Source organism: Haloquadratum walsbyi J07HQW2, assembly GCF_000415985.1.
Taxonomy (GTDB): domain Archaea; phylum Halobacteriota; class Halobacteria; order Halobacteriales; family Haloferacaceae; genus Haloquadratum; species Haloquadratum walsbyi_B.
Genome location: NZ_KE356561.1, coordinates 2,530,129 through 2,587,799, shown reverse-complemented (window position 1 = coordinate 2,587,799; position 57,671 = coordinate 2,530,129). Strand labels below are relative to the sequence as shown.

54 protein-coding genes, 1 tRNA gene and 5 pseudogenes (1 of these 60 running past the window's edge) are annotated in these 57,671 nt (G+C 47.3%); 36 read left to right on the top strand and 24 right to left on the bottom strand.

Annotated elements, in window-relative coordinates; translation table 11 throughout:
- Both J07HQW2_RS12155 and mtnP read left to right on the top strand, forming a co-directional pair.
- Positions 1-646, top strand: partial view of an AEC family transporter gene (locus tag J07HQW2_RS12155; RefSeq protein WP_021055832.1) — the 3' portion only. 311 nt of this gene lie to the left of the window's left edge; 646 of the gene's 957 nt are visible here — the last part of the coding sequence; the start codon falls outside the window, past its left edge; the stop codon is at positions 644-646.
- A 169-nt stretch (positions 647-815) separates the two neighbouring features.
- Positions 816-1,715 (top strand): S-methyl-5'-thioadenosine phosphorylase, encoded by a 900-nt coding sequence (gene mtnP / locus J07HQW2_RS12150; RefSeq protein ID WP_048075282.1) that lies wholly within the window; start codon positions 816-818, stop codon positions 1,713-1,715.
- A 189-nt stretch (positions 1,716-1,904) separates the two neighbouring features.
- Here mtnP and J07HQW2_RS12145 read toward each other — a convergent pair whose 3' ends face one another.
- The 3 genes from J07HQW2_RS12145 to J07HQW2_RS12135 all read right to left on the bottom strand — a co-directional run bounded on the left by J07HQW2_RS12145 (position 1,905) and on the right by J07HQW2_RS12135 (position 6,933).
- Positions 1,905-2,864: a segregation/condensation protein A gene (locus tag J07HQW2_RS12145; protein ID WP_021055830.1), complete on the bottom strand. Its 960-nt coding sequence runs from the start codon at positions 2,862-2,864 to the stop codon at positions 1,905-1,907.
- A gap of 1 nt (position 2,865) precedes the next feature.
- Positions 2,866-6,465, bottom strand: a complete 3,600-nt coding sequence (smc, locus tag J07HQW2_RS12140; protein ID WP_021055829.1) for a chromosome segregation protein SMC — start codon at positions 6,463-6,465, stop codon at positions 2,866-2,868.
- A 129-nt stretch (positions 6,466-6,594) separates the two neighbouring features.
- Positions 6,595-6,933, bottom strand: coding sequence for a DUF7518 family protein (locus tag J07HQW2_RS12135; protein WP_021055828.1), 339 nt, complete (start codon positions 6,931-6,933; stop codon positions 6,595-6,597).
- Between the two features lie 472 nt (positions 6,934-7,405).
- On the opposite strand from J07HQW2_RS12135, the gene gatB reads away from it, so the two are divergent.
- A complete protein-coding gene (gene gatB, locus J07HQW2_RS12130; protein WP_021055827.1) occupies positions 7,406-8,890 on the top strand; it encodes an Asp-tRNA(Asn)/Glu-tRNA(Gln) amidotransferase subunit GatB in 1,485 nt (494 codons plus the stop codon).
- 163 nt (positions 8,891-9,053) lie between these two features.
- Complete coding sequence (locus tag J07HQW2_RS12125; protein ID WP_021055826.1) at positions 9,054-11,627, top strand: DNA topoisomerase I; 2,574 nt, start codon at positions 9,054-9,056, stop codon at positions 11,625-11,627.
- Positions 11,628-11,873: 246 nt separating this feature from the next.
- On the opposite strand, the gene J07HQW2_RS12120 is transcribed toward J07HQW2_RS12125, so the two are convergent.
- The gene (locus tag J07HQW2_RS12120; protein ID WP_048075280.1) at positions 11,874-12,068 is read right to left on the bottom strand and encodes a cold-shock protein; all 195 of its coding nucleotides are present in this window, start codon (positions 12,066-12,068) and stop codon (positions 11,874-11,876) included.
- Positions 12,069-12,426: 358 nt separating this feature from the next.
- Between J07HQW2_RS12120 and J07HQW2_RS12115 the strand changes: the two genes are divergently transcribed.
- On the top strand, positions 12,427-13,146 hold the full coding sequence (locus J07HQW2_RS12115) for a phosphoglycerol geranylgeranyltransferase (RefSeq protein WP_021055824.1): 720 nt from the start codon (positions 12,427-12,429) through the stop codon (positions 13,144-13,146).
- Between the two features lie 12 nt (positions 13,147-13,158).
- Here J07HQW2_RS12115 and J07HQW2_RS12110 read toward each other — a convergent pair.
- A pseudogene (locus J07HQW2_RS12110) lies at positions 13,159-14,460 on the bottom strand (RNA-guided endonuclease InsQ/TnpB family protein).
- Between the two features lie 327 nt (positions 14,461-14,787).
- Here J07HQW2_RS12110 and aspS point away from each other — a divergent pair.
- The 3 genes from aspS to J07HQW2_RS12095 all read left to right on the top strand — a co-directional run bounded on the left by aspS (position 14,788) and on the right by J07HQW2_RS12095 (position 18,110).
- Positions 14,788-16,092, top strand: coding sequence for an aspartate--tRNA(Asn) ligase (aspS, locus tag J07HQW2_RS12105; RefSeq protein ID WP_021055823.1), 1,305 nt, complete (start codon positions 14,788-14,790; stop codon positions 16,090-16,092).
- Entirely contained in the window at positions 16,093-16,998 is a 906-nt protein-coding gene (locus tag J07HQW2_RS12100) for a pantoate kinase (RefSeq protein WP_021055822.1), read from the top strand.
- 326 nt (positions 16,999-17,324) lie between these two features.
- Positions 17,325-18,110 carry a 4-phosphopantoate--beta-alanine ligase gene (locus J07HQW2_RS12095; protein ID WP_021055821.1) on the top strand — a complete coding sequence of 262 codons (786 nt, stop codon included), beginning with the start codon at positions 17,325-17,327 and terminating at the stop codon, positions 18,108-18,110.
- Positions 18,111-18,241: 131 nt separating this feature from the next.
- Here the strand turns inward: J07HQW2_RS12095 and J07HQW2_RS12090 are convergent, their stop codons facing one another.
- The gene (locus J07HQW2_RS12090; RefSeq protein ID WP_048075279.1) at positions 18,242-19,243 is read right to left on the bottom strand and encodes a glutathione S-transferase family protein; all 1,002 of its coding nucleotides are present in this window, start codon (positions 19,241-19,243) and stop codon (positions 18,242-18,244) included.
- Positions 19,244-19,405: 162 nt separating this feature from the next.
- Here J07HQW2_RS12090 and J07HQW2_RS12085 point away from each other — a divergent pair, with 162 nt between their 5' ends.
- Positions 19,406-20,329 carry a sulfide-dependent adenosine diphosphate thiazole synthase gene (locus J07HQW2_RS12085; protein WP_021055819.1) on the top strand — a complete coding sequence of 308 codons (924 nt, stop codon included), beginning with the start codon at positions 19,406-19,408 and terminating at the stop codon, positions 20,327-20,329.
- A 187-nt stretch (positions 20,330-20,516) separates the two neighbouring features.
- Here the strand turns inward: J07HQW2_RS12085 and J07HQW2_RS12080 are convergent, their stop codons facing one another.
- Positions 20,517-21,467 (bottom strand): thiamine-phosphate synthase family protein, encoded by a 951-nt coding sequence (locus J07HQW2_RS12080; protein ID WP_021055818.1) that lies wholly within the window; start codon positions 21,465-21,467, stop codon positions 20,517-20,519.
- Positions 21,468-21,481: 14 nt separating this feature from the next.
- Positions 21,482-22,102 (bottom strand): dCTP deaminase, encoded by a 621-nt coding sequence (dcd, locus tag J07HQW2_RS12075; RefSeq protein WP_021055817.1) that lies wholly within the window; start codon positions 22,100-22,102, stop codon positions 21,482-21,484.
- 430 nt (positions 22,103-22,532) lie between these two features.
- Between dcd and pth2 the strand changes: the two genes are divergently transcribed.
- The 9 genes and pseudogenes from pth2 to J07HQW2_RS12030 all read left to right on the top strand — a co-directional run bounded on the left by pth2 (position 22,533) and on the right by J07HQW2_RS12030 (position 28,097).
- Positions 22,533-22,871, top strand: coding sequence for a peptidyl-tRNA hydrolase Pth2 (gene pth2, locus J07HQW2_RS12065; RefSeq protein WP_021055815.1), 339 nt, complete (start codon positions 22,533-22,535; stop codon positions 22,869-22,871).
- 345 nt (positions 22,872-23,216) lie between these two features.
- Positions 23,217-24,662: a tRNA pseudouridine(13) synthase TruD gene (gene truD / locus J07HQW2_RS12060; protein WP_021055814.1), complete on the top strand. Its 1,446-nt coding sequence runs from the start codon at positions 23,217-23,219 to the stop codon at positions 24,660-24,662.
- 82 nt (positions 24,663-24,744) lie between these two features.
- Entirely contained in the window at positions 24,745-25,467 is a 723-nt protein-coding gene (locus J07HQW2_RS12055; RefSeq protein WP_021055813.1) for a DUF2103 domain-containing protein, read from the top strand.
- Positions 25,468-25,644: 177 nt separating this feature from the next.
- Positions 25,645-26,009: pseudogene (locus J07HQW2_RS18710) on the top strand (zinc ribbon domain-containing protein); the annotation flags it as partial.
- Between the two features lie 81 nt (positions 26,010-26,090).
- Positions 26,091-26,372, top strand: coding sequence for an eL43 family ribosomal protein (locus J07HQW2_RS12045; RefSeq protein ID WP_048075277.1), 282 nt, complete (start codon positions 26,091-26,093; stop codon positions 26,370-26,372).
- Between the two features lie 14 nt (positions 26,373-26,386).
- Positions 26,387-26,521 carry a DNA-directed RNA polymerase subunit P gene (locus tag J07HQW2_RS18705; protein WP_011570572.1) on the top strand — a complete coding sequence of 45 codons (135 nt, stop codon included), beginning with the start codon at positions 26,387-26,389 and terminating at the stop codon, positions 26,519-26,521.
- A gap of 145 nt (positions 26,522-26,666) precedes the next feature.
- Positions 26,667-27,062 (top strand): KEOPS complex subunit Pcc1, encoded by a 396-nt coding sequence (locus J07HQW2_RS12040; RefSeq protein WP_021055810.1) that lies wholly within the window; start codon positions 26,667-26,669, stop codon positions 27,060-27,062.
- A 374-nt stretch (positions 27,063-27,436) separates the two neighbouring features.
- Entirely contained in the window at positions 27,437-27,826 is a 390-nt protein-coding gene (locus tag J07HQW2_RS12035) for a prefoldin subunit beta (RefSeq protein WP_021055809.1), read from the top strand.
- Between the two features lie 16 nt (positions 27,827-27,842).
- On the top strand, positions 27,843-28,097 hold the full coding sequence (locus J07HQW2_RS12030; RefSeq protein ID WP_021055808.1) for a DUF3194 domain-containing protein: 255 nt from the start codon (positions 27,843-27,845) through the stop codon (positions 28,095-28,097).
- A 108-nt stretch (positions 28,098-28,205) separates the two neighbouring features.
- Here the strand turns inward: J07HQW2_RS12030 and J07HQW2_RS12025 are convergent, their stop codons facing one another.
- The 4 genes from J07HQW2_RS12025 to J07HQW2_RS12010 all read right to left on the bottom strand — a co-directional run bounded on the left by J07HQW2_RS12025 (position 28,206) and on the right by J07HQW2_RS12010 (position 32,175).
- Positions 28,206-30,113: a DUF2070 family protein gene (locus J07HQW2_RS12025; protein ID WP_021055807.1), complete on the bottom strand. Its 1,908-nt coding sequence runs from the start codon at positions 30,111-30,113 to the stop codon at positions 28,206-28,208.
- Between the two features lie 28 nt (positions 30,114-30,141).
- On the bottom strand, positions 30,142-30,696 hold the full coding sequence (locus tag J07HQW2_RS12020; RefSeq protein ID WP_021055806.1) for a GMP synthase subunit A: 555 nt from the start codon (positions 30,694-30,696) through the stop codon (positions 30,142-30,144).
- Between the two features lie 480 nt (positions 30,697-31,176).
- The gene (locus J07HQW2_RS18700) at positions 31,177-31,338 is read right to left on the bottom strand and encodes a hypothetical protein (protein ID WP_303704118.1); all 162 of its coding nucleotides are present in this window, start codon (positions 31,336-31,338) and stop codon (positions 31,177-31,179) included.
- Positions 31,339-31,503: 165 nt separating this feature from the next.
- Positions 31,504-32,175, bottom strand: a complete 672-nt coding sequence (locus J07HQW2_RS12010) for a DUF7097 family protein (protein WP_021055804.1) — start codon at positions 32,173-32,175, stop codon at positions 31,504-31,506.
- Between the two features lie 457 nt (positions 32,176-32,632).
- On the opposite strand from J07HQW2_RS12010, the gene J07HQW2_RS12005 reads away from it, so the two are divergent.
- Positions 32,633-34,222, top strand: a complete 1,590-nt coding sequence (locus tag J07HQW2_RS12005) for a (R)-citramalate synthase (protein ID WP_021055803.1) — start codon at positions 32,633-32,635, stop codon at positions 34,220-34,222.
- Between the two features lie 102 nt (positions 34,223-34,324).
- On the opposite strand, the pseudogene J07HQW2_RS20075 reads toward J07HQW2_RS12005, so the two are convergent.
- Positions 34,325-35,499: pseudogene (locus J07HQW2_RS20075) on the bottom strand (transposase).
- A 461-nt stretch (positions 35,500-35,960) separates the two neighbouring features.
- On the opposite strand from J07HQW2_RS20075, the gene J07HQW2_RS11995 reads away from it, so the two are divergent.
- Positions 35,961-36,326, top strand: coding sequence for a DUF8081 domain-containing protein (locus J07HQW2_RS11995; RefSeq protein WP_048075665.1), 366 nt, complete (start codon positions 35,961-35,963; stop codon positions 36,324-36,326).
- 103 nt (positions 36,327-36,429) lie between these two features.
- On the opposite strand, the gene J07HQW2_RS11990 is transcribed toward J07HQW2_RS11995, so the two are convergent.
- Positions 36,430-36,514, bottom strand: a tRNA-Ser gene (locus J07HQW2_RS11990).
- A 54-nt stretch (positions 36,515-36,568) separates the two neighbouring features.
- Positions 36,569-37,027, bottom strand: a complete 459-nt coding sequence (locus J07HQW2_RS11985; protein ID WP_048075276.1) for a hypothetical protein — start codon at positions 37,025-37,027, stop codon at positions 36,569-36,571.
- A 113-nt stretch (positions 37,028-37,140) separates the two neighbouring features.
- Between J07HQW2_RS11985 and J07HQW2_RS11980 the strand changes: the two genes are divergently transcribed.
- Entirely contained in the window at positions 37,141-38,295 is a 1,155-nt protein-coding gene (locus J07HQW2_RS11980; protein ID WP_021055799.1) for an ABC transporter ATP-binding protein, read from the top strand.
- Positions 38,292-39,128 (top strand): ABC transporter permease, encoded by an 837-nt coding sequence (locus tag J07HQW2_RS11975; protein ID WP_021055798.1) that lies wholly within the window; start codon positions 38,292-38,294, stop codon positions 39,126-39,128. The genes J07HQW2_RS11980 and J07HQW2_RS11975 overlap by 4 nt, the downstream gene beginning before the upstream one ends.
- A 70-nt stretch (positions 39,129-39,198) precedes the next feature.
- Here J07HQW2_RS11975 and J07HQW2_RS11970 read toward each other — a convergent pair whose 3' ends face one another.
- Positions 39,199-39,585 carry a hypothetical protein gene (locus J07HQW2_RS11970; protein ID WP_021055797.1) on the bottom strand — a complete coding sequence of 129 codons (387 nt, stop codon included), beginning with the start codon at positions 39,583-39,585 and terminating at the stop codon, positions 39,199-39,201.
- A 205-nt stretch (positions 39,586-39,790) separates the two neighbouring features.
- On the opposite strand from J07HQW2_RS11970, the gene J07HQW2_RS11965 reads away from it, so the two are divergent.
- On the top strand, positions 39,791-41,182 hold the full coding sequence (locus J07HQW2_RS11965; RefSeq protein WP_021055796.1) for a cryptochrome/photolyase family protein: 1,392 nt from the start codon (positions 39,791-39,793) through the stop codon (positions 41,180-41,182).
- Between the two features lie 145 nt (positions 41,183-41,327).
- Complete coding sequence (gene npdG, locus J07HQW2_RS11960) at positions 41,328-41,996, top strand: NADPH-dependent F420 reductase (protein WP_021055795.1); 669 nt, start codon at positions 41,328-41,330, stop codon at positions 41,994-41,996.
- 110 nt (positions 41,997-42,106) lie between these two features.
- Here npdG and hisE read toward each other — a convergent pair whose 3' ends face one another.
- The 6 genes and pseudogenes from hisE to J07HQW2_RS11925 all read right to left on the bottom strand — a co-directional run bounded on the left by hisE (position 42,107) and on the right by J07HQW2_RS11925 (position 47,277).
- Positions 42,107-42,409, bottom strand: coding sequence for a phosphoribosyl-ATP diphosphatase (hisE, locus tag J07HQW2_RS11955; protein ID WP_021055794.1), 303 nt, complete (start codon positions 42,407-42,409; stop codon positions 42,107-42,109).
- Between the two features lie 192 nt (positions 42,410-42,601).
- Complete coding sequence (pdxT, locus tag J07HQW2_RS11950) at positions 42,602-43,219, bottom strand: pyridoxal 5'-phosphate synthase glutaminase subunit PdxT (protein ID WP_021055793.1); 618 nt, start codon at positions 43,217-43,219, stop codon at positions 42,602-42,604.
- Between the two features lie 182 nt (positions 43,220-43,401).
- Positions 43,402-44,898: pseudogene (locus J07HQW2_RS18685) on the bottom strand (transposase).
- Between the two features lie 321 nt (positions 44,899-45,219).
- Positions 45,220-45,384 carry a preprotein translocase subunit Sec61beta gene (locus tag J07HQW2_RS11935; RefSeq protein WP_014555190.1) on the bottom strand — a complete coding sequence of 55 codons (165 nt, stop codon included), beginning with the start codon at positions 45,382-45,384 and terminating at the stop codon, positions 45,220-45,222.
- Between the two features lie 609 nt (positions 45,385-45,993).
- The gene (locus J07HQW2_RS11930; protein ID WP_021055791.1) at positions 45,994-46,434 is read right to left on the bottom strand and encodes an acyl-CoA thioesterase; all 441 of its coding nucleotides are present in this window, start codon (positions 46,432-46,434) and stop codon (positions 45,994-45,996) included.
- 219 nt (positions 46,435-46,653) lie between these two features.
- Entirely contained in the window at positions 46,654-47,277 is a 624-nt protein-coding gene (locus J07HQW2_RS11925) for a hypothetical protein (RefSeq protein WP_303704115.1), read from the bottom strand.
- Between the two features lie 384 nt (positions 47,278-47,661).
- Between J07HQW2_RS11925 and trxA the strand changes: the two genes are divergently transcribed.
- The 12 genes and pseudogenes from trxA (at position 47,662) to J07HQW2_RS11875 (ending at position 56,037) form a co-directional block, all read left to right on the top strand.
- On the top strand, positions 47,662-47,925 hold the full coding sequence (gene trxA, locus J07HQW2_RS11920; RefSeq protein ID WP_048075273.1) for a thioredoxin: 264 nt from the start codon (positions 47,662-47,664) through the stop codon (positions 47,923-47,925).
- Positions 47,926-48,038: 113 nt separating this feature from the next.
- The gene (locus tag J07HQW2_RS18680) at positions 48,039-48,188 is read left to right on the top strand and encodes a 50S ribosomal protein L40e (protein ID WP_011570611.1); all 150 of its coding nucleotides are present in this window, start codon (positions 48,039-48,041) and stop codon (positions 48,186-48,188) included.
- A 444-nt stretch (positions 48,189-48,632) separates the two neighbouring features.
- A pseudogene (locus J07HQW2_RS20070) lies at positions 48,633-49,040 on the top strand (hypothetical protein); the annotation flags it as partial.
- Between the two features lie 133 nt (positions 49,041-49,173).
- Positions 49,174-50,403, top strand: a complete 1,230-nt coding sequence (locus J07HQW2_RS11915) for a translation initiation factor IF-2 subunit gamma (RefSeq protein ID WP_021055786.1) — start codon at positions 49,174-49,176, stop codon at positions 50,401-50,403.
- A gap of 177 nt (positions 50,404-50,580) precedes the next feature.
- On the top strand, positions 50,581-51,210 hold the full coding sequence (locus tag J07HQW2_RS20065; protein ID WP_021055785.1) for a PilTVapc superfamily protein: 630 nt from the start codon (positions 50,581-50,583) through the stop codon (positions 51,208-51,210).
- A 3-nt stretch (positions 51,211-51,213) separates the two neighbouring features.
- Positions 51,214-51,798 carry a DNA-directed RNA polymerase gene (locus J07HQW2_RS11905; RefSeq protein WP_021055784.1) on the top strand — a complete coding sequence of 195 codons (585 nt, stop codon included), beginning with the start codon at positions 51,214-51,216 and terminating at the stop codon, positions 51,796-51,798.
- Entirely contained in the window at positions 51,799-51,996 is a 198-nt protein-coding gene (gene spt4 / locus J07HQW2_RS11900) for a transcription elongation factor subunit Spt4 (RefSeq protein ID WP_021055783.1), read from the top strand.
- Positions 51,997-52,007: 11 nt separating this feature from the next.
- Positions 52,008-52,568: a GTP-dependent dephospho-CoA kinase family protein gene (locus J07HQW2_RS11895; RefSeq protein ID WP_021055782.1), complete on the top strand. Its 561-nt coding sequence runs from the start codon at positions 52,008-52,010 to the stop codon at positions 52,566-52,568.
- A gap of 256 nt (positions 52,569-52,824) precedes the next feature.
- Positions 52,825-53,142, top strand: a complete 318-nt coding sequence (locus tag J07HQW2_RS11890; protein ID WP_021055781.1) for a 30S ribosomal protein S24e — start codon at positions 52,825-52,827, stop codon at positions 53,140-53,142.
- 188 nt (positions 53,143-53,330) lie between these two features.
- Complete coding sequence (locus tag J07HQW2_RS11885; RefSeq protein WP_021055780.1) at positions 53,331-54,932, top strand: bifunctional N(6)-L-threonylcarbamoyladenine synthase/serine/threonine protein kinase; 1,602 nt, start codon at positions 53,331-53,333, stop codon at positions 54,930-54,932.
- Positions 54,933-55,057: 125 nt separating this feature from the next.
- The gene (locus tag J07HQW2_RS11880) at positions 55,058-55,321 is read left to right on the top strand and encodes a DUF5808 domain-containing protein (RefSeq protein WP_021055779.1); all 264 of its coding nucleotides are present in this window, start codon (positions 55,058-55,060) and stop codon (positions 55,319-55,321) included.
- Positions 55,322-55,413: 92 nt separating this feature from the next.
- A complete protein-coding gene (locus J07HQW2_RS11875) occupies positions 55,414-56,037 on the top strand; it encodes a non-canonical purine NTP pyrophosphatase (protein ID WP_021055778.1) in 624 nt (207 codons plus the stop codon).
- 228 nt (positions 56,038-56,265) lie between these two features.
- Here the strand turns inward: J07HQW2_RS11875 and J07HQW2_RS11870 are convergent, their stop codons facing one another.
- Together J07HQW2_RS11870 and J07HQW2_RS11865 are read right to left on the bottom strand one after the other, a co-directional pair.
- Entirely contained in the window at positions 56,266-56,763 is a 498-nt protein-coding gene (locus tag J07HQW2_RS11870; protein ID WP_048075663.1) for a PIN domain-containing protein, read from the bottom strand.
- Positions 56,764-57,106: 343 nt separating this feature from the next.
- Positions 57,107-57,671: potassium channel family protein (locus tag J07HQW2_RS11865; protein WP_048075272.1), on the bottom strand; the 565-nt coding region annotated here is incomplete at its 5' end.

Below are 57,671 nucleotides of genomic sequence, written 5' to 3'. Positions count from 1 at the left end.
TCCAAATTCCGGAAATTATGGAATTCCTGTCTCAAACTTTGCCTTCGGTTCGACAGGACGAGCAACAGCGGCTATATATCTCTCCGTGCAGGGCGTTCTTCTCTACACACTCGGTGTATACATTGCATCGCGTGGTGGGAGAAGTAATCGTCTTGCAGGGATTAAACGCGTGTTTACTGTTCCACTTGTGTATGCAGTCGTTGTTGCGCTGCTCGCGCGAGGACTACAAGTTGTGCCTGCAGCAGACACGACTGTGATGGTAACAATAAAGTTGGTCGGTGATGCGTCGATTCCGTTGATGTTATTAGTTGTTGGAATTCGATTAGCACAGACAGATATCGGATCAACGCTGTCAGCCGTTGGACTTGGCGTTGGATTGAAGATGGTCATTGCTCCGATTATTGGATTTGGTGTTGCGGTTATGATCGGGTTCAATGACCCGGTTGTTGCAAAGACATTTGTTCTTGAATCTGCGATGCCATCAGCAATTACGCCAATAATTCTTGTTGCTGAGTTTGGCTCTGGCGATGTCGCTGGAGTTCCAGTAGCAGAGTTTGTCTCGGCCGCAGTTTTCGTCTCAACAGTTGTTTCTATACCGATATTGACAGTTGTTATTGCAATTCTGAAATCTGGAGTTGTCCTTTGATATAGGATCCAATGTCTTGAGATATCAAGAACAGACCTACGTGTTCAGATGGGCTAGCTCCACTCATCATTGTCAACGTGAGTTATTCAATATATATCACTGTGGAGTTTATATCAATACTACTATAAATACCAATAATGGCTTGCTGATAGCGGAGTAATGGGCGTATATGACCATGATTGGATTCATAGGTGGAAGCGGGATCTATCAATCGCTCGGATTAAAAAATACACGCACAGTAGACGTCGAAACACCATTCGGCGAGCCAGCAGCACCACTGACTGTCGGTGAAGTCGATGAAACAGGTCGTGAGATTGTGTTTCTTCCACGACATGGAACGTCGCATGAATACTCACCGACGACGGTTCCATACCGCGCAAATATATTTGCACTGAAACAAGCAGGTGTGACCCATGTAATTGCCTCAAATGCTGTGGGAAGCCTTCGAGAGGAAATCTCACCCCGGATGCTTGTCATTCCTGATCAAATCTATGATCGAACAAAACATCGCACAGCGACGTTTTTCACTGATGGAATTGTGGCACATCAACAGTTCGCCACTCCATATTGCACAGAGCTTCGGTCAATTATCGCTGATGCAGGAATGAAAAGCACTGCTGAGGATGTCGATATTGTCAACGATGGAACGTATGTCTGTATTGAGGGACCACAATTTTCAACACGTGCAGAGAGCGCATTTTATCGATCACAAGGATGGGATATCATTGGAATGACAACAATTCCGGAAGCGAAACTGGCTCGTGAAGCTGAACTTGCGTATGCGACAATTGCTGGCGTGACCGACTACGATGTCTGGAAAGAAGATACTGAAGTCACACTTGAGGAAGTGTTATCGAATGCTGAACGAAATCAAAAAGCAATCAAATCAGTTCTCACAGCAACTATTGATGCGATTCCAGCTAAACACACATGTGCCTGTCATAGCTCGCTCGCAGGAACAATCAATACATCAAAAGCAGCTATTCCTGAATCAACGCTTGAGGATCTCGATCCACTTATTGGTGAGTATATGAGTGAAGATACTACTAATGCCGAAAAAACAGATTAATTCATATTTGACTAGTTCCGATAATTGATTCTGTTGGCTCTTTACTGAATTGCCGCATTGCACAGTCGTCATGACTATACGAAAGTGGTGAACAACCTCGGGGGCAAGCCCCGAGGCTTCTTATTCCCACAGATTAGTAGGTAAAAGGTTATTATAAAATGGATCAAAAAATACTTATATAAAACAAAATCAATCGTCGTCTGCAACAGCTGTTAGGGACGATTCGGCGTTCACATTCGGTGTCTGTATCCAGAGATCATCAAATAGGTCAGTTTGTTCAAGAACAACCTTGTCACGATGTGAGAGAAACAACAACGCAAGATACGTTGTCACAGGTGTTGACGCAATATCAGCAACCTCAGCGTATAACACCTCAATACGGCCCTTTTCGTACTGCTCTGTTAGCGCTGAATACACCGTTTCGATCTCTGTTTCAATATCTTCACCATGTGCAGTATCGGTGACATCGGCAGCTGTAGGTTCTGCTGCAGCACGAAAGTTATCCGCTGTATGGTAATCAAGTGTTTGTGTTCCGCGTTGATATCCTGACGGGGAGTCTGAGGTATCATATTCTCGACATCGTTTCCACCATGATTCTCGCTCAGCCTCACGAAGTTCCCGAACAAGTTCATCAAGTGTTTCTGGCGATCCACGGGCCTTTTTCCGCTCTAATCGTCGGTCCATTTCAGCCTCAAGGGCGTTTACCGGATCAACAGCAGGGCTCGAATCAGAGTCCGAATTTGATTCCGAGTCACCTGTCATGGGAGCTATATCTGCACTTTGAAGTTCATCCATCGGTCTGGTCCCTGTCTCAAGTGCAACTTCCCACGGTTCAGGCTCAGGTGGATCATCCGTCGAGTCATCGGATTCAATAAGTGCTTCACTCTTCATACGGAGGAGAACCGCTGCATAAAATAACGCTCGCCCGGACGTACGAAGATCCGTTTTATCAAGTCGGTCAAGAAACGCGTCGGTTGCATCAACAACATCAATCTCCCAAGGGTCAATTTCGCCTTCCTCAGCCAATTGAACGAGAACTTCAACAGGCTCAGTTGTGTCTGGGTCCTTAGGAGCTTCCTGATCAGGGTGAGACTGCGTATGATCTGTACCTGTATGTTTTGATTTCTCAGAATGAGAGTCCGATTTCATATTAGTCATCCGCGGGCGCCTCCGGTGACCCATCGTCGCCTTCTAACTGAATCCCGGTTACAGCACTAATATTATTTCCTTGCATCGTTACACCAATGGCACGCTCAGAGCGTTCAAGCAAGGCTGAACGATGTGAAACAACGACGAACTGTGCATCTGCGGCAAGATCATCAACCATCTCTCCAACACGCTCAGCGTTTGCAGCATCAAGGAAAGCATCAATCTCATCGAGTGCATAAAATGGTGCTGGATTATGTCGTTGAATTGCGAATATAAATGCAAGTGCTGTGAGTGACTTTTCACCACCAGACATGGCGTTTAGCCGCTGAATTGGCTTATCTCCTGGTTGAGCTTTCATAGTTAATCCATCATCAAAGGGATCATCTTGATTCTCAAGATGGAGTTCACCGGTGCCATCCGAAAGCCGCTCAAAAATCTCAGTGAAGTTCTGATTGATTGCGGTGAATGAATTCATGAATGTCTCGCGTTTTTCTGACTCAAATCGATTAATTCGTTCCTCAATTGCCTCGCGTTCCTCAACAAGGATATCACGCCGTGAGATTAACTCATCAACTTCTGATTCAACATCATCGTACTCATCAATCGCGAGCATATTCACGGGTTCAAGTGAATCCATCTTCTCACTGAGACGATCAATGTTATTCTCAACTGTATCATAATCTGGGATCTCCGCAGAATCGTATGCTCCGACTTCACCCTCAAGTTCGTCTATTTCCCACTCAAGCCGGTCGATTGCATTGCGAAGTGATGATAGTTTCGCCGACAAGTTATCAACAGTATCACGCGCCGACTCACGCCGGATTTTCGCGGCATCGACTGCTGCCTGGAGATCAGAACGATCAGATTTCAACGAGACAAGTTCATCTTCAAGTTCATCAACAGCTGCACGCTTCTCTTCAAGTGTTGTGTTGTGTGTCTCAATATCTTCCTGAGCAGTTGTAATCGCATCCTGTGCATCCGCTTTCTTTGTCTGTGCTATCTCTATTTGCTCGTTAAGTTCATCAACTGCTTCGTTTGCGTACTGTCGTTCTAACTCAAGTTCGTTCTGACGGGCGTCAAGATCATTAATCTGAGATTCTGCATCATCAATTGCTGTCCGTAGCTCATCCGCCTCAGCAGTAAGTTCAGGAACTGGTGATTCCTCAAGTTCCTTCTCAATCGTTTTTATTTCCTCTTCTGTTGTTGTAATTTCATCGCTGAGACGATTGATTTCATCATCGACTGACTGCATTGTCTCATCAGTTTCTGCACGCTCCTCGCGAAGACTGGCAACGCGACTTTCAGCCTGTTCAATCTCTGTTTTCGTTTCCTCAATCTCTGTTTCAGTAGTGTCAATTCTAGATTTAAGTTCGCGAACACGCTCGCGGGCACTCGCTGCCCGCTCGCGAGCGTCTGATATATCTTCGTCGACAGTGCGAATCTTTGATTGATACTCCTGACGCTGGTCTTCGAGTACTTCGATCTCCTCTGCCAGTCGCTCTAATCGACCACCACCAGAGGTTGAAAATGAATATCGTGATCCACCACCGGACCCACCTGTCATCGCCCCGGAACGCTCGACAAGATCGCCATCAAGCGTAACCATTCGATATTCACCCATGAGTCCGCGGGCTGTCTCCATTGTCTCGACAATGAGCGTCGACCCGAGAACGTATGAAAAAATTGGCGTATATGTGTCATCGTAACTGACCAGATTCTGTGCAAAATCAATCACGCCTTGACGATCTGGCTGTTGTGGAAGCCCACGGTCATCCATTTTTGTAATCGGGAGAAATGTAGCACGACCAGCGTTTCGAGATTTTAGATAATCAATACAGTCAGAGCCAATCGTATCTGTATCAACGACAACATGTGCAAGCCGTCCGCCTGCGGCTGTTTCACATGCAGTCGCATACTGTTTCTCAACAGAGCCAAGTTGTCCAACAGTACCGTGAACGCCGGTACGGTCAGCATTTAGAATCGTTGTAACCGCGCGGGGCCATGATGTATCATTATCTTCGCTTGCATGTCCCTCAAGGGTTGCATATTCGGATTGCTTCGATTGAATGTTCGACCGAATTGTATCAAGTTCGCCTTTCAGCTTTGATCGTTTATTTTGAAGCTCTGAAACGGCATCCTTAATGGTTGATTCATTCTTTTCGGCGATATCAACTTCCGAGTAAAGATCAGACTGCGTTGCTTGCAATGTCGGAAGTTCTTCACGGAGTGTCGTTAGTTGTTCTTTCGCATCAGCAATGTCACTTGCTCGTCGTCGTGTTTCATCGAGTAGTCGGTCTTTCCGACGCTGAGCATCGCTTTGTTTCGTCTTCAGTTCGTTGAGTCGATCGGTTGCTTCTTCAAGTTCGCGTTTTTGCTCATCGTATGCAGCATCAACATTTTCAATTTTGGTTTCAACACCGGCAAGATCATTTTCAAGCGATTCGATTTCTGTGGTAATTGATGCTTTTTCAACTTTTATTGAGCGTATTTCTGTATTAAGCTCCTCAATTTGTTCTTGCTTTCTATCAAGTTGGACGAAAGCGTCTCGCCGGGTACTTTCTGCGTCTGTAATTCGTTCTTCTGCTATCTCAATGTCGTTTTGACGTCGTCCAATCGCACCTTTTATTTCTTCAATCTCAGATTTGAGAGCAAGTTGTTCATCTTCACCTTTGCGTTCAATTTCTGCTGTAAGTGCATCGAGCTCAGCAGTGAGCCGAGAGACATGTTGATTGCGCTGGGAGAGCGTCTCCTCTGCCTCTGTTAGATCAGCACTGACTTCATCAGCTTTCTCAGCCGTTTCACTCCGATCTGTGCGTTTTGATTCAAGTTCTGCTGCTTTGAGATAATTTTCATACTCGTCGCGCTCATCACGAAGTGATTGGTATTTGAGCGCGGTCTCACGTTCATCCTCAAGTTGTGTAAGCCGCGTCTGTTTTTCCTCAATACGGAGATCTGCTTCCTCAATTCGATCTTCAACAGCAGCAAGCTCCTCAAATGCATCATCGCGTTTTGCATCAAATTCAGCAACCCCAGCTATCTCATCAATAATACTTCGGCGCTGCTGTGGCGTCATATTGATAATTTCAGTAACATCGCCTTGCATGACCACATTATATCCCTCGGGAGTAATACCAGCCTGTGCAATGAGATCCTGAATATCAGATAGATTACATGATCGACCGTTGAGGTAGTAGTATGAATAGTAGTTCGTTTCAGTCTGCTTAATACGACGCTTAACACGGATCTCATCAACATCTCCTATCGATTCGCTGCCAGCAGCATTGACGATCTGTGTGCGATTAATCGTCCCTGCACTATTATCAAGAACAACTGTGACTGTTGCCTCAAGTGGACTACCTGATGAGTTGGGTCCGCCTGTGTCTGTGTCAGCGTGTCCGGGATTGTATATAAGATCAGTCAGCTTCTCGGCGCGAATACCACGAGTCCGAGCGAGGCCAAGCGCAAAGAGGACAGCATCAATAATATTTGATTTTCCAGACCCATTCGGTCCAGTAACGACGGTGAAATCCTCATAGAATGGAATCTCTGTTGTACGACCAAAGCTCTTGAAATTATCAAGAACGAGTTTTTTAATATGCATATAATGAGAAAAATGAGTATATAATTACGAGAAGCATCGTAGCGATGAATATTTCATATCCATTTCATAATTCGACACCGGGCACAGTTATATAATATCGCGTGTCTGATTGCCGTTCTGGGAATATTACTATGCAATAATGATATCCGAATCACCCGCAGACTCACCGTCATTTCCGTCAGTATCAGCCGCTGTGTTGCTCTTTGCTTCATTTTGGGACGTTTCCTGAGATGATGCATCTGCTGTGGTCCTAGTTTCAGCCTGTTGTGGTTGCACAGATTCGTCCGCTCCAGCATCGGATTCTGATTCATGACCAATCGAACGGCTCCCGGCTGAAAGATCAATCTCGGTGTTATTTTCAATCAGACGTAGCCGTTCTTTCGTCTCAACAAGCTCTTCAGTCAATCCATTTACAGCCGCCTGTAGCTCCGTAACTTGTGACTCTAGTTCTTCTAGCCGATTACTCATGCTACTATCACTCGTGTCGGGATATATAAACGTATGTCAGACATTTCAACGTACTTTGATATATTCACGTGCAGTATGATTAGCATTTGAGAGTAACTAGGCCAATGCGTGTGATACTCTAATATTAACTAATCGCATTATGTGTAATAAATATATAATGACGACACAGGTCGGGGGAGTTCCATCAAAACGAGGTTCATATTATTATCGACCATGTCGACAAGGATACTGAGTTGAATTGGGCACTGCACCTGCATTAATTGCCTTTAAAATATCATAACTCAATTATGCTGTTCTACAGTATTAGTGTGAATAGCTTCGGTTTTATGCACATATAATAACTGCAATAATAACATTGCTCAGGTTGAGTTGGCGTCAATCACCTCAGAAATAATTTCCAGGCTACTTGTCTCGCAATCTATAGATAATTCGTCCCGTTAGTCTTTAGCCATACTGTGTTGAATAAAGTATAATGACTGCGAAAGCGCTCGTTCAGCGCGATTTTACTGCTGTTATTGGATTAGAAGTTCATGTTCAACTTGAGACTGATACGAAGATTTTCTGTGGTTGTTCGACCCGGAGTAATACTACCGAGCCGAACACGCGAACATGTCCTGTCTGTCTTGGATTACCAGGTGCATTGCCAGTATTAAACGAGGCTGCCGTTAAATCAGCAGTGAAGGTCGGGAAAGCTCTCAATGCAGATATTGCAGAAGAAACACAGTTTCATCGAAAGAACTACTATTATCCTGATCTTACGAAAAATTTCCAGATTTCACAATATGATGCTCCGATTTGCGCTGATGGACAACTCTCAATAACAGTCGAAGGTGACCGCCGAGAGGTTGCTATCCGGCGAGCACATCTTGAGGAAGATCCGGGTAGTCTTACTCATCAAGGCGGGAATATTGATACCGCTGAATACACACTCGTCGATTACAATCGAGCAGGAACACCACTGATGGAAATTGTCACCGAACCAGACTTTCGAAGTCCAGCAGAAACACGAGCATTTCTTAGTAAACTTGAAGAAGTCTTAGAGTATTTGGGGATTTTTGACCCAACAGAAGATGGATCCCTTCGGGTCGATGCAAACATTTCATTGATTCCCACTGAAGAGGTCGATGATGGATCAATTACCCCATCAGCACTTGAGTCGGCAAATCGAACAGAAGTAAAGAATATTTCAAGTCATAAAGGCGCTGAAAAAGCACTCGCATATGAAGTAACGCGGCAGCGAAATGCTGTCGAACGAGGGCGAGCAATTGAGCAAGAGACACGGCATTGGGATGAAAGTCGTGGAATCACTGTCTCAATGCGTTCCAAAGAGGCAGAGAAAGACTACCGATACTTCCCAGAGTCTGACCTTCCGCCATTGGCAGTTGCTGATTGGAAAGATACAGTCTCAATCCCAGAACTCCCTGATGCCCGTCGCGAGCGGTTTCGTGAGGAATATGCGTTAGACACTGAATCTGCCGCAAAGCTCACATCAACGAAAGCCGTTGCAGATTTCTTTGAGAATGTCGCCGAGCAATTTGATCCCGCATTAGCAGCAACATGGGTGGCTGATAATCTCCTTGGTGAACTCAATTATCGTGACATGTCGGTTTCGGATATCGACGATCGGTTTGAAGAGTTTACGTATCTAATCGAATTAGTCGATACCGGAGATATTACCACAAAAAATGCAGAAGAGGTCGTTCTTCGGCGGATGCTTGATGAGGAACTCACACCTGAGGCAGTAATCGAGTCTGAGGGACTTGGTAGAGTAGACGAAGATGCGGTCGTCACAGCGGTCACTGATGCGCTTGATGAAAATCCTGACGCCATTGAGGACTATCATGCTGGCGAGAATGGTGCGGTTAATTTCCTTGTCGGACAAGTAATGCAAAAAACAGGTGGCAGTGCTGATCCAAGTGATGTGAATACATTACTTCGTGAGCGGCTTGAAGAGTGATATTGTCAACAGTTATTGAAAGTCATACAATCCTGTAGTTTTGAGAATAGGGTTGTCGTCCGTCGATTTAGCCGCCTTTTCCGTACAGAGTATCAAGCCGACTGCCTCAGGGTGAATTCACGAAAGGTTTAGGCTATCGTTTATCGTACTTTTTTGTATTACGATGAGCCAGGGGCCAGAACTCATTATCACCGAGAAGGATAACGCTGCACGGCGGATTGCTGATATTCTAAGTGGGGGGTCAGCAACAGCAGATCGTAAACAAGGCGTTAATGTTTATCAGTGGGGTGGAAAGCGTTGCATCGGTCTGTCCGGACATGTCGTTGCTGTTGATTTCCCACAAGAATATAGCGATTGGCGGGATGTTGAACCCGTTGAGCTCATTGATGCACCGATTGAAAAAAATCCAACAAAGCAGAATATCGTTAGCATGTTGAAAACACTCGCTCGACGGGCACGTCGTGTCATCATTGCGACTGACTACGATCGAGAGGGTGAATTGATTGGAAAAGAAGCATATGAGCTTGCTCGTGGAGTGAATGAGTCGACTCCAATCGATCGTGTCCGGTTTTCATCAATCACCGAAGAATCAGTCACGAAAGCCTTCGAAGACCCAGACGAGCTAGATTTCAACCTTGCAGCAGCAGGTGAGGCTCGACAGATAATTGATCTCATGTGGGGAGCCGCATTAACACGGTATCTATCCCTCTCAGCGGGGCAGCTTGGCAATGACTTCATTTCTGTCGGTCGGGTTCAAGGACCAACGCTGAAATTGATTGTTGATCGTGAACGCGACATTCAGGCATTTGATCCTGACGACTATTGGGAATTATTTGTTAATCTCACATCAGCGGACCAGCCGGTTGAGACAGACACAGATGATGCGATAACAGGGTTTGAGGCGCAGTATTTCTACCACGCAGATGATGGGACTGAAGCCGAACGAATTACTGAAGAATCAACCGCGGCGGAAGTGTTCGAAACACTAGAATCAGTTTCTGTTGTCGACGTTGAGTCGGTGAAACGGCGGACACGAGTCGATGACCCGCCAGCGCCGTTTAATACAACGCAGTTTATTAGTGCAGCGGGGTCGATCGGATATGCTGCACAGCGGGCGATGGATATTGCAGAGGAATTGTATACAGCAGGATATATCACATATCCGCGAACAGACAACACTGTTTATCCGGATGATCTTGATCCTGAAGAGCTGGTAGCGGCGCTCACAAATGGAGCTCAATTCGGAGCGGACGCGGATCATGTTCTTGAACAAGAAGTCTTGTCGCCAACAACCGGTGATGAGGAGACAACTGATCATCCACCAATCCATCCGACCGACGAACTGCCTCGTCCGTCAGAGCTGGGTGATGATGAGTGGGAAGTGTATGAGCTCGTCGTCAGACATTTCCTTGCAACTGTATCCAACTCAGCAACATGGGAACACCTGCGTGTTGTTGTGACCGCAGGTGACAGTCATTCACTGAAATCAAATGGACGACGGTTACTGGATCCAGGGTATCACGCAGTGTATCCATACTCAAGCGCAACTGAGTCACTTGTGCCAGATGTAGAAGAGGGTGAAACACTTCAGTTAACTGATGAAAGAATGGAGGCAAAGCAAACTCAACCGCCGCGACGGTATGGTCAGTCTCGACTCATCGAGACAATGGAATCAATGGGTATTGGAACAAAATCAAGTCGACACAACGTCATCGAAAAGCTATATAATCGGGAATATATCGAAAGCGACCCACCACGACCGACACAACTCGCACATGCTGTTGTTGAGGCTGCTGAAGAGTTTGCAGGGTTAATTGTTAGTGAGGAAATGACAGCTCAGTTAGAGACAGATATGCAGGCAATCGCAGAGGGTGAAGAGACACTTGAGTCAGTGACTTCTGAATCACGTGCGATGCTCACAGACGTCTTTGAGGGGTTAATCGACACAAATGCCGACATTGGTGATCACCTCCGGAAATCGATGAAGGCAGATAAGACGCTTGGACCATGTCCTGATTGTGGAGGCGATCTTCTTACCCGGAAAAGTCAGGGAGGGTCACACTTCATCGGATGTGATAGTTATCCTGATTGTGAGTATACACTGCCGTTACCATCGACTGGAAAGCCACATATTCTTGAAACGACCTGTGACGAGCACAAACTCAACGAGATAAAGATGCTCGCTGGGAAACGTAGTTTTGTTCATGGCTGTCCACTATGTGAGGCTGAAGCAGCAGATGAGCAAGCTGATCGTGTGATTGGCGCATGCCCAGAGTGCGGCGTACATGCTGATGGTGAGCTCGCTATCAAACAGCTGCGGTCTGGGTCACGACTTGTCGGGTGCACCCGATATCCAGACTGTGAGTATTCATTACCTCTTCCACGGCAGGGGGAGATTCACGTCGCAGATGAAATATGTGATGAACACGAGTTACCTGCATTACAGATTATTGAAGAAAACGACACAACACAGAGCGATACGGAGGAAGATACTGAGGATGGTGCTTGGGAACTTGGCTGTCCAATCTGTAATTATCGGGAGTATCAATCTAATCAAGCCGACAGTTCAACGCTTGAGAGCGTTCACGGGATCGGTGAAAAGACAGCTGAAAAGCTGAAAGATGCTGGCGTTGATACTGTTGATGCACTCAAATCAGCAGAGCCAGATACGCTTGCCAACCGCGTCGATGGTGTGAGTGTGGATCGACTACGAAAATGGCAATCAGCCGCAGACTGACCGGCACTCGGTGGCTGGGTGATGAGTCTTGATGTGAATAGATATTGAGGTTAGTAACTGAGATTGGTAGTCAAAAACGAATGTGCATATACGATTGAATGCGGTTGGAATCTATTATCAGATATGCACTGCTAGCGGTGTGAACGCTTCAAAAAAGACACTAATACTAATATATCAGTGTATTAGACCAACTATAGATGAAGACAGCTATAGTAGGTTATTTTAGATTAGGTCGTGCGTGACCGATTAGTCGCGAATGAGATTTGCTGCGCGTGGTCCCTTGTCGGACTGCTCAATCTCAAACTCAACTTCCTGTCCTTCCTCGAGGTCTGGACCGCCGACATCTTCCATGTGAAAGAAAACATCATCGTCCGCATCCTCAGTCGAAATGAAACCGTAACCGCCTGTATCGTTGAAAAAATCAACCTTACCTTCTGCCATTGTAAACGTATGTACGGTGATACGCCTAATAATACTTCCGAGGGTCGTGATACCATGGAGGTATATACACCTCATATGTATTAATATCAAATCAACATCAGCGTACAGTGTCGATACTCAAATAACGAGCCAGCGGGTTAATAATTCGAGAAATCAATAATATGGATGATCTCCCGTCAAACCGCCTAAGATAGACATTGAATTCCTGAATAACGAGTCTCTTGATTTTTTACTGAACATTTTGCTAGTCATCTATTGCTTACGGTTTAGGAAATGACATGCGAATAGGGTTGAATAAAGACAGTTCACTACCGTTTTCCGCGTCATTTTTATCTATGCCCCGGGAGAGGTATCTGCAATGAATGGGCCTTGGACAGAATGGGATCATATACTTAAAGTGGACCCAGATAAACCGCTCGTCGAGGGTGAAACATTCGAAGATGTGTGTCAGACAGGAACTGATGCGATTGAAATTGGCGGCACGCTCGACATCACAACAGAAAAAATGCAAGAAGTAGTCAACGCATGCTCGCGATATGATATGCCGCTGTATCAAGAGCCGTCAAATCCAGCGGTCGTCGTCGAATCAGATGCACTCGATGGGTACCTTGTGCCAACAGTATTTAACGCCGAGTCGGCGTTCTGGGTAGCCGGAGCGCACAAAGAGTGGGTTCGAATTGACGGTCCACTCGATTGGGAGCGAACAGCAACAGAAGCATATATTGTCTTGAACCCTGAGGCGTCTGTTGCTGAAGTAACTAAAGCAAATACTGACCAGACGGCAGACGATGTTGCCGCGTTTGCAACCGTCGCTGAGCGGTTATTTGGTCAGGAGATTATCTATATTGAGTATTCCGGAACATTTGGCGACCCCGAAAAAGTCGCAGCAGCAGCCGCAGCAGTTGATGAGTCAACATTATTTTATGGCGGCGGAATTGGTAGTTATGACGCTGCATATGAGATGGGTGCCCATGCTGATACAATAGTTGTCGGGGATTTACTCCATGACGAGGGGGTTGATGCTGTCAGCGAAACTGTTGCTGGTGTCAAAGATGTACACAAAGATACTGAGACCTGAATCGCCTCGGGGTCAAGCCCCGACTCCGAGGCTTCCTGTTTCTACGACGCGTTTGCGGACACACAAGTGGTGTCCGCAGGGAGCGCAGTCTCCACGGGCGTATCTTCGGGTCATCCCAGCCCTCACTCAACAAAGCCGCGTTGTAGGACATTCATCGCCGCGTTCAACTCACAATCACACTCAAACCCACAGCTCGGACACGAATGTTCCCTGACCCAGATGGGTTTCGCCGTCTCGACACCGCACGATGCACACTCTTTGGTTGTCCCGCGTGGTTCAATTTGAACGACGTGACAGTCGTACAGATCACCTTTATGTTCAACTCGAGGAGTGTGATGAACTGAACTGACGCCATGCCGCAGTCTGCTTGTTCCGAGCGTTATGCGACTGCTCTAACATCCCATCCCCTTCACGAACACAGCGTCGGACTTGCGGACGAGCCACGTCGTAGTCTTGTGTTGGTAGTCCAACACTTTTCGCTTGATGTGACGCTTGACCGTTGCCACCTCCCGACGTTGTTTCTCGTAGTTGTTCGACCCTTCTGTTTCCGTGAGAGCTTGCGGTGCTCGTGCTGGAGTCGTTCGGACTCGTCTTCAAGATCAAGCCAGTCCACGGTCTTGCCATCCGATGTGTGACTGTAATTCAAGATACCGAGGTCAATACCGACGCTATTGCCCGTGTCCAGTAAGTCCACGTGGACGTGGGGTTCCTCGGTCAGGTCGGCGTCGTCGGTTTCGAGAGCGAGCGAGACGAACCACTCGCCGGTCGGTTTCTTCTTTACGGTGAGTTCCTTGGGAGCTGCTTCGTCGGGGATCTCGCGATGGTGGCGGATCGGGATATCTCCGATTGTCGAGAGCCAGAGTGTAGTGTCGCGTGTCGGCCACTCGGAGTTGTGTGTTTGAGTTCGAAGCCAGACTGCGAATACGTCAGACTCTGGAACTCCCGCAGTGACTTCGACTTCCAGTTGAGCTTGCGTCGGGTTTGCTTCTGCTCGGAGAGTCAGAGTCCAGTGAGATTCTGGTAGAACCGTGTGATGGTCCGGTTCAGAGCTTTCGAGTGGACCCCTGCCTCTGAGAAGACAGGAACAGGAACGGGATAGCCGTCTTTCCAGTCGGAAAGTCGGGAGTGGTGGTGGTTGTACGTAGAGCCGATGTCGGCGGCGTCCACGTTGTCGTTGTCGTTGTCGTTGTCGTACTCGTACAGGGTGTAGTTGTACGCTTGGCGATGAACGTCGATATGAGAGTCCAGTTCAGCCACTAGCTCTTGTGTCGGGTATGCAGGGTAACGGTGACTACTACATCGCTGTCTATTAATCAGAGATATGTTGATGTAATGGTTTGCAGTATGGGTTGTCGGATTCAACCCGGGGTCAAGCCCCGGGGCATTCTCCTTGTACTCTATAAACTACATCAAAATCGAAATTCAATATCGTCGGTGACAAGCCCCGAACCACTCGCCTCGTAATCCGTAAACTCTGTCAGTACATGAGGGATCTCAGCACGTGACCCTGGGGGGACTTCATACTGGTAATCGTAGTAGTACGAGCAGTTACGGAGGATAGAGGAGAAAGCCCTGTCCTTCAGGGCGGGGAGGAAGTCAAGAATCGACTATTTTTAAGAATAGGACCTAGAACGACAATGTATGCAGGATAGAACGCTTACAGCTGAGGTTACCCCCGATGACGAGGTCACGATTGCCGGGTGGGTTCATGAAATCCGCGATCTGGGGGGGATTGCCTTCTTGATTCTCCGTGATCGAAGCGGGAAGATTCAAGTTAAGTTTGAAAAAGATGAGATGGATGACAAGATTGTCCAGACAGGGCTTGACGTCCCTCGAGAAAGTGTAATCAGCATCACTGGTATAGCCGATGAAGAACCGCGGGCACCAACTGATGTTGAGATTGTGCCAACGGCACTTGAGGTTCTCGCTTCTGCTGATACCGAACTACCGCTTGACCCATCAGGAAAGGTTGATGCTGATATTTCAACTCGACTTGATAATCGGACTCTTGACTTGCGAAAAGAGGAGGTAAAAGCCATATTCCAGATTCGCTCTGAAGTGCTTCGTGCGATTCGCGGTGCGTTCCGTGATCTTGGATGCACGGAAATCAATACGCCGAAGATTGTTGCAACTGGGACTGAAGGTGGAACTGAGCTATTCCCAATTACATACTTCGGCGAAGAAGCATTCATGAATCAGTCACCGCAGTTGTTCAAGCAGCTAATGATTGGATCAGGGCTTGAACGTGTCTTTGAGGTTGGACCAATTTTTCGTGCCGAGGAACACAATACACCTCGACATCTCAATGAGGCAACATCAATTGACTTCGAGTCAGCGTTCATTAATCATACGGAAGCAATGGATGCGTGTGAGTATGTTGTCACAGCCGCTTATGAAGGAGTTGCTGAAAACTGTGTAAGCGAATTAGAGACGCTTGGACTCATCGATGAATTTGATGCTCCTGATGAGGCATTCCCGCGAATTACATATCAAGAAGCGATTGAACGAATTAATGCGACGGGTAAGCTTGATGAGCAATTACTCTGGGGTGATGATCTTCCAACTGATGGTGAACGAGCGCTCGGCGCAGACGTCGGCACACATTATTTCATCACTGACTGGCCATCTGAAATTAAGCCATTTTATATCAAAGATCATGATGATGATGAAACACTCTCAACAGGATTTGATATGATGCATCCACAAATGGAGCTTGTCTCCGGTGGACAGCGTGAACACCGATATGAACACCTTGTTAAGGGGTTTGAACAGCAAGGTCTTGATCCTGAGCAGTTCAACTATTACACCAAGATGTTCAAATACGGAATGCCACCGCATGCAGGATGGGGGCTCGGTGGTGAGCGGCTTGTAATGACGATGCTTGGGCTTGAAAACATCCGTGAGGCGGTTATCTTCCCAAGAGACCGACAACGACTGAGCCCGTAGATGACAGCTACTCGCGAAGCGACAGTGTTCGTCCCAGGGCATATTACTGGGTTCTTTACCGCACATCACACAGATGACCCTGTCACGACTGGGTCGCGAGGAGCTGGTCTCACCATATCAACTGGCGTCGAACTACAGGTATGTCGTGGACAAACAGTTAATCCAGGGGTTAGACTCAATGGTGAGTCGATATCTATCGAAGCTGTTGATACGATAATCGAAATGCTTGATTTAGATGACATCTGCGTTAATGCACAGACAGCATTACCACTCGGTGCTGGATTCGGTGTCTCAGGTGCAATGACACTTGGTGTTGCGTTTGGAGGCAATATTATCGCAAATGAAATGAACACGCGAGTAGAGAGCGAACTCGTTACAGCTGCTCACTGCGCAGAGGTGCGTGCAGGAACCGGACTTGGAGATGTTGTTGCGCAGGCTCGAGGAGGATTTCCAATCCGGGTGGAGCCGGGAGCACCACATGTCGGGCAGCTCGATGGGATTACGGCTACACCACGGGTGGAATACTGTTCGTTCGGAACGGTCTCAACAGAATCTGTTCTAAATGGCGATACAGATGCACTAACGACCGCAGGCGAGCAGGCGCTGGACACGCTTCAATCAACGCCAACGGCAAGTCAGTTCATGACACTCGCACATCAATTTAGTGTCGATGCGGAGTTGTTGACGCCTGAAGTGCAAGCAGTGATTTCAGATGTCCAAACAGCAGGTGGTGATGCGGCAATGGCTATGCTTGGAAACACTGTTTTTGCTTTTGATGATGATCTCTCTACTGCAGGCTATGATCCAGTAGTTTGTCAGACTCACAGCGGCGGGGTAAGTATACAACAACAGGAACGCAATCGGACCGATGATCAGTGCAATCCACAGTCAGTCGAACACTCTTAATCGCGACGCGACTGAAGACACAGAAATTACGCCACTGAACATCAATTTTCACAAAGGTGTTTACACCAGCTGAAGATGTGACAAGTCTCACATATCACAGCTTAGAACTAATCCAGTTGGACTCGCACTGACTGGTTATTTGACGAGATTGGTGAATTTGACCTTCTCATCCCTCCGAGATTTACTCATATTGAATTGTAAGAGATAATCTAAACCAACCTATTTTTACTTCGGGTCAATTACAGGCGCTATATGATAACTGGCGTGAGAGTGAATCGGCAATATCGTATGACCGCTAGTATCACTCAGGTGATGATACGGTAGTTATGAATGATTCTTCATCGACGGAAAGTCCGGGGAAACAAGGTGATACCGATATGCCACAGAGTCATCCGCGATATCAATCACTCATAACCCGGCATCGAATCGAAGAAGGTGTTAACGCTGGAATTACGAGCACACAGGGTCTCATTGCAGAGGGTCGCGGTGAGGCATTTGACTATTTACTCGGTGAAAGGACGATCGCGTCCGCAGATGAGGCTGCACGAGCGGCGGCGGCGTTACTTCTTGATGCGGAACATCCTGTTATTTCAGTGAATGGGAATGTTGCTGCGCTTGTTCCGGAAGCAATTGTCGAGCTTGCTAAGATGGTTAACGCAGATATCGAGGTGAATTTATTTAATCGGACAGAGGAGCGCATGAAAGCGATTGCCGATCATCTCCACGACCACGGCGCAGAAACGGTCAGGGGATTGAAAGCTGATGGTCAAATTCCGGGTCTTGATCATGAGCGTGCGACTGTTGATTCGGATGGAATTGGTGCTGCAGATGTTGTGTTAGTGCCGCTTGAAGATGGTGATCGAGCCGCTGCACTTGACGCGGTCGGAAAGCACGAGATTGTCATTGATCTTAATCCACTCTCACGGTCAGCAGTTGCTGCAACAGTCCCGATTATCGACAATGTGCTTCGAGCAGTCCCAAATATCACTGCACACGCAGTAGAACTAAAACAGGCTAATAATATTGCTCTCACAGCGGTTGTTGATAGATTTGACCCGGACGAGGCGCGTGAGCGTGCAGAAAAAGAAATACGGCGTGGTGAACTAGAGTAACTGTAATCGATTATTTCTGAGATAATGATCTATATCAGGCGGATAACATGCAATGATAAAGCAAGAATCCCATCTTAGATATACTCATCGAGTGATTTCCTGTCTAATGACTATTGTTCTCTAATGCGGACTCAGTCGTCAGCAACGGCGGCAGTCGTATTACCCTGCAGCGCGTCTGGTAGATTCGCTGGCAGACGGTCGCGGTTATGTGGGGTACTAAAGTCAATGTCAGGACCCGTCGGGACAAGTCGTTTTGGATTCACATCATCGTGACTGACATAATAATGCCGCATTATGTGATCAATATTTACTGTTGATTCAATCCCAGGAAGTTGATATATCTCTTTGGTATAATTCCATAGATTTGGATATTCATGGATTGCACGACGATTACATTTGAAGTGGGTATGATAGACATGATCAAATCTAATTAGCGTCACAAACATCGCAAGATCGGCTTCGGTAAGCATGTTGCCGGCAAGGAACCGCTGGTCTTCAAGCACTTCTTCCCAGTGATCAAGCGCGTCAAATACGTCTTCAACAGCAGCATTATATGCTTCTTGTGTATCCGCGAATCCAGCGCGATAAACGCCGTTATTAATTGGGTCATATATCTCATCAATAACCCGATCTACTTCCTCGCGGTAGCCTTCTGGCCACAACGCAACGTCATTCGATCCATCAAACGCTGTATTGAGCATCCGCATGATCTCACGAGACTCGTTATTCACAATGGTTTGTGTTTGACGATCCCACAGCACAGGGACAGTAACACGACCTGTGAATTCAGGGTCTGCACGAGTATAGATATCGCGAAGATACTCCGCATCATACAGTGGATCTGGATACGCTGTAGAGAACTCCCACCCGTCTTCATATCGCTCGGGTTCAACGACTGAAAGAGAAATATCATCTTCAAGATCACATAGTTGACGTGTCATTGCGACACGATGAGCCCACGGACATGCCCGAGATATATATACATGATATCGTCCTGACTCAGCAGGGAATTTAGCGTCTGAGTCAGAGCTTATCTCATCGCGGAATGATGTCTCTTGTCTATCGAATTCGCCATCATCATTCGTCGTTTGATACGCATCGGTCCGCCATTCACCGTCAACGATCATATTCATAGATAATCACCAATGGATGCTGAATGTGTCATTATATACTATTTGACCTGGATGGACCTAAATCGTTCGTCTTGGTATCTATACGACGGATATTCTTTTTTGAGAGCACATATAGAGTGTAGTTTCGAATGATTTTAGTAGTTAGTAATATCACTAGGTGATATGTCGTTTGATGAATTCGCAGACGTCAGTGAAGCACAAGTCACACGAGCGATCGCCAAAGACTGGGGTAGTGAATTTATTGATCGCGTTGACACAGAGGTAATTATCGTTGGGGGAGGACCATCAGGGCTTGTCACGGCTAAGGAACTCGCCGAGCGCGGTGTTGATGTAACAATCGTTGAGAAGAATAATTATCTCGGTGGTGGGTTCTGGCTCGGCGGATTCTTGATGAACAAAGTTACTGTTCGAGACCCTGCACAGTCAGTACTTGATGAACTTGATGTTCCATACGAGAAGTCAGATGAGGCGTCTGGATTGTACGTTGCTGATGGTCCACATGCCTGCTCAGCACTCATTAAAGCAGCCTGCGATGCCGGCGCGAAGGTGCAGAATATGACCGAGTTCACAGATGTAGTCACGCGTGAGAATCATCGCGTCGGTGGGATTGTCCTCAACTGGACACCTGTGCATGCTCTGCCGCGTGAGCTTACCTGTGTTGACCCCGTTGCTGTTGAATCTGACCTTGTTGTTGATTCGACCGGTCACGATGCTGTTGTGATTTCAAAACTCTCAGAGCGTGGTGTATTGAATGCACCAGGAATTGAACATGCAAATGAGCATAATACTGGAATGGACAATACTGCCGAGGATGAATACGGTGCCCCTGGACATGACTCACCAGGTCATGACTCAATGTGGGTAAGTCGATCTGAGGATCAAGTTGTCGAACACACTGGTGTTGTTCATCCCGGCGTCGTTGCTACCGGAATGGCTGTTGCAACTGTTGAAGGACTGCCACGAATGGGACCAACATTCGGTGCGATGTTACTCTCAGGAAAGCGCGGTGCCCAAGCATGTCTTGATGAGCTTGGTCGCGACACAACGCCGGTTGATTTCACCCCTGCAGCACCTGCAGACGACTAACTAATCGGTCATACCCTGATTTCAATTGAACCAGGGACGGTCGTCCATATTTATACTGACCCGTTAGTCGGTTCATAAGCACGTGAGTTTTGAAACTGTTTTCAGTTATAGTTTCGATATGTCAAATAGGCGAATATCTAAAGTCAGAGTTTGGCTATGATATGAAAAGAATTCGTGAGGGGCGTCTTTATCCGCGCGTCTTTGGTACAAGAAGTTCTTGGACAATCTCGATAATCGTGTCAGTATCTGACGCTAGAATATATATAACCGGCTCAATCCCGTATCCGCCTGTTTGATAGCAAGCAACGGGCTGTGCCTCAGCTTCAGTCTCACTGATAGTGATATTATTACTTGCCATCGATGAAAATGCGGTTTGGATTGGATCACCGGCGGCATCGGGATCAAATTCAACTGTATCATACCCTGCATTAGAGAGCTGTTCAATTATATCTACATCATAGTAGATATTGATTGCACTATTAAATTCAAATCCATTCGCTCGAGCGGTGAGTAGTACAGATGCAACATGTTCGCTGACGCCAAACTCTGGATCTCCTGGGACGGTCGTGTTACCTTTGACATCAAATATTCGCCCAGGCACACCTGCAACATCATCGACAGTGGTTGCATCTGGAAGACATGCAACAAGGTTTGAGCCTACATTCGGAATGAACTCAGCAAATCCGGTGGTATTCGTCAGCCGACGAAGTGCACGCCGAAGCGATGAGCGAATTTGTTCGCTCGTCCGAAGACCACCCTCCGGATCATGGATCCTGGAGTATCCATCGTGCTCCGCAACTTCAGGCATGGACTCCTCATGTAGTCGAGTGATAACTCCGCCAGCCTCGAGTCGTCGAATTAGCACTTCAGATTCGATGAGGGCTTGAACACGTGACATATCTCCTGCTGTGAGTCCTGTCCCAATCTGGTTGACAAGCGCTTTGACATCCTCGTCGGTTACAACGACATCACGACGACTGATATCGCCGTGAGCATACTTTGAGACCGCGCTTTGGCTGATACCAAGTGCTTCAGCAACCTCATGTTGGGTAAACCCACGATTGCGAAGATCTTCTGCCAGCATTGAACGAAACGTCGGAAGGAATTCCTCAACGACTATTTCCTCGATGAATTTCATGTTATATTGATTCCTCAGGTTGTATTTTGATTATGTTGGTGTGCTGTATCATCTGTTTGGTCGAACTCTGGATCCTCACCGATTCGTGATGCTTGTGGTCCGGTTTGGTTTTGATACTTTGAATCACGTGCAGCGCCATATGGACGAGCAGATGACTGTGTAAGTTCTGTGAACACAAGTTGTGAAACACGCATACCAGGTGTGAGTGCAACAGGTGCTGTTCCAAGGTTCGATAGTTCAAGTGTAATCTGCCCACAGTATCCTGGGTCAACGACACCGGCTGTTGCGTGGATTACGACTGCAAGTCGACCAAGAGATGACCGACCTTCTACAGTCGCAAGAAGATCTGGAGGAATGTCGACTCGCTCCTTTGTCGTCCCAAGGACAAAGTCGCCTGGATGGAGAATAAACTCGTCACCTTCTGGGATGATTGTCTCAGAGACATACTCAGAGACTTCTTCTTGGCGGTTTGGGTGAATACATGAAATGTTTGTTCGCTGAAATTCAAGAAATTCCTCACCAAGACGAAGGTCGATACTTGCGGGTTGGACCTGCATGTCAAGATCATCAATCGGTTCCACAACGAGTTCTCCCGTCTCAAGACGAGCGAGGATATCATCATCAGATAGAATCATATCAGAGCCACCGAGAGGAAGTTATCGAGATTATCTTCAGAAAGATTCAAATAATCCTGCACATCTGAGATACATGACGGAGATATTCTACAGTCAATGACAGAGTATACTGACATCAACTCAGGTTTAGATACCATTTTGTGTTGTCTCATGTGCTTTTGACGATAGCACATCTGAGTATTAGTGTGTTCGATCGCTTCGCTAAACTCAAGTTGTAATATCATATCTCTTTGTTCAGTAGGTCCTGATTTAATCCTTTGTCTAGGCACCGTTGGATACTGGTTTTTATCCATATTGTTCAAGCGTCAGGATAGTCTGAAGACTTGAGTTAATTTTTGATTGGGTATACCGATCGGTCAAATTGATAACTGGCTTATGGGATCTGATTCGAGCAGCAACCGATATGTGCACGTGGGGTTGACGCGTATGTATGAAACAAGCCATTGTTGCCCGTGCTGATCTGGGAATGGGAAAGGGAAAGCTTGCTGCACAGGTCGCACACGCATCCCTGTCTGCTGTTGAGGACACTAGCTCAAAATCAAAAAAGCAGTGGAAAGGTGGCGGTCAAAAGAAGATTGTACTCAAAGCCAATAGTGAAAAGCAATTGTTTCGATTAGCAGATGAGGCTGAGCGTGATGGAATTTCAAACGCCGTGATTCGTGACGCAGGACATACACAACTCGAACCGGGCACAGTGACGTGTCTTGCAGTTGGACCAGGCAGTGAGGAAAACATCGATCGCATAACAGGCGATCTCAGTTTATATTAATTACATGCAAGTATTGACACAGAACCGATTATCATGATGTATCTATAACAACAGCATGTAGTTGAGCTGATAGTCGTCAGTAAAATACATGATCACTAGAACAGATGGATGATGATCATGAATATGGTTCTATTTGATCAGGTGATTGATTTTATATCTGATCACAGCAGAACATGACACGAGAATTTCCGAATGTATCGACGAATGCTATGTTTCAGCTGTTTCATGTCGTCAGTCCTAGTCTCAGTCTCACTTAGTCTCGGTATTGAGACAGGAAGCACTCTATATGACCAGCATCAATCGGAGCGACCTTGCTGATTGAGTCATAATCATGTTCTACTTGCGATGCGCACTGCTCCCTCTCGCGAACAGACAGTCGGAATTGAGTATTATTATAGTGACACTGATGGGACAGATGGACAACTTCGTGTTCGCCCAGCAGATTTTCAAGTACAAGAGCTTGAAACGGTTGATCCAGAGTCAGTTGATAGTCCCACTGGCGATTATCCACATGTATTACTTCGGGTAACACTTTCTGAGTGGGATACGAATGATTTCGCACAACGATTATCAAATGATCTTGAAATTAGTCGGGAGCGGATTTCGTGGGCAGGCACAAAGGATAAGCACGCAATCACGACACAGTTGTTTTCGGTCGCTCGAATAGATCCGGAAAATAACGCACTTTTCTCAATCCCAAATGCCGACGTAGAGGTCATTGGGCGGATTGGACGGTCACTTCAGTTTGGAGATCTTGGGGGAAACGGGTTTGAGATCCACGTCCGGAATGCGACAGACACCACTGTTGTTGATGCGATAACTGCTGAGTTGCACACGCATGCTATGGACAGTAATCACAGCCAGGGTGAGGAGAATCGAGACCCGTTGTCCAGGGGAGCTGATGAAGTGAGCATCACAGTCCCGAATTATTTTGGTCATCAGCGATTTGGTAGTCATCGGTCAATCACACATCGGGTTGGTCGAGCGGTCGTTCGTGGTGCATGGCGAGAGGCGGTATTACAATACGTTGCTAACTCTTTTGAGAGTGAGCCTAAAGCAACACAGCGAGCTCGTGAATTTGTTGATGAGCAAGCTGGAAGTGCCAACCCAGATTGGGAGGAAGCGATTGAGCGAATGCCGGGGGCACTTCGATTTGAGCGGTCAATGCTGCACCGATTAAATGCAGCCGATGCCAGCATAGAGAGCGATGCCGAAACATGGCGTCATGCACTCATGGCAGTCCCAGAGAATCTTCAACAACTCTTCATTAATGCAGCACAATCAGATCTATTTAATCGAATCATTAGCGAACGAATACGACAGGATATCCCGATTCATCGGCCCGTTGTCGGTGATATTGTCTGTTTTCAAGATCAGAATTCACCGACAGGAGTGAAACGAGCTGACCCAACACGAACACAACTCGCGACAGAACGTCGTGTTGATATTATGCGACAGCATTGCGAGCGTGGACGGGCATTCGTCACGGCACCGTTAATTGGAACGAAAACCGATCTGGCGAGTAACACACCAGGAGAGATCGAAGAAAATGTCCTGGCAGAATATGATATCACTCCAGCCGATTTTGATCGTCCAGGAGCTTTCAATTCAACAGGAACACGTCGCGCTATGGCTCTCCAGACGGACATATCTACGAAGATTGGAGTTGATCGTGCCGGTGAAGATTATGACGATATCGAAAACTATCTGTTAGAGTTTAAACTTCCGCCTGGTGCATACGCAACTGCTGTTCTTCGGGAGTATCTAAAGGTAAATCCAGCAAAATTATAATTACGGGTGTGTCACTCCATCAAGGATAGTATGTTTGATGATGAACGACCGTACTTTTATTTACGCATCAGCTTAGACATATATGGACTGCCGGCGGTGTGGAACGCCCTTAGAACGACCAGGCGATTATTGCTTAGTTTGTAACACCGCCAACTGCGATACGGTCGTCATTGAGTTCGAACGTGACCGAGCAGATGTGACAATGCTTGGTGAGGAAACAGTAATTGCAACAACGACTGTGACGACAGTCCCTGAGGAAAGTTCAGAGGCGCATGTTGTCGAGTTACGAAATTTCGCCGGGAAAGTTGCAGATGAAATACGACGAAAACGACCTGAGACGGTCTTTGCAACCGGAAATCGTGATGTTCTTCGTGAGACGCGTGCACAGATTCATTATGAATTTTATCGTGTTGCCGGCGAGCGTCCGGTTGAGCGTGTTCTCGATAAGCGTGGTGAGCGGTCGCTTGAAGTTGTTGAAACACCACCACGTGAGAAGATTGGGGGGACACATTCGACGCTTATCGGTGGTCGACCTGGGCGCAAGGCAATCAGTGTCGTCGCTGACCACCCACATGTGAAAAAGATAATTCCAGGACCAATCGATGCGGGTGGAACAGGATCCCAAAGTGGTCTCCGCGCGAAGGTCACTCGAGCCGATAATAATGGAAATGTTCGACTATTACTCCGGGATGGTTCGAGCGTCCAGGAAAATCGTATAGTAACGACAGCAATGGATGTTGAAACGGGTGAATACGTTCGTGACGACCTCAATGATGCACTTACAACCGCAGAATTGCGTGAGTGACTCTAAAACACAGCTGTTTGTTGTTCAGTTGATCAGATCTATACACAAATCGGTATGACGCACAAATCTTTATTAATTCAGGGATAATAAATCTGAGTGACTCACAGGTAATAAAAATCATCTATTGCTCTCTATTCTAAGATTTAGCTGATCTCAGGCGCTAAGCCCCCGTCCTCAAGGAGTCTCGAATACAAGTGCAAGCGTGAGGGAACGCACTTTGTCGAAGTCGAACCTGAACCTGCTGGCACGATAGCAGAATGTGCTTCGTGTGGTGTTGCATCTGATAAGCCGTTGTGGGTGCGAGAACACTCATGCCAGCGTGTGGATTCGAGACGGACAGAGACACGAACGTTGCAGTTAATATACTTTCTCGTGGTTTTGAAACGCTAGGACTAGGATTGGGACAATCCGAATCTGTAACGCCTGTGGAGACTGCACTCCCTCTGTTCACTTCATCAGGTGTTTCCGATGTTGTGAGTGAAAAGCGCGTCATCGAAACAGGAAGCCCCACCCTCAAGGAACCTGCGCCAGCAGGTGAGTAGGGTGTGGGATAGTTCACAGAAATGGGTTCCAGACCGCGTCTCGCAGGCTTTATACTAACAGCTGAAGTACATTATGGTACTATGGCTGAAGACAATGCACGAACGAGTGGGAGTGCTGGTCGGTTCGGGGCACGCTATGGACGTGTTGCACGACGTCGAGTCAAAGAGATTGAATCTGAGATGCGTAATGCAAGCGTTGATGGCGATGATGTCACTCGTGTTGGGACAGGAATCTGGCGGAATGAAGAAACAGGTGAACTCTTTACTGGTGGAACGTACAATCCAGAAACACCTGGTGGCAAGCAGGTGCAGCGTTCAATCCGTGCTGCACTTTCAGGCGATGGCGATGAAGAGGATAATTAGATAACCGATTTATTATGAGTTATAAATGTTCTCGGTGTAAGCGTGATGTCGAACTTGAAGAGTACGGCGGTGTTCGATGCCCATTCTGTGGGCATCGTGTCTTGCTAAAAGAGCGTGCACCAGAGATCAAAGAAGTTCCTGTCGAGTAATCGTATAGAGTAATTCAATTAAAAAACAGATGATTTAAGTCAACTTGAGGGAGTGACCCTCGCCTGTTAGTTATCGATTAAAAATAGACATAATAGAGTGAACTGAATCACTAAGACTGATTAATAATCGTAGGCATTGATCCGAATGGATGAGGATAATATAAAAAGTAATGCTGCTGATGGTCGTGGTCATAATGGAACGTCTGCCGATTCATGCAACAGTATTAAGTCATCGCTCATAGCAGACAAAACAGATGACCGTGTTACTCAACAGCGTCATACACTGGAACTGACATGGCGTTACGCTGACGTGCAGCGCGCACAGATCGTGAGTTCAGCTGTTGATCAAGAAGTTGGTGAAATCGATGATACGCGCTCTCGTGCGCGGGTTAAAAAAGATGACACAACGGTCACAGTGAGGATCGCCGCGGCAGATTTGATTGCACTTCGGGCAGGCGTAAATACGTGGACGCGATTTGTTGCAACTGCAGAAGAGGTACTCGGTAGTGTTGATAGTTCGATACATGATACTGACCGGTGACATCTGCTCGGTTTTAAATCAGACAGGGGTGTTCGAGTTGTGCAGTTGCTCGACTCTCAAGCATACACATTGTTCTGTAGGAAGTGAATGATCACTGCCAGGTCGTCATTAATACTGTGTGCCCTCCAACGCCCATATTCCTATTAGATTCAAGACTATATTGTGATAGATTCATGCGGTCAGCAACTACTAGATATTCTGTATAACCAATCTGAGGGTAGCTTCTGAGATATTCAACCTGATCCAACTGAAGATCATATGACGGTGTTCGATAGCTCTGGGTGCGAGGTTCAGACACAGCCCATGCGGCAATTAGTATGGTTCGTCTGGAGAGAATACGGGTCTTTTTCAGTCCGCATCTCCCAATAGAATTTATGCAGGGCAATTTGCCACCAGAAGCACAAGAGAAACTCGAAGAGCTGCAGGACCTTCAAGAAACAGCACAGAAGGTGGCAGCCCAGAAAGATCAAGCCGAATCAACATTGAATGAGTCTGAAGCGGCACTTGATGCGCTTGAAGATGTTAATGAGGAGACGATGATGTATCGAGAGGTTGGCGAATTGCTTGTCGAAACAGAGTATGATACCGCTCACGACGAACTCTCAGACAAAGTTGATAGTCTTGAGATCCGTGTTGAGCAACTCACAAAGCAAGAAGAGCGAGTTCGTGACCAATTTGAGAGTCTTCAAGAAGAACTTCAACAGATGCTCCAGGGCGGCGCTGGCGGCGGTGGTCCAATGGGTCCTGGCGGCGCTGGTGCATAAGCGCGAAGCTACAGTCATGTCAAACTCGACACCAAGCGACAATACTGTTGTGAACACGGCTGCGGACGCTGCAGAAGGGATTATTTTTGCTGAATATCGACAATCAACAGTAACTGATGTTGATATTACCGTTAGTTTTGAATCTGGTGTTCTTGAAGTTGATGTCTACCTCAACGTGCCTGATGACGTTTCACCACCAGCCGACAAAGTGGCTGATAAGGCTGCGCGAACCGCACGGACCGCTGTTGATGAACTCTTTGATGAGACGTAATCGGGAGTGACCCGACTATAGGCACAGTATATATCAGATAGTAAATAGTCATTTCTCGTGGATTGATACAAACCCGCTGACCACAATCTGAGATATTGATACTACAGTTTAGGCGAAGAGAAAGATAACTACGCTAACAGCAATAGCAGCAAGAGCGACTGTCACGGCAAATGCTCCCCCAATTGAAACAACAACATTCGCATGACTTGCGAGTGTCTCTGTTCGATCATTACCGAACACAGTGACAGATACGCGTTCAACAGCCATCCCACCTGTCACGGTCTCATAATCACGACGTGCTTCCGTAGTGAGATCAGAGAGTGTCTGGATAAATACCTCATCATCAATCGCCGAGCCGACCTGATTGTCTGCCTCAATTGTATTGACGATGTGCGTATCTGTTGTCATTATCTCCGCAGCGTCGACTGGTCCTTCATCGACAAGTGTCTCGACTATCTGACCACGAAGACCAGGCTCCATGTTGTTACCATCAACAAGTACATATGCGGTCTCATTATCAGCAACTTTCAGTACAGCAACGCGGACGCCTAATGGTCCGATACCGTCTGTTGGATTCCATGGCGTCTCTGTCCATGCAGTGCCAAGTTCCATCGGATACTGTTCAGCTGTGGAAAGACGATCCCCACATTGTTGAGCCGCATTAATCATATCAAATGCACGAGCTGAACCAGGGGTGACATGACCAAGGGTAGGACCATTGAGACCATTATTAGAATTGTGTGCGTCGACAAGCATCACATTATCTAATCCAGTTGTTCGGGCTTCGGCTGATGCTGACAGACCGACGCCATATGCAACATCATCGGCGAATCCTGGTGCATACGTTGAGATTAATAATCCATCATCTCCGATACACTGTCCAAGCATCGAGGCTTCTCCGGAATGTGTTCGGACACTCCGGGTTGCTTCAGCTGTATATTCAATGTGGTCAGCTGCAGTCTCAACGGCCTCAATGATTGTATCAACTTCGCGCTCAGTCACAAGATTAAAATCGTGACCAGCGGTTGCATGTGGAGGGAACGCAAGCCCATTAGCTGCCGTAGCTACTCGTTTTGGAAGGTTTCCACCACCGATTTCACCCATTGGTCCAGGGTGTATCATTGGAAGGACAAATCGGGCTTTCTCAGTATCATCTGATGTTTTGAACGAAAGCACTGAAACAGGAACTAATGCTTCCTCACCGAGTTGTTGAAAGAACTCCTCAAGCTCGCGTGAGCCTTCTGCAATATGACCAATGAATCCACCGAGAAAATCAAGCATTGAGACATCAAGATTACGGCGCCACGGGCGATCAACAATCATGATAAATCCATATACAGCGAGTGCGTAGAGTGCAGATGTAATTCCGAGAAGGACAAAGTGTTCCATGGATATGGCAGATAGCTCCGCCGGACCTCTCTCGGGACGTGCCAGATACGGCATCATATATGCATCAAGTAGCGGTCCACCAAATGAGATATATCGTAAGGTACCACTATATATGAACAGAAGAACAGCCGCAACGAGTGTTTGGATACTTGCTGGGAGTGCTGCAATCGCTAATGACGAACGTGAAACAGCCACCACAACGAGTAGACGGAAAGCGAATACAGATGCGAGCGCGACGATGAGAGCATCAAATACGAATCGTTGACCAAGTCCTGTGACGACTGAGATTACCGCAGCAGTCACAACGATAGTCACGACAATTAACTCAGAAATTAACGCAAGAAGCGACGATCGATTTGCCGTGAGCTTACCTCCGACAAACCGATCAACACCAGTTGTTGCAAACGCAGCGACAACCGTTGGAATTCCAATAAAAAATATACCTTCCCACGCATCCCGACCAAAAATAAAGAGTCCACGCCATGTCGTTGCATACGCACCAGAATCAAAGGCGGCAACACCAACGGTAGCTGCGATGACAATCGCGAATGTAAGACTGATATACCACCGTGGAGCACGAAATATGAACCGCGAAAGATCCGCAAGTTCGCTTTGTGTTGTAGTCATAGAAAAATATACCCAATATGACTATGCGCTATTGACATCGAGCGATGAAATTTTTGAAGACCTCTTCACCGCGTTCAGTATGTGCAACCTCGGGGTGCCACTGGACGCCATATCGTTCCTGATCAGGATTACTCATTGCTTCAATACGGCATACGTCTGACTTCGCTGTTCGTTCGAATCCTTCGGGAACGGATTTAACTTCATCTGCGTGGCTTGCCCAGACGCGGGTTTCTGGAGCAAGTGATCCGATAAGCGGGTCGGTGTCATCAACGATCTCGACATCGACATCGGCATAACCACCGTAGTCACCAGCAGCGACTGATCCACCAAGTTCGCTTGCGAGCAGTTGCATGCCAAGACAGATACCCAATATTGGAAGGTCAAGATCAAGATATTCCGGACACTTACCGACACGATCGATATCAGGACCACCAGAGAGAACAAGCCCATCTGCGGTCTTGATTAGTTGCTCAGGCGATGTCGTGTTATCGATAAGGTCGACATCAACCCCAAGATCACGAAGTGCTCGCTGTTCGAGATGCGTAAACTGACCGTGATTATCGATAACAGCGATATGAGTCATTTGATACTCATGGATACAACAAAGAAGGGCAAAAAGCGCCCGGTCTTGAAATTATACAAATACGCTGGTAACATGTCAAATATGATATGAGACGATAGCAAGCCGCAACAGTAACTTAGGTATTTTCTTGAATCCGTGCTGAGTGACACAGCACGATATCTCAGCGGAGTATCAATTGTTTAGATGTAATATCTGCAGAGTAATGATGATAAATTGATACAATATATTATAACTTGAACAGGCGCAATCCCACGATGTTGCCGGTGTGGCGTGGTGTGGATACGCGCCGTCAGACGGGGACGGGAGCGGGAAATTCCGAGCTGTGTTCTGCTCCGATATCGTATGCTAGTGTGTTTGCACGTTGGTTACGACGCCACTGCAGCCGCATACCCGACAATTGGGGGTTCGAGTGTGAGTGTGGGTGTGGGTGTGGGTGTGAGTGTCCACCTAGACTGGAAACAGGATCTGTCCTTCGGGGAATCAACTAACAAACAACGAGCAATCATCACCGTAAGTGACTCCAACTCCGAGTGTGAGTCCGGTGAACCCGACCACCGACCACCGCTCCTGTGGCACACAGAACACAGGAACGCGTTCTCGGGTGAGGATAAGAGTCCCGGGGCGAGGGTTTGGGCTTGGCACTCCCACTCTCAACACACTGTCCCTTGCCTTGCCCGGCTGTACACCGATTCGAATAGTGTGTGAGTTTGGCAGTCTGTGAACCTACAATTTCCAACTCAACTCAACTCAACTCAACGGTGCGGTCCCGTGGCGTGGGATTCCCGCGTCTTCAGGCGCGGGAGGATGTCAATAGTCGTCTATTTCATTAGCAGGCGAAAACCCAAGTTCCTGTTTCTCACGTGCACGGCGTTGCTCTCGGGCAGCGAACGCCTCAGGATCGGGTGATGCATCATCATCTAATCGAGCGAATGATTGATGAATTTTGGAATGACACCATCGACATACTGCAACTGTAATTTCATGATTACAAGCTATCTTTGCTTCTGTGTCGTTTTGTGCGCTCTTTTCTATGCTCTCATTACTAGTTTCATCGATATCTGAGATAACCGAGTTGTCAGCAGTGTCGCTTCCATATGAGAGGTGATGTTCTTCAAGAAGCGATTGTGTATCTGTATCGTGTGCGATGCGAACATTTTCGAGACCACAGCGAACACAGGCGCGGTTATCGGTCGTTGATTGATACTGTGTACACTCACGAAAAGCACTGACAGGGATTGATGATTCCATAGACGATGATACGCTGTCAGATTCTGCGGGAGTAGTTCTGTTTCCGCCGTCGTATGAATGAGCAAGGCACGCATAATCATCGTCCCGCCGTTCTGCGATGAACTCAGGATTATCGATATTCTGCGAAAGGGCAAGTCGACATCGACCGTCGTCCGTCAGATGATCGCAAGTGTCGGCATGCTCGTATGGATCATCAACGCCGACAGGTGTTCCATCTGGGGTTGTATACATTATATTGAGACCATCGCAAAATACGGCATCATTCTATCAATTAATAACAGATTCAATAGATTATCACTGCTTGCTAATGACAATATGTTCGTAATTTCCGTTGATTGTATTTTCATTTGATGGTTAAATATATTTGATATTATTTACTTCTCGATCGGTATTTAACAGGTACAAGCCTAAATCCCCTTCCTCAAGGAACGAACGGCAAAAAGCCGTGAGTGAGTAGGGAGGGGTAATTCACTATTGGTTCTAACGGGAAAGCACTGGATTGGTTGATAATATGTATTTATTCCGAAACCGACACGAAAATTACCTTTTTACACTGAGAAATATGATCTGTCAAGAGGTGGTCACTACCGTAATGTCTCGCATGATTGTGGGTATGTCGGCTTGAGTATTTAAAAAACAGATATTTTAAGTATGTTCAAGAGATATACCACAGGTGAGTATATGACTCGTGGTCGATTTATTCGGGGGTAGCCCCGACATACCCCTTGCATCCGCTTTGGATTCCGACGATACAGTACAGCTTCTTGATACAACGCTTCGAGACGGTGAGCAAGCACCTGGGGTTTCACTTACTCCTGAGCAGAAGGCCGAGGTTGCACATGAACTTGATCAAGCGGGCGTCGAGTTTATTGAAGCTGGTAGCGCCTGCACCGGTGAAGGTGAACGAGAAACAATCCGACAGGTGACAGCGCTTGATCTCGATGCAACCGTTACGAGCTTTGCTCGTGGTGTCAAATCCGATATCGAACTTGCACTTGATTGTGGCGTTGATGGAGTAACGATTGTTGTCCCTGCAAGCGACCGGCATATTAAAAAAAAGATCGGATCAACGCGATCAGAAGTAATCACGACGACTGCTGAGTTGGTCGAGTATGCAAAAGATCATGACCTCTGGGTCGAAGTCATCGGCGAAGATGGCTCGCGAGCTGAAATCGAGTTTCTGGAGAGGCTAATGAAAGAAGCACTTGATGCTGGTGCCAATCGATCCTGTTATGCTGACACAGTTGGGCATGCTACTCCTGAAACGACATATGAGTATGTATCTCGACTTGCAGCGCTTGGACCTGTATCAACACATACACACGATGACCTTGGATTTGCGATGACAAATGTATGGGTAAGTCTTGCTGCTGGGGCTGACCTCGTTCATGGCACTGTCAATGGAATTGGTGAACGAGCTGGAAATGTTGCACTTGAGGAGGTCGCAATTGCGCTTGCGCATGGTTACGACATTGAAACAGCAACGCTTGAGCAGTTATACTCTCTCGCACAAACCGTCTCACAAGCGACCGATATACCCCTTCCGCCAAATAAGGCGGTTATCGGTGAAAATGCGTTCACACATGAAAGTGGGATCCACACGGATGGAACCCTGAAGGATAAAACCATGTATGAGCCGTATTCACCAGCATCTGTTGGTCGTGAGCGGCGCCTCGTCCTTGGGAAACATGCTGGTCACGCGGGTGTTCAAGCAGCACTGGATGAACATTGTGTTGATGTTTCTGAAAGTGAAATCACAGCCATCGTTGATCGCGTCAAGGAGCTTGGAGACCGTGATAAGCGTGTGACTGATGCGGACCTTCTTACAATTGCTGAGGAAGTTCAAGGGCGTGAGCGGGACCGGCATGTTAAACTCCTGGATCTAACGGCAGCCTCAGGCGGAGGAACGCCAACAGCATCAGTTCGACTTCGTGTTGGCGAAAATGAGCGTGTTGCATCTGGGACTGGCAGTGGTCCAGTTGATGCTGCTGTTGAGGCAGTTCGAGCAGCGCTTGGTACAGATGCAGATGCACAGTTGGATTCCTATCATGTTGATGCAATTACTGGTGGGACAGACGCTGTGGTGACAGTTGAAGTTGAAATGTCGCGTGGCGATCGGACTGTTTCTGTTGCAGCATCTGACTCTGATATCACACGCTGTAGTGTTGAGGCGATGATTGAGGCGCTTGATCGACTTCTCTCAGTCGATAATAATGAGGCATCGTCGGATGTTGAACGGAGTGCTGACGCTGATGACGTGAGTCTTGCTGATGATTGATTAACATCCTTCTACGCCTACAGGCTCCGGAATCTCACGGCGTCGCACCGCTGAGTTGGGATATTATGATTTGCAGGCTACCACTTGGTCCTGCGGTTGGAATCACATGGACAACTCGTATAAGTAGACTCCTGGCTGTGCCAACCAGCCGAGCCGGGACTCCTCTCTCCACCCGAATCGGGGACAGACTCGGAGTTACTTTCCTCGGTGATAGTGAGACGGATGTTCCTCGCCCCGTCCACGCTTACGTTGAACGCCGCGTCACACGACTCACACACATACAATCCACGTTCGACGCGCTGACTGTCGTCTTGTTCGTGTCGCTCTCGTTCACTTCCCACGAGCTCAATCCCCTCGATCTTCGCCTTGTATTCGAGGATGTCCGTGAAGCGGTCGAACGCCCACACACATGCAGGTCGAGGTTGCCGTGTTTGCCCCAATTCTTCGACTCAGCATCTTCGTTTTGATCTCTCGGACACTCTCCAACTCACCGACGTGAATACGACCCACTCTTCTCAATACACCGTCGAGCAGTATGCTTGCAGAGGCTGTGGAAGAAGTCAAATGGGTTCGACGCTCCGCCCATTTGTGATGGAGTCGCCCCCTGAGTCGTCGCAGGTGGCGATCTCTCTCGGGAAGTAGTAGCCGTACCTATGCTGTTTCAGACGATTGCCGGAGTAGAGGTCGGCGTCCTCGGTGCTGTACACAACGGCAGCGAAGTGACAGATTCCAAGGTCGATATCCGCTGTCTCAGCACCGGGAGCGTCGGGAGTTTCCAATTCGTGCTTGCACACAATAGTTCCTACCGTGCTTTAGCCTTGTCGTAGACAGCGCGAGCCTGTTGGAGGTTCTCGATGGTGACGCCGGGCGCGGTTTCGTACTCGACGAGGATTTACTCTCTCACTCGGGGAGACTGTTTGTGATTGCGGTGTTTTGAGAGGCGCGACTCGTCCGTTCTTGATGCCGTGGCGGATACCTTTCTGCTTCCACGTCACGGTGTTCCGTAGATGTTCTTCGTGGACGCGACGACCCTGGTGATCGGAGTAGTTTTTCTTGCGGTAGCCGGGTGGATTGTCTCTGTCTTCGCTGGAGCCGTCCCACGGATTGAAGACTTCAGCGAGTTTCTCCAGAACGTGCTGACTGGACTGACTGTGCAGTCCCTTGTGCGCTGGATGAGTGTTCAACTCCGAGTCGTCGGGGATCTCGACGGGTTCACCCCATACTTGACAACATGGGAGCGTTAGTTTGCGACGTCGCCACGTGAGACGACGTCTCACGGGCTCTTAGACGGAGTGTAGTCTGGTCTGAGACCGTTCTAGAGTAGAGTTTGCTGTTGTTACTGGCTGGCATTCACCTGTGCCGTGCCCGTGCCCGTGTTGGTCGAGCATCTCAGCCACTTGTGAGTGGGTGAGGATTGTCGCTCGGTGGGTTCGGTTCGGTGGATGTGCATCATGTCATGGACCGCTTGTATAATGAGTTATGTAATCTTCTAGACTAACTGCTCGGATTGAGGCGGTACAAAGCCAGTCGTGCAATCGACTGGTGGGTGGGGTAGGTAGGGTAGGGTCGGATTCATCTGACCCTGACGATGACGGTGAAGGGTCAAGGGATTCTCCTTGTTGTTTATAATATCAATTATTTTAATTCGTGTCAATAAGGAGACTTTGGGGATCCCATGTCATATCAATGGTCATCATAAGCGACTAGTCACTCATCTGTGTATATTTATCTGTATATCGTGAGCAAGTTCCTCGTTGATATCAAATCATCTGCACGGCGAACGAATGGCTCTGTTGGAGAAATCATTCGTGATCAGGGAAGTCGTCACCAGTTCGACAGTCGGGAAGATGCAGAAGAGTGGGCTGCGGAGCTTGCAACCCGTGGTAGTGCAACAGTTTGGATTCGAAGAGCAAATCCATCAGATAGCTCCGATATTGATGCATACCTACTTGGACGATACACACCATCGCCATTATCATCACGAGGACAAACACAATCGAGGGTGACTCCCGAGTCAAAAGTGAGAATTATATCTACGAGCGATGATTATGATAATAATGATGAGACTGAGCAGTATACACTCTCGATGAAACAATCTGAGTGATTGAATATTTAATTATATGTTGCTTAGAGTACACGTCTAATTAGTAACTTGCATGCGATGCAGATTTAATACAGCTAGCATCATATAAAGAGAGCACGTGTAACGCCGAGGGTGAGATTTGAACTCACGTGTCCGAGCGGACAGCAGATTTCGAATCTGCCGCCTTGACCAGGCTAGGCTACCTCGGCTTGGGTAGTATTACTCGATGTGACAGTTAATTGGTTTCGATTTCGTCGAGTTGGTTATGTTTCCGACCGATCAGACAATGCTGATAATGTCGGTGCTTCCCGAACGTCATGGAGTGAGCAGTACCATGCACCTCGGACACCGTGTCCATCATTCTCGACAGGAGACTCAAGCGGAACAAGCTCATCCCAGGTAAATACAATAACAACGCGCTCTGTTGAAAATGGGTCGATGAGTGTCTTCCAATCGTCAGTAGTCATTGGACCATCAGTCCCGCGACGCTGTTCGACTCGGTCTACAATACGTGCATAATGTGTGATTGCAGAGACTGGTGCGGTCCGGTAGAATGCAAGATACTCGAATGACCGACGCGTTCTATCATATGATTTTGGTGATGGATAGAGTCCATCACGACAGCGTTTGAATGTATCCGGTTGTGTCGCCACAACACAGACACTCCCATCTCCGGGGGCGTCATCAGATGGCGTATCCGCAGCAAACCGATCAAGATCCATATGCATTGTCTGTATGCAACGCAGAAAATACCCCTACCCCCACATCGGCAGAACGGCACCTGCCTACTAGCGGTAACGCGCTGTTTATCTGTACGACGAATTTAGTGGTTGCAATGGGACGCAGTGCGGTTACACCTCAAGAAACGACGACTGAAGAAAGTCAGGATAATGATGACTCACCAGCACTTGTCGTCGACGGCGTGAGCAAGCAATTTGGCAGTGGAGACGATGCTGTCACTGCGGTTAATGATATAAGCTTGAATATTGAACGGGGTTCAATCGTCGGGCTACTTGGACCAAATGGAGCGGGAAAGACGACCTTGATCAAATCTATTCTCGGAACGGTTCTTCCAGATACAGGGGCGATTCGAGTGCTCGGCACTAATGTCAAGAATAACCGACGAACAGCATATGCTAATGTTGATGCAATGCTTGAGGGGGCTCGAAATGACTACTGGCGGCTCACAGTACGAGAGAATCTTCGGTACTTCGCAACAGTTAGCGGTATTAATCCAGATTCGGTCGCTACTCGGCATGCACAGTTACTTGAACGATTAGATCTCACCACATGGGCAGATACACCGGTTCGAGAGCTATCACGTGGTATGAAACAGAAGGTATCTCTCGCAAGTGTGCTCGCTGGGGGAGCCGAACTTCTATTTCTTGATGAACCGACACTTGGATTGGATGTTGAGGGGTCCCGTACGCTTCGGACTGAGTTACGACGACTTGCGATTGAGGATGGACTGACAGTTGTCCTCAGTAGTCACAATATGGCAGTTATCGAAGATGTCTGTGATCGAGTTATTGTGATGGCAGATGGGCGTATCGTTGCTGACAGTGATGTTGAGACGCTCGTGGAAACAGTTGGAGGCGAACGACTCCAAATTAAAAGCAATGATTTGACACATAGTATTGTGTCAAAACTTCGTGAACGTATCGAAGAAACAGCACTTACAGCAACCATAGATAGTGACCCCCGCATTGAGGTTGAACTCTCAAAGGTCTCATTGTATGAGTTATTTAATATATTGGAGGGATCGGGGGTAGAAATTGAAGATATTCAGACAGTTGAAGTAGGACTTGAGGAGGCTTTGATTGCGTTGACAAGTGCCCAATCGCAAGCCAATACTCAGAGACAGTCAGAGGCTGTTGATAGAGAACGAAAGGAGGCGCAATCAGCGGACGGTGAGATCCACACCGACAATAGCCAGCGTAGCAACCGTGCTGAGACCGATGTAGTCAGATCACAGGAACATGAATTATGACTGATTATCAACTGTTCTCTACAACACAACACGACGACGCAGATCGGTCAGATCCACAACCAGCCACATATTATCATCTGGCGAAAGCGGTCCTTATTCGTGAATTTCTGTTATTTGTTCGGTATCCAGCAAACGCGATTGGCGGAGTTGTAGTTGCACTGTTCTTCTTCATCGTATTATTTTATGGGGGACAGTTGCTAGCTGGACGAGCATTAAGTGATTCAATTGAGGGCATCGTTGTTGGGTACTTCTTGTGGACACTTTCATCAGGTGCGTACTCATCGATATCTAATGATATCGGAAGTGAAGTTCAGTGGGGAACATTAGAGAGACATGTTACCACACCATTCGGCTTTGCTCCTGTGGCATTGCTCAAAGGCATTGCAAAACTTGTTCGGACATTTCTCACATCAGTAGTGATTCTAATCGGGATGTTACTGGTGACAGGAACCGAACTTGCGTTTCCTCCGGTAACAGTCGTTGTAGTTGCATCAGCGAGTGTTGCGTCAGTGCTAGGACTTGGGTTTGCTGCTGGTGGAATCACTGTACTGTACAAGCGAGTCGGAACATGGCTTGGGCTTCTCCAGTTTGGATTTGTCATCCTGGTGTCGGCACCTGTATTCTCAATTCCATGGCTTCGAGCACTTCCGTTGGCACATGGGAGTGCACTTCTCCAGCGAGTGATGGTTGATGGAACACGTCTCTGGGAGTTTGATATCGTTGAACTCGGTGTATTATTCGCTATTGCAGGAGTGTATCTAACTGGTGGGTACGTCGTTTTCCACTACGCAACACGGCGAGCAAGACGGCTCGGTGTGCTTGGTGACTACTAATCATGTATATTCGAAATCAACTCTTGCATGATTGTTGATTCCGCCGGAGTTCGCCTCGCTACTAGTATGGTCAGCGACTTGGGGCAATTCGTGCCAGTGTTAGGTACAATCCGAACGCAGCAAGGAGTAGTCCAGCAAATTGTGTACCAGCTGTTGCGATGAACCCAACATCGTATAGTAGCGGTGCAGCCATGAACCATCCACCAAAGATTGTCGTCAGTACTGCTGGGGCAAGAGCAACAACACCATCTCTACGAAGTAATCGGAGACTTTGGACTGCAAACACAAGTCCGAGAAGGCTACTTGAGACTATACTCCCAGTAAATGCCGTCGATGAACCACCAATCAGTGGGGTCACACCAGCGAGTAAACACCCAATAACTCCAATAATGGCACTAGTGAGTAAGAATGGTGCATCCCGCTGCTCAGCACTTCGTGCATCTGATGTGAATGGCATCCTATCTGAGAATATGTGCGATGGTGCAAAAGTTAGCTGATTGCAGGCGGGAAGGCTATTTTCTCAGGAAATCATTAAAAATAGTGAGTCCATAAACTAACTCATTACGGATAGTGAGTGTATATTTGAATAATTGAAATATCTCAGATAGTCCATCTGAATCGGCAGCCGAAGGCTACTATTCGTTCCAGCACATAGATACAATATGCGTTTATTTTGGCATCGACGTGATCCTCGGCTCCGAGATAACGCTGGATTAGCCGCCGCAGCACGAGCCGACGCTGGATCAGTTTTACCGGTGTATGTATATGACTCAGATTTATTTGGCGCGATTGGGACGCGACAGCAGACATTCTGGATGCGTGCAGTCCGTCAGCTCAAGGAGGCATATCGTGAGCGTGGAAGTGATCTTATAGTTCGTGCTGGCGACCCAGGCGATATCATTCCGACGTTAGCTGAAGAGTACGACGTTGATGGTGTACACTGTAATGAACACTACCGACCGGGGCGACAGTCTCGGCGTGAGCGCGTCGCGAGTAAGCTCGATGAATCCGGGATTGAATTTGATCTGCGAACAGATCATGTGCTTGTCGACCCTGGCCGACTTGATACATCATATCCAAATCATAGTCAGTTCCACAATGATTGGGAGGATGTGCCAAAACGGTCAGCATATGACCCACCAGGAGCTGAAACGCTGGTTAAGATCAGTGATAAAAAGACGGTCCCTGTTCCAACAGTCGAGATTGATCTTCCACCTGCTGGGTACGAGGGTGCGCGAGAACGCCTTGATCGGTTCTGTGATAGAGGTATTTATGATTATAATGATACACGCGATGATCTTGCAGAGGCTGCTGAGGAACCAACAACAGCAGTCTCACGAATGTCACCATATCTCTCTGGGGGAATGATTGGTATTCGTGAAGTGTGGGATGCTGCAACTTCAGTGTATGAGGCTGTACATGGGAATGAGCGACGTAATGTCGATAAGTATAGATATGAACTCTCTTGGCGCGAACAGAATTACCATCTGCTATATCATAATCCGAGTCTCGCGGTCTCAAATTATAAGTCGATTCCAAACGAAATACAATGGCGCGATGATGATGAAGCGTTTAAATCATGGGCTATGGGAAGGACCGGCTACCCCCTTGTTGATGCTGGTATGCGACAACTCAATCGTGAGGGCTACATTCACAACCGTCCCCGACAAGTGGTGGCGAGTTTCTTAACAAAGCATCTTCTTGTTGACTGGCGTCGCGGTGCACGATACTTTACCAAGCAACTCATCGATCATGATTATGCTTCAAATCATGGGAGTTGGCAGTGGATTGCATCAACTGGTACCGATTCCGTTGATGTCCGAATCTTTGATCCTGTAAGTCAGCTATCAAAATACGATGATGGAGCAAACTTTGTTCGCGAGTATGTTCCCGAATTGAGTGATGCACCGACGGAGAAAATCATTGAGTGGCCAACACTGTCACCCGGTGACCGTGCACAATTTGCTCCAGACTATCCCGACCCAATTGTTGGAAGAAATGAGGGATACGAGCGTGCGCAACAGACGTTCGAAAAAGCGCTCGGAAAACGATGATCTAGATAAGAATAGATAACAGGCAGTCGCAAGTGGTAGTTCTTCCAAAATCAATCTGATTGCCTCGCTAACGCAGAGAAACTGTAACGGCGGCAGTCCTCCCCGGTCACACAATGGTTTTTAGAGTTCCGACCGCAGTATATGTATGCGTCTCGCATTACTTGGCGGAACTGGCGACATTGGTGAAGGTCTTGCACTTCGTTTTGGGTTTCATACGAATCATGATGTTGTAATTGGCTCTCGTGATCCTGACAAGGCACATGATGCGGCAGAGAGATATACTGACGAGCTAGACTCACGGGGTGTTGATACAAAGATCACGGGGTTTGAGAATGGAATGGCAGCTGATCGCGGAAAGATTGTTTTCTTGTGTGTTCCCCCGTATCACGTCGCAGATACGATTGCTGTCGCCGAAGACGGACTGTCATCAGATGATATCATTGTTACTCCAGCAGCAGGAGTAAAACGCGATGAGGATGGTTTTCATTATCATCCACCAAGTGCAGGAAGCGTCACGGCACTTGTCGCCGATTCCGCACCTGATTCAGTCCCTATTGTTGGCGCGTTCCACAATCTTGCAGCAGGGCGGCTTGCGAATCTTGATGCGGATCTTGGTATTGATACATTACTATTAGGCGATGATACAGCAGCAAAGGAAACAGTCGCTGACCTCGCTGAAGATATCAATGGTCTTCGGGCGCTTGATGCTGGAGGTGTTGCAAATGCTGCTGAGGTCGAGTCATTGACCCCACTTTTGATCACGGTCGCACAGCAGAATGAAGGTCTTCATGACCTTGGTGTAACGTTCGATTAACACTATTGTAACCCAAAGGTGCCTATGTTGATCATCTGTCGTCACTATAGACCGGTTCTCAAAAACGGAGATGGCGTTAAATAATGTTGAAATGATAGTATTACATAATATTAAGACCGATCTAAAAGTTCCTCACGGAGATCATCAAGCGTTATCTCCTCCATGGCAAGTACAACAAAAAGATGATAGATAAGATCTGCACTTTCAGCCTGGATCGCTGCTGAGTCACCGTCCTTCGCTGCAAGGATTGTTTCAGTCGCCTCCTCACCTAATTTTTCAAGTGCGGCGTTCTCTCCCTTATCATGAGTCAAAAGCGATGTCGTGTATGAATCATCTGGCAACGTTTCTCGTCGAGACTCAATGGTCGAAAAAAGGTCATTAAACACCGCGTCTGGTAGTTCATCATCAGTCATAGCTTATTGTCCGTATCAGGTGAAAAGAGTCATCCGATATGTTATGCAACTCATGAATATTCAATAGCTACTGGTTAGCGGCTATCTCAACTTGAGCATTTTAATTAGTATATTACGGTCATATCTGGATATATTCGCTCAGAGGACGTTGGAAGAGACAGACATACTGCTCAGTTACAGATATGTAATTGATTAATCGGGTGATGTCGCTTGGTTGATTTTACTGTTTTTATTCGCAAAAAATGCAAGATCATGGATGCGACTGTCTGGTGTCAATTCTGGGTGAAATGCGGTTGCAATGACCGAACCATCTTGGACGGCAACAGGATGATTATCCCAGCGTGCAAGCACCGTCGTATCCTCACCAACAGCATCGACAACCGGCGCACGAATAAACACAGCTGGGAATGGCTCATCAAGACCTTCGATATTAAGTGGTGCTTCAAAGCTATCGATCTGTCGACCGAATGCATTTCTATCAACCGTGACATCAATGATATCAAGCGTATCAACACGGTCATCCTTCGCGTCGCGGGCAGCAACGATTAATCCAGCACATGTCGCAAGAACCGGCTTTCCAGCTTCAACATGAGACTGAATTTCAGTATCAATTCCCTCTCGATCTAATAATCGTGAAATAGCCGTTGACTCACCACCAGGAAGCAAGAGGACATCGCAGTCAGGAACAACACCAGATTGTCTGATCTCAACAATCTCAACAGATACATTATGAGACTCCCCAGCACGACGGATACCCGCAGCATGCTCAGAGACATCACCCTGTACTGCAACAACACCAGCTTGAATCATACATATACGATAGATGCACAATGACAAAAGATGTCCGTTCAACCGAGTATCGCTCTGCAGGTAGTGATATTTTCACTATAGTTATCATATAAATGTTAACGATGGTATCGGACAGGACTCAGATAATGAATAAATACAATGCGATGATATCTGACATCCTCTCGCACCTGCAGGCGCCGGAATCACACGGCACCGCTGCGCCCCGCTGGATCGGGAGATTCCGATTTGCAGTCTACCACTTGATCCTGCAGTTGGAATCTCCTGGACAACTCGTACAAGTAGACTCCTGGCTGTGCCAACCAGCCGAGCCGGGACTCCTCTCTCCACCCGAATCGGGGACAGACTCGGAGTTATTTTGCTCGGTGATGTCGAGGCGGATGTTCTCCGCCCTATTCACCTTCACGTTCACGTCAGCGTTGAACGCCGCATCACACTCCTCGCAGACATACAGACCGCGTTCAATACGTTGACTTTCGTCTTCTCTCCCACGCACGCAACACGTCATGTCTTGCTTGTGTTGCGCTCGGACACTTCTCCGAGCTGAATATCTTCGACTTTCGCCTTATGTTGTATCCGAGAATCGAGGTGAAGCGGTCGAACGCCCACTCGTGTCCGTGTAGGTCAAGATTGCCGTGTGTGTCCTAATTCTTTGACTCACCGTTGTGCCGTTCTCGTCCTCACGGACACCCTCACCCTCCAACTCACCGATGTGAATGCGACCAACACCCCGCTCGATACACGTCTCAACGATGTGTGTCGCGAGACTGTGGAAGAAATGACTGCGGCGCTCCGACCACTTGTTGTGAAGGATAGTAGCTTCTTCGCTACTGCTGTCGTCACAGATAGCGATTTCTGATGGGAAGTAGTAGCAGTGCTCGTCTTGTGTCAGCTGGTTGCCGGGATAGAGGTCGAGTTGGCATCCTCGGTACTGTACAAAACTGCCGCGAAGTGACAGATACCGGGGTCGATACGATACCTGTCGTCTCGGTGCCAGGAGCGTCAGGAGTCTCAATGTCGTCTTTACAAACGAAGTGGAGCTCCCACTGCCGTTTTGAGTTGGAGGTGTCGTAGACGGCGCGAACCTGTTCGAAATTTTCGATGGTGACGCCGGGCGTGGTTTCGTACTCAACGAGAACGTACTCTCTCGCTCGGGGGGACTCCTTGTGACTGCGACCTCGTGAGAGGCGAACCCGATTGGTTTTTTTATCGTGGCGGACGCCATTCTGCTTCCGCGTCACGGTGCTCCGTGGGTGTTCTTCGTGAACCCGACGACCCTGTCCTGGTGGTCGGAGTAGTTTTTCTTGCGGTAGCTGAGTGGATTGTCTCGCTGGTCGTTGGAACCATACAACGAGTTGAAGACTTCAGCGAGTTCCTCCAGAACGCGCTGACTGGACTGACTGTGCAGTCGGTTGCCTTGTGTGTTTGATGAGTCTTCAACTTAGTTTTCAGTTCTCCGTGATTGGGTATTTCACCCGTGTCATCCATACTTTGCGGGAATAGTAGTTAGCGACATCACCACGTCAGACGACGTCTCACGGGCTTTCAGACGGAGTATAGTCTCGTCTGAGAACGGTCCGGAGTTTGCTCTTGCTGGCTGACCACCCATGCCAGTCAAGCAACTCTTCTACGTGACCGTGGCTGAGGATTGTCGCTTGATGGGTGCGGTGGATGTGCATCATGGAACGCTCTATAACGTGTTAGAGTTGTAGCATAGCTAACCGTGTGTGATTGGGACCGAGAGTGAGAGTGATAGAATATCCAAGCCTGCTACTGAGACTGAGAGTCGGGTGTGTCAGAGTAGAGTGGTCGGATTCAGCCGGCGCCTGAAGACGCGGGTTTTCTCCTTGTATTCTATAACTGAGTAAGAAATGTTCTCATCAGCGTTGTACTAACTAGAGAATTTCAGCGGCAATTTCGTAACCACGGGTCGTAGTGGCACTCAGAATGTAGTTGTACGAATCTAATATTTGCTGTGGCATTCAGATATACTGTGTAGATCTTTAGATTGCAAGCGCATTCAGCACGAGAACGCCCACACCAAAGAGCACACCAAATGCAACGACTGTCTTTGGATCAATCCGTATTGAATTTCGATCTTCAGCGTCAAAATATCGTACAAGACCCGCACTGGACATCAATCCTCCAGAATTCTGGCCACTGCTCATATGTAATGATACGCTGTTTCAGTGTCTAAATGTTTCGACTTACTATATCTCCCGGATTTCAATGACAAATTCTTGATTTTGTTCTTAGTATTGTTTTGCAATGATGTTTGGTTTCACGATTTCAGAGTAACGCTCTTGTCAATCTCTAAGCCTCCAGATGACAGATACGTGCTGAATTTCGTTGCTTACTCATGTTTCATATACAATGCTAGTATTTGTTGTCAGACTCAGGGTAGTAAAAGCGTGTTTGTTCTAAAGATGATAAGCGTTCATTACGAAGCCTCAGCATCACACAGGACAACTCATAAGATTAATACATTAATAAAATAACGTTCAAAAATTATCAGTGCTAGTCCATATTCTGTCTATCATTGTGAACTAAATTATCGATGATAGCGAATTGAGTCAGTAGAGATATTAATGAGATTAGTAAGGTGAAGCTCATGCTTAATAAAGAGAGGCTTCGGAATGATCCCATGTTCGTGTTTTCGAAAGAGATCTATTGAGAATTCTAAGATACTGTGATCGTCATATTGATATGCAATATGTGGAAGTAATTGCTATTACCAGCATCAATACATTGTCAATACCGTATACATAACTGACTATTTAACAGGGAACGGTTTTGACAAGTTGCTCACCGCGGTCAGTCTGTGGAACAACTGATGGGAGTGCAACGGAATCGCTTTCATCTTCATCCTCGTTGACAGCAACCATCGTGAAACATGCTGACGTCGCTGGGATAACTTCTGAATCGCGTGGATTACGACTTTCGACAGTGACTCGAACCCCAATACTTCTTGTACCGGTTTCGTATACGTATGCTGAAAGTTTCGCGACATAACCAACGGGGATTGGATTCTGGAAATCCACGCTTCCGATGTGTGCTGTGACACAGGTGGTCCCCGCAACAGTCATCGCCGCAGTTGCTGCCAATTCATCCATCAATCGTACTGTCTCCCCACCGTGGACGTTTCCATCGTTGTTTGCCTGGTCCGGTTGAATTCGCTCTGTCGACTCTACGTATGAATCAAGCACTGAAACTGCCACGTATTATCAAATGGGTTGAGAATAATGAATTTAGGGATGATATTATTCAGTAAGTGCCATTCTTCATGTGTAATAACCATTTCAAATAAAGAAACGATATGGTGTGTTATCGGGTGATGTTCTAATCAAATACCGTTAGATAGCCCAAATTGGTAGAAATACTTATTTTAATTATCGGTAGGTGTAGTATGGATCCAGTCGTTCAGTCCATGCTATATTTTATGCCTCATAATCGCCTCTCACGAGACAATAATTCGTTATATCTAATGTTTTCACACCAGCCATTTCTGTCATTTCGGTCTTATGATCAACCATGAGGACCGTTTCATTATTATTGGGGCTGTTATCATCTATTCGTTTTACTTCGAGTATCTGTTCATTTCCACACTTCGGGCATGAGTCCATCTGGCTCACCCGAGGGTGATTATCACTATTTTTCACATGCTCCGTCAGTGCGTGTTTATCCTCAAATCCATCACCACACACGTTACAGGTGTATGTGCTTTCAATGTCATTCGAATTGTATTCAGCGGTATCACCCGTGTCATCTGTCTGTGTCTCGATACTAGTGGTTTTATCCGCTGAATTAGGTTGTTTGGGTGACTCAACGCTGTAAATTACTGTCCCATGGATAGCAGTACTGCCATCGCTTTTGGGTACTCTCACACGTTGATTTGTCTCAGTGAGAATACCGTATTGGACCATTGTCTTCAACACGTCATGTACTGTCCGGGTTGAAGCATCAACGGCGTTATCCACCTCACGCTTGGTGAATCCATCAATAGTCTGCTCACGCACCGGTTCAACAACGCGCTTAATATCACCATTTTTGAATTGATGCACTGTTCTCCATACGCGGTCTCGCATCGTGTCTTTACCCATGTAATATATACAGTAGGTCTGGTGACTTCAGGTCTATGCAAGATACACAGTGGACTCACATAGTGCGATGTAGTCTAGCAAATACAGCACCGTCTAACGGGTCTAAAATGTATGGAAAGTACACGCTCACGCTTGGTAGAGAGATTTTCGATTATGTCAATCACCCCTGATTGGTATTTACTGTCGACCATCTATGATGGCCCTGATGGCGAGTGGATACACTTGTGAAGTTCTGGTGATATATGCGAGTCGTTAGCTAAATGTCAATAATAACTGATGAACTCTCGAACACTGATACTGTGGAAACGTTTATTTGACATACATGATTACTGCTGTCTGAATACGATGAGTATCAAGTTACTTGATTTCTATGCTGACTGGTGTGGTCCATGTAAAACGCAGGATCCAATTCTCGATGAACTCGAAGCTGATTACACGGAAGTCGCATTTGAGAAAATAAATGTTGATGACGAACAAGATATCGCCAATCAATATGAGGTTCGGTCACTTCCAACAGTCGTAGTAGAAAACGACGATGGTGTTGTTGATCGATTTATTGGAGTCACTCAACGTGAGGACATTGAGGCGGCGATCCAGCAAGCACTCTGAGAGTAGTCGGTTTTTTACATTCTAGCTTCTGTGTCAATTTTCATTTTCGGTGATCAGAAAAGCCCGTGTCAGCGCCTCGCAACTGTTTTACACACGTATAAAATAAAATCAATATGGCAAGGAATGAAGCTGCAATAAAACGAACGCTCGAAAAGCAAATTTGTATGCGCTGTAATGCGCGTAATCCACAGCGCGCAAGTGAATGTCGGAAATGCGGATACAGTAACCTCCGTCCGAAATCAAAAGAACGAAGAGCTGCATAAGCGTCCTGGCGATATCGACGTAAGTCCAGATGATATCAGTTACTTCGGCATTACCTCTGGACTGTTCAGCATAAGAAGTATCATTTATGATACCACAGAAGCACTAATGTCGTCACGCTTGTTTTGGCATCAATCTGTCTCAGATCAATACCACATACATGGTTTCACAGGCTCGTCGCCGCCAACTATTGGACCATGGAAGTTTGCGTCATATTGATTCATTGAATAGGAGAATAAAAACAGCGATTATAAGAGATATTAACACTCATACGCTGTGCTGTCACAGATTATACAAAATCAAAGAGAACACCCGACACGTTAGCGTCAGGATCAATCCGACAACTCCTCTACAGTCAATCGTCAGTACCACAAGCCGATATTCCACGTTTTTAAGCTGATTATTTATGATAGAGGTGAGTATTAGTGGCTCTACAATTATTTTGCATGCTAGAAGTTCATCGCATCATCAGACGGGAGTCCTCGATCACAATCAGGTCATGGAACCGCTGGACCGCCACGGTGACCGGCGAACAAACTCTGGAATGTTCTCAGACAGCGCTTGAAGACTCGTAAGATGTAGTCTCATGACCCCGTCAACTACCACTCCAGAAAATCTGGCATAAAATGGGCGAAGTTCCTGACTACGGCAGCCTCAAACACCATACTAAGGATTAAATATGTCCACCTCTCAAGAGGCACGAATCAGAAGGAGTACCTGAAAACGTAGAGTGTACCCTCTGTGAGTACGGGACTCGTCCCGGTGTCACCGTCGAGAACCTCCAACAGATCAGGACCGTCTACGACAAGGCGAAGAGCCGATGGGAACTCCACCTTGTTTGTAAAACCGAAATTTGTTTGCTCAGCGCTCAGCGATTACAGAATAGCATGCTCACAGACCGGTGTTGCCGCATTTCGATGTGAGAACAGCAACTTTATCTGTCGCTCAAGGTGAATTGATTCCAAGATTACTTTCAGGAGGTCAATAGTGACACAACAAATACAACAACCGGAGGTGAACATCGGACTCGTCGGCCATGTTGACCATGGAAAAACAACGCTCGTTCAAGCATTGTCCGGCTCATGGACAGATCAGCACTCAGAAGAAATGAAGCGAGGCATTTCAATCCGACTTGGTTATGCCGACGCAACGTTCCGTTCGGTTCCTGACGTCGACCCACCAGAGGGATATACCGTCGAGGAAACCGGTCCTGATGATGAAGCGACTGAGACACTTCGAACGGTTTCATTCGTCGATGCACCAGGTCATGAGACGCTGATGGCGACAATGCTCTCTGGAGCAGCAATTATGGATGGTGCTGTTCTTGTCGTTTCAGCAACAGAAGATGTGCCACAAGCCCAGACCGAAGAACATCTGATGGCGCTTGATATTATTGGGATTGAAAACGTCGTCATTGCACAGAATAAAGTCGATCTTGTTGATCGTGAGCGTGCAATTGAGTCATATGACCAGATCGAGTCATTTGTCGAGGGAACAGTCGCTGAGGATGCTCCGATCGTTCCTGTCAGCGCTCAACAAGCGGTCAATATCGACCTCCTCATTGACGCTGTTGAACGTGAGATCCCAACGCCTGATCGCGATGCAGATGCCTCAGCCCGGCTTTATGCTGCCCGTTCATTCGATATCAATCGTCCAGGGACAACCTATGAGAATCTTTCTGGTGGTGTTATTGGCGGTTCTGTGTCACAAGGGCGACTCGAGACTGGAACAGAAATTGAATTACGCCCGGGGCGCGAAGTTGACGAGGGAGGACAAAGTGAGTGGCAACCGATTACAACAGATATTCGCTCATTACAGGCAGGCGGCGAAAACGTTTCTGAGGTAACCCCTGGAGGATTGTGTGGGGTTGGCACCGGTCTAGATCCAAGTTTAACAAAGGGAGATTCCCTCGCTGGACAGATTGTTGGTGAGCCAGGGACACTGCCACCGACGCGTGAGTCATTCACAATGACGGTTGAGTTGCTTGATCGGGTTGTTGGTGATGAGGCTGGTGAGGTCGAGACAATCTCAACGGGTGAACCGCTGATGTTGACCGTTGGCACAGCAACGACCGTCGGAGCGGTCACGAGTGCACGCAGCGGTGAAGCTGAGGTTTCTCTTAAACGACCGGTTTGCGCCGAAAGGGGGTCAAAGATTGCAATCAATCGTCGCGTTGGTGCTCGATGGCGACTTATTGGGATTGGGACGCTTGAATAAGTGATATACCCATTCATTGTTGCTATCATATCTGAAACTGTCATTAAATTCAGTTCGCAAATCTCGAACGTAATACAGTATAGCATAACATAACCAGGTATGTCGACAGCAGGAGCGGATGTAGTACGGACGTGGTATAACCCGTCAAGATGAATAAAATATGAGATTACCGATAATATGATTGCTGTAATCCTCGATACGAACGCGTTAATGCTTCCTGTTGAGCGGGATGTCCGACTTTTCGAAGAGCTTGATCGGATTCTTCCGGAAAGATATATATCAGTCGTGCCGCGTCCCGTTGCTGTTGAACTTCACCGTCTCAGTGACGGTGCTGGAGTTGAAGCAACGGCCGCGAGCGTTGGGAGCGACTTGCTTACCCGGTGTTCCATCGTTAATACGGAGGCTGATTTCGCCGATGATGCTATTGTTGAATTAGCGGCTATTGATGATATATTAGCTCAAAGTAACGAATGGGATGTCACTGCCACAGTTGACAGCACCGTGAAGCAGCAGCATGATGACAAAGATATCGGTACACATACGAATGTTCATAATAATATAGATGCAGACAGGCAAATTGATGTGGAAGCCGACGCTCAAGTCGATAATAGCAACACAGGCGTAATCGACCTTTCCGAATCAGAATCAGCAGCGAAGGCGACTACAAAGGCGGCTGAAAGTGGATACACGACGACAAAACAGTATGTCGTTACGGAAGATAGACCGCTCCGTGATCGATTACATAAACGTAACATTCGCGTAATCGGTATAAGGGGGCGAAACACATTGGAGATAACAGAACCATAATGTATGTATAAACGGGTACAACTTACAGATACAGTCGAAGTGCCTCCGCGGCACCTTGCAGATGTCACACCACAGCGAGTAAAGCGGCTTTTGCAAGATAAATTAGAGGGACGAATGGATGAAGACATTGGAAGCGTTGTAAGCGTCATCAGCGTGCTTGATATTGGTGAGGGAACGGTTCTTCCAGGGCGCGCTGGCGTATACTATGAAGCTGAATTCGATGCTATCACATTCGATCCAGCAATGCAGGAGGTCGTTGATGGAGAAGTCGTCGAAGTTGTTGAGTTTGGAGCATTTGTTGGAATTGGTCCTGTCGATGGACTATTGCATGTCTCACAAATTTCTGATGAGTACCTTGCATACGATGGTGAGAATCAGCAACTGGCGTCCACAGAATCAAATCGGACGCTCGGAGTTGGTGACTCTGTGCGTGTTCGGGTTGTGACAAAGAGTATTGATGAGCGAAATCCTCGCGATTCGAAGATTGGTCTTACAGCGAAACAGCCCGGTCTTGGTAAGCATGGCTGGTTACAGGCGGACCGACAGGCGAACGCTGCCACGACGGAGGCCGGGGCGGAGGGCAAGTAAATGGCACAAACCCGCCTTTCATGTCGCGAGTGTCATTATATAAACCACGCCGATTCACAGACCTGTGAGAACTGTGGGTCAAGTAGTCTGACTGAGGACTGGGCGGGATACGTCGTTGTCACGAATCCAACCGATTCAGCAATTGCTGAGGAGATGAATGTCACAGAACCTGGCGGTTACGCGCTGAAGGTGCGTTGACGTTAGTAGTAATGGCTGAGTTGCCTCTTAGACTTCCATCATCACTTCGACAAGAATTCAAGTCACCGTTTGGACCGGTGTATACGGATGTTAATGAATTCCTCATCGATGCTGATCAACCGATTATTGCTGTTGGCGATATTGTAACCTATCACCTCCGGATGGTCGATTACACTTCAGCAGTAGCTATCATTGACGGGCAGACAAAACGTGAAACTGTCGATAAAACGATCAGTACGGTGCTGTCAGAACATAATCAGCGGATTGATATTGAGAACCCACCAGGTATGATATCTGCGGCATTATTGGAGGCATTACACACAGCCGTATCGAGATCTGAGCCGGTGACAATCGTCGTAGAAGGTGAAGAAGACCTCGCAACGCTTCCAGCTGTTCTGATATCACAACTCGGGGGAACGGTGGTGTATGGACAGCCCGGTCAAGGGATGGTGCGGATTCCTGTGACTGCTGAGACAAAAATAAAAATGGAGAGACTGCTAAATCGTATGGATGGAGACGCTACTGCTGTATTTGATCGACTCGCAGTCGATCGAAATATCGATGAGGAGTAATTTTAATGCGTTGATGAGACACTGGATTTTAATTATCATAACAGTCAACAGATATCTTTGAAGTATATCGAATATAATAAATGAATAAGATTGTGTCATATACTGTCGATAGTTAATCTCGCTTCGATTTGCTCGTGTCACTCTCGTTTGATGCTATTGTGGGCGTAGTTGGTAATAACAGTTAGATATCGACAACTCGATGTATTGCTTCGAAATCTTTTTAGCCGTTTCAAATCGAATATAGGATAACTTAACAATGGAAATCGATATTCTCTCTGAAGATGAAAACTCGATGTTACACCGGACTGACGTTCAATTTGAGATCGTGCATGACGATGCCACGCCATCTCGGCTATCTGTTCGTGACAGTCTGGCAGCAAAAATTAATAAAGATTCTGATGAGGTAGTTGTGCACAAACTTGATACTAAATTTGGGATGCGGAAAACAATCGGATATGCAAAAGTGTATGAATCACCGCAGTCTGCTCGCCAGGTTGAGCAGGATTATATGCTTGAACGAAACAAAATTGAGATTGAACCAGAGAATGAAGACAGTGCAGCAGAAGGCGCCTGATAGAGGTTAATTCGGGCAATAACGCCCAATAGTCGATCATAATCGGTACTCACAGATACTAGATGTCACGTGTCCGCTCTATCAATAATTACAGATGATCTTTCGACAGTAGTCGAGATATGACTGCCTTTTTAGGATATATTGCTTAAGATATCCACTACAACGACATATATTATATTACATTCACTATGCGTATTCTTGGAATCGAAGGAACAGCATGGGCGGCAAGTGCCGCAATATATGATACTCGTGATGAAACAATAGTAATCGAGTCGAATCCATATCAACCTGATAGCGGTGGTCTACACCCACGAGAAGCAGCCGAGCATATGAGCACGGCACTCCCTGAAGTTATCTCAATCATTCTTGATCGTGCAGCAACTTCTGGGGAAACCAATACAATTGGAATCGATGCTGTGGCATTTTCGCGTGGTCCTGGACTTGGTCCGTGTCTTCGAGTTGTTGGAACCGCCGCTCGAACACTCACGCAGGCGCTGTCTGTCCCACTTGTCGGCGTAAATCATATGATTGCACATCTTGAGATTGGTCGTTATCAATCTGGGTTCGAAACGCCAGTCTGTCTGAATGCCTCAGGAGCAAATGCACACCTCCTTGGGTATCATCGTAGTCAGTATCAGGTGCTTGGTGAGACGATGGATACTGGCGTTGGGAATGCTATCGATAAATTCACTCGTCATCTTGAATGGGATCACCCTGGTGGACCGAAAGTCGAAGCAGCAGCGACCGATGGGGACTACTGTGATCTTCCATATGTTGTTAAGGGAATGGATTTCTCATTTTCAGGCATCATGTCGGCTGCAAAAGATGCTGTTGATGATGGGGCTCCCGTCGAGGATGTTTGTACAGGGTTGCAGGAGACAATCTTTGCAATGCTGACTGAAGTCACAGAGCGGGCGCTCTCACTGACTGGGACATCTGAACTTGTGCTCGGCGGAGGAGTCGGGCAGAATGACCGCCTTCGCGAAATGCTCTCAATGATGTGTGCTGCTCGTGGTGCCTCATTTCATGCACCTGAGCCACGATTCCTACGAGACAATGCGGGTATGATTGCTGTATTGGGTGCAGCAATGCATGAGGCTGGACAGACAATCTCAGTCGAGAATTCTGCTGTTGACCCAAACTTCCGCCCGGATGCAGTTACTGTCAAATGGCGAGATAATCAAACGTCAGTGACTCACACCCCTACAACACTCAGTGAATCACCAATACGAGGAGCAGAAGCAACGGTTAGACGTGTGGATGATCGTGTCATAAAACGGCGTGTTGAAAAATCATACCGGCATCCTAAACTTGATAGACAGCTCCGTGCTGAACGTACACGGGCAGAGGCGCGATTGACTAGTGCTGCACGACGTCTTGGTGTGCCGACACCTGTTATTTATGATGTCGACCCCATGACGGGGACGTTGATATTCGATTATGTCGGTGATGCTGACCTCGCAGCAGAACTCACCGAGAGTCGGTGTCGAGCGGTAGGACAGCATCTCGGGAAGATACATGATGCAGGCTTCGTCCACGGTGACCCGACAACGCGGAATATACGTGTTGACCCAGCACAGACTTATATGATCGACTTTGGTCTAGGTTACCATACCGATCATATTGAAGACCACGCCATGGATCTCCATGTGTTTATCCAGAGTATAACTGGAACTGCCTCAGATCCTAACCCACTCATTACTGCGTTTGAGTCCGGATACGCCGAGACGGGAATGTCGACCGTCCAATCGAGACTTGGCGAAATTGAATCCCGTGGGCGATATCAATGATTCACTCATTGGTATCGATGGTGGCGATTACACATAGATACGATCATAATGACATTCATATGTTGGCTTGCGTCCCGACTGGCTGATAGAAAAACGATTTATGACCGACCATCGTAGATGCATGTATGGACGATGAAACGAAACGGGGAGATATATTCGGCGTCCCGTATAATTTTGAACGACCATCGCTTGGGCGGTTAATAGCCGCTCGCTGGCAGCCTGGTGCAAGCATGATCGTCGAAAAACCGTTTGGAATTGGATACACACTTAATCTCGCAAACTGGCGGTCGTGGATTGCGCTTCTCGTTGTCGGGGGGTTACTCTTTCAGGAACAACAAGGTAATGATGAACCTGAGGACGACAGCCCTGTTGAGGTCATCGTTGATTAATCGTGTGTCTCGGTGCTTATCGATTCAGTCGTTGAGGAGTTGGGGGATACAACGATGCATCGCGTGAGATCAATGCAGTTGAGAGCTAACGTATGGTGGCAGGATCTGTGAGTGGCGACACTCTTCGGTACGTTACGACAAATAGTGGGAAAGTGCATGAAGCTCAGTCATATCTCGACTCGGACGTGGTCGAATCATTGTCATATGATTATACGGAGATTCAAGCGACATCACTCCGTCCGATTGCAACGACTGGGGCTCACGAGGCGTATCAATATGCCGGTTCGCCGGTACTTGTTGATGATGCAGGATTGTTTATCGATGGATTTGATGGATTTCCTGGTCCGTACTCCGCGTTTGCTGAGAATACACTCGGTATAGAGACTATTCAACGCGTTGCTGAAACCGAACTTGATGCGCCAAGATCAGCTTCCTTTCGATGCGTTCTTGGATACTGTGATGGGGAGGCGATTGAGTCATCAACTAATGAGTACACCGATACAATCATCGGGAGTGATGCACCTCCCGTGAAGTTGTTTACTGGGGAAGTAAGCGGTCAAATTGTTTCTCCTCGAGGTGACGGTGGCTTTGGATATGATCCAATTTTCGAACACAATGGGATGACATTAGCTGAGCGTGATGCCGCTGATAAAAATGATATCTCACATCGTGGTCGCGCATTAAAATCGTTTGCTGAGTGGTTCCAGACACGCTGATTTATCAATATGCATGTCTGAAAATCAAGTCTTTTTTGGAGATAATATTTACAAGCGGACACGGCGAACGCTACAGGGCTTGACCCCGAGGCAGGTCACCTATTGAGATTCCTGTTTTCACAGGAGTCAATAACGGTTTTATTTTCAACACCAGTGCTTGCCGCCCAACTATTATCAATAATATCTATTGCAGTGTGTCTGTTTCGCTAAGTGAGTCGACACAGAGGATTATTCTATTCGCGAGGCACGGTCGGGACCAGGGTATGTGCCCTCGTCATCAAACGTAGCATCATACAACTGCTCAGGTGAAAATACCGCTGTATAGGCCGCTGGCTCGCGAACGCTGACCGGAAGCTGTCCGCGAAGTGAGGCACCTACCTGTGTTGACTGTAGTTGGTCATTGAATGATAAGATGTGCATAGCACCGCCTCGGTATGCTGTTGCCAGTGCTGGATGGTCGCCGGGGGGATGTGTTACAATTGAACACCACTCTGTCATGTGCACTCGCCACTCACGAGCGAGCTGATCTGTGGTTAGTGCTGCAATGAGTGCTTCCGCGTCGGTCAGTAGTGGATCGCTTCCAAATAGTGTCATCCATGAATGTGTCCAAAGACTTTCGAGTGCTTGTCGAGCGTCAGTATCGCTTCCACAGAGGAAATCAGCGACAAGAACGTCTGCATCAACGACAACAGATGTTGGGACTGGCTCAGTGGCTGGCTCAGTGATCTTTGGCTCAGACTCTGGCTGATGAGTATCGGATTGAGCGTCCGCTAATCTATCTGTTCGGGTGTCATCAAGCAACTGTTTGATTCGTCTGCGATCAATGTCATCACAGTTACTTACGACGTCACCTGCTTGTGACAGAAGTGCACTCCAGGAGTCCGTGTTCATACTGCTGAATAGACCCTACATGAATAGAAAAATAACGACCACACCCAGTGTTGATACTGAAATTTAGTAGAAAGTGTATGAGTATCTATTGGGTATGATAACATCTACAAATTAGCAACTCGCTAAGACAGACAACAGGAATGGTTAGATCACTTATGATATGTGGGAATCGTCGGATTCAGCTGTTCCCTACCAGCGTTTGTCGGACTTTCATAAGATTATCATGTTCAACGACAAGTGCAAGTCGATCACCGCGTTTGACTGTAGTAGCCGGTAATGGAATCGTCATTGGCTCGTTCGCCCGTCCATGTGCATATATTCGCCCGTGATCACCTAGCTCAATCTCATTTACTGTCTGACCGACAATCGGAGCAGTGTTTGGAACTGAAAGACTGGTTAAACTGAGACCCTCTGTAAGTTCATCAAGCACATTGAAATTGCCACCGAGAAGTGCAGTTTTAGCGCCCACAGCTCCAAGCCGCTCCGGATCAATTACCTCATCAACGTCAGATTCATATCGTTCATACACATTCGGATTGGAATCTTCACTGATACGCATTGCAACGCGACAGCCGTGCTGCTTACCGGTCAGACAAGCGGCGAAATTGATACTTGGGTCGCCGGTGAGCCCGCCAAGTGCAACAGCGTCATCAACACCCGCTTGTTCTAGCACTGAATCATCACTTCCGTTTCCTTTGATAACCTCAAAGCCGGCAGTATCAGCACGTTTGATCTTATCTGAA

Excerpts from the sequence above, each read along its gene's own strand:
- mtnP (WP_048075282.1), top strand. The coding sequence starts at position 816 with ATGACCATGATTGGATTCATAGGTGGAAGCGGGATCTATCAATCGCTC.
- J07HQW2_RS12145 (WP_021055830.1), bottom strand. The coding sequence starts at position 2,864 with ATGAAATCGGACTCTCATTCTGAGAAATCAAAACATACAGGTACAGAT.
- smc (WP_021055829.1), bottom strand. The coding sequence starts at position 6,465 with ATGCATATTAAAAAACTCGTTCTTGATAATTTCAAGAGCTTTGGTCGT.
- J07HQW2_RS12135 (WP_021055828.1), bottom strand. The coding sequence starts at position 6,933 with ATGAGTAATCGGCTAGAAGAACTAGAGTCACAAGTTACGGAGCTACAG.
- gatB (WP_021055827.1), top strand. The coding sequence starts at position 7,406 with ATGACTGCGAAAGCGCTCGTTCAGCGCGATTTTACTGCTGTTATTGGA.
- J07HQW2_RS12125 (WP_021055826.1), top strand. The coding sequence starts at position 9,054 with ATGAGCCAGGGGCCAGAACTCATTATCACCGAGAAGGATAACGCTGCA.
- J07HQW2_RS12120 (WP_048075280.1), bottom strand. The coding sequence starts at position 12,068 with ATGGCAGAAGGTAAGGTTGATTTTTTCAACGATACAGGCGGTTACGGT.
- J07HQW2_RS12115 (WP_021055824.1), top strand. The coding sequence starts at position 12,427 with ATGAATGGGCCTTGGACAGAATGGGATCATATACTTAAAGTGGACCCA.
- aspS (WP_021055823.1), top strand. The coding sequence starts at position 14,788 with ATGCAGGATAGAACGCTTACAGCTGAGGTTACCCCCGATGACGAGGTC.
- J07HQW2_RS12100 (WP_021055822.1), top strand. The coding sequence starts at position 16,093 with ATGACAGCTACTCGCGAAGCGACAGTGTTCGTCCCAGGGCATATTACT.
- J07HQW2_RS12095 (WP_021055821.1), top strand. The coding sequence starts at position 17,325 with ATGAATGATTCTTCATCGACGGAAAGTCCGGGGAAACAAGGTGATACC.
- J07HQW2_RS12090 (WP_048075279.1), bottom strand. The coding sequence starts at position 19,243 with ATGAATATGATCGTTGACGGTGAATGGCGGACCGATGCGTATCAAACG.
- J07HQW2_RS12085 (WP_021055819.1), top strand. The coding sequence starts at position 19,406 with ATGTCGTTTGATGAATTCGCAGACGTCAGTGAAGCACAAGTCACACGA.
- J07HQW2_RS12080 (WP_021055818.1), bottom strand. The coding sequence starts at position 21,467 with ATGAAATTCATCGAGGAAATAGTCGTTGAGGAATTCCTTCCGACGTTT.
- dcd (WP_021055817.1), bottom strand. The coding sequence starts at position 22,102 with ATGATTCTATCTGATGATGATATCCTCGCTCGTCTTGAGACGGGAGAA.
- pth2 (WP_021055815.1), top strand. The coding sequence starts at position 22,533 with ATGAAACAAGCCATTGTTGCCCGTGCTGATCTGGGAATGGGAAAGGGA.
- truD (WP_021055814.1), top strand. The coding sequence starts at position 23,217 with ATGCGCACTGCTCCCTCTCGCGAACAGACAGTCGGAATTGAGTATTAT.
- J07HQW2_RS12055 (WP_021055813.1), top strand. The coding sequence starts at position 24,745 with ATGGACTGCCGGCGGTGTGGAACGCCCTTAGAACGACCAGGCGATTAT.
- J07HQW2_RS12045 (WP_048075277.1), top strand. The coding sequence starts at position 26,091 with ATGGCTGAAGACAATGCACGAACGAGTGGGAGTGCTGGTCGGTTCGGG.
- J07HQW2_RS18705 (WP_011570572.1), top strand. The coding sequence starts at position 26,387 with ATGAGTTATAAATGTTCTCGGTGTAAGCGTGATGTCGAACTTGAAGAG.
- J07HQW2_RS12040 (WP_021055810.1), top strand. The coding sequence starts at position 26,667 with ATGGATGAGGATAATATAAAAAGTAATGCTGCTGATGGTCGTGGTCAT.
- J07HQW2_RS12035 (WP_021055809.1), top strand. The coding sequence starts at position 27,437 with ATGCAGGGCAATTTGCCACCAGAAGCACAAGAGAAACTCGAAGAGCTG.
- J07HQW2_RS12030 (WP_021055808.1), top strand. The coding sequence starts at position 27,843 with ATGTCAAACTCGACACCAAGCGACAATACTGTTGTGAACACGGCTGCG.
- J07HQW2_RS12025 (WP_021055807.1), bottom strand. The coding sequence starts at position 30,113 with ATGACTACAACACAAAGCGAACTTGCGGATCTTTCGCGGTTCATATTT.
- J07HQW2_RS12020 (WP_021055806.1), bottom strand. The coding sequence starts at position 30,696 with ATGACTCATATCGCTGTTATCGATAATCACGGTCAGTTTACGCATCTC.
- J07HQW2_RS12010 (WP_021055804.1), bottom strand. The coding sequence starts at position 32,175 with ATGTATACAACCCCAGATGGAACACCTGTCGGCGTTGATGATCCATAC.
- J07HQW2_RS11985 (WP_048075276.1), bottom strand. The coding sequence starts at position 37,027 with ATGGATCTTGATCGGTTTGCTGCGGATACGCCATCTGATGACGCCCCC.
- J07HQW2_RS11980 (WP_021055799.1), top strand. The coding sequence starts at position 37,141 with ATGGGACGCAGTGCGGTTACACCTCAAGAAACGACGACTGAAGAAAGT.
- J07HQW2_RS11975 (WP_021055798.1), top strand. The coding sequence starts at position 38,292 with ATGACTGATTATCAACTGTTCTCTACAACACAACACGACGACGCAGAT.
- J07HQW2_RS11970 (WP_021055797.1), bottom strand. The coding sequence starts at position 39,585 with ATGCCATTCACATCAGATGCACGAAGTGCTGAGCAGCGGGATGCACCA.
- J07HQW2_RS11965 (WP_021055796.1), top strand. The coding sequence starts at position 39,791 with ATGCGTTTATTTTGGCATCGACGTGATCCTCGGCTCCGAGATAACGCT.
- npdG (WP_021055795.1), top strand. The coding sequence starts at position 41,328 with ATGCGTCTCGCATTACTTGGCGGAACTGGCGACATTGGTGAAGGTCTT.
- hisE (WP_021055794.1), bottom strand. The coding sequence starts at position 42,409 with ATGACTGATGATGAACTACCAGACGCGGTGTTTAATGACCTTTTTTCG.
- pdxT (WP_021055793.1), bottom strand. The coding sequence starts at position 43,219 with ATGATTCAAGCTGGTGTTGTTGCAGTACAGGGTGATGTCTCTGAGCAT.
- J07HQW2_RS11935 (WP_014555190.1), bottom strand. The coding sequence starts at position 45,384 with ATGAGCAGTGGCCAGAATTCTGGAGGATTGATGTCCAGTGCGGGTCTT.
- trxA (WP_048075273.1), top strand. The coding sequence starts at position 47,662 with ATGAGTATCAAGTTACTTGATTTCTATGCTGACTGGTGTGGTCCATGT.
- J07HQW2_RS18680 (WP_011570611.1), top strand. The coding sequence starts at position 48,039 with ATGGCAAGGAATGAAGCTGCAATAAAACGAACGCTCGAAAAGCAAATT.
- J07HQW2_RS20065 (WP_021055785.1), top strand. The coding sequence starts at position 50,581 with ATGATTGCTGTAATCCTCGATACGAACGCGTTAATGCTTCCTGTTGAG.
- J07HQW2_RS11905 (WP_021055784.1), top strand. The coding sequence starts at position 51,214 with ATGTATAAACGGGTACAACTTACAGATACAGTCGAAGTGCCTCCGCGG.
- spt4 (WP_021055783.1), top strand. The coding sequence starts at position 51,799 with ATGGCACAAACCCGCCTTTCATGTCGCGAGTGTCATTATATAAACCAC.
- J07HQW2_RS11895 (WP_021055782.1), top strand. The coding sequence starts at position 52,008 with ATGGCTGAGTTGCCTCTTAGACTTCCATCATCACTTCGACAAGAATTC.
- J07HQW2_RS11890 (WP_021055781.1), top strand. The coding sequence starts at position 52,825 with ATGGAAATCGATATTCTCTCTGAAGATGAAAACTCGATGTTACACCGG.
- J07HQW2_RS11885 (WP_021055780.1), top strand. The coding sequence starts at position 53,331 with ATGCGTATTCTTGGAATCGAAGGAACAGCATGGGCGGCAAGTGCCGCA.
- J07HQW2_RS11880 (WP_021055779.1), top strand. The coding sequence starts at position 55,058 with ATGGACGATGAAACGAAACGGGGAGATATATTCGGCGTCCCGTATAAT.
- J07HQW2_RS11875 (WP_021055778.1), top strand. The coding sequence starts at position 55,414 with ATGGTGGCAGGATCTGTGAGTGGCGACACTCTTCGGTACGTTACGACA.